The organism is Bacillus sp. FSL K6-0138 (genome assembly GCF_037982765.1).
In the GTDB taxonomy this organism is placed as follows: Bacteria; Bacillota; Bacilli; order Bacillales; family Bacillaceae; genus Bacillus; species Bacillus glycinifermentans.
The window spans coordinates 4,507,116-4,564,786 of the sequence record NZ_CP150286.1 but is presented as its reverse complement, the minus strand read 5'-3'; the positions used below and the strand labels follow the sequence as shown (position 1 = coordinate 4,564,786).

Annotated in this window: 48 protein-coding genes and 3 pseudogenes (2 of these 51 cut by a window edge); 34 read left to right on the top strand and 17 right to left on the bottom strand. The window is 47.0% G+C overall.

Translation table 11 applies throughout. The annotated features are described in order from the left end of the window. Together galE and MHB78_RS23775 are read right to left on the bottom strand one after the other, a co-directional pair. Nucleotides 1–403: the 5' portion of a UDP-glucose 4-epimerase GalE gene (gene galE / locus MHB78_RS23780; protein ID WP_046130557.1), read on the bottom strand. The gene continues 593 nt to the left of window position 1, outside the view; the window shows 403 of its 996 coding nt (coding positions 1–403); it begins with the start codon at nt 401–403; its stop codon lies off the left edge, out of view. Then, complete coding sequence (locus tag MHB78_RS23775; RefSeq protein ID WP_046130556.1) at nt 400–1,587, bottom strand: galactokinase; 1,188 nt, start codon at nt 1,585–1,587, stop codon at nt 400–402. Before MHB78_RS23775 ends, galE begins: the two co-directional genes overlap by 4 nt. 214 nt (nt 1,588–1,801) lie before the next feature. Between MHB78_RS23775 and MHB78_RS23770 the strand changes: the two genes are divergently transcribed. From MHB78_RS23770 to MHB78_RS23745, 6 genes are all read left to right on the top strand, one after another. Beyond that, nucleotides 1,802–2,794: a LacI family DNA-binding transcriptional regulator gene (locus MHB78_RS23770; RefSeq protein ID WP_046130597.1), complete on the top strand. Its 993-nt coding sequence runs from the start codon at nt 1,802–1,804 to the stop codon at nt 2,792–2,794. 149 nt (nt 2,795–2,943) lie between these two features. Further along, a complete protein-coding gene (locus MHB78_RS23765; protein ID WP_046130555.1) occupies nt 2,944–4,206 on the top strand; it encodes an extracellular solute-binding protein in 1,263 nt (420 codons plus the stop codon). A 71-nt stretch (nt 4,207–4,277) separates the two neighbouring features. Beyond that, nucleotides 4,278–5,534, top strand: a complete 1,257-nt coding sequence (locus tag MHB78_RS23760; protein WP_046130554.1) for a sugar ABC transporter permease — start codon at nt 4,278–4,280, stop codon at nt 5,532–5,534. 4 nt (nt 5,535–5,538) lie between these two features. After that, nucleotides 5,539–6,390 (top strand): sugar ABC transporter permease, encoded by an 852-nt coding sequence (locus tag MHB78_RS23755; RefSeq protein WP_099047083.1) that lies wholly within the window; start codon nt 5,539–5,541, stop codon nt 6,388–6,390. A gap of 21 nt (nt 6,391–6,411) precedes the next feature. Continuing rightward, nucleotides 6,412–8,469 (top strand): beta-galactosidase, encoded by a 2,058-nt coding sequence (locus MHB78_RS23750; protein WP_046130553.1) that lies wholly within the window; start codon nt 6,412–6,414, stop codon nt 8,467–8,469. 132 nt (nt 8,470–8,601) lie between these two features. After that, entirely contained in the window at nt 8,602–9,828 is a 1,227-nt protein-coding gene (locus MHB78_RS23745; RefSeq protein WP_231947520.1) for an arabinogalactan endo-beta-1,4-galactanase, read from the top strand. A 49-nt stretch (nt 9,829–9,877) separates the two neighbouring features. Here the strand turns inward: MHB78_RS23745 and MHB78_RS23740 are convergent, their stop codons facing one another. Together MHB78_RS23740 and MHB78_RS23735 are read right to left on the bottom strand one after the other, a co-directional pair. Further along, nucleotides 9,878–10,354 (bottom strand): GNAT family N-acetyltransferase, encoded by a 477-nt coding sequence (locus MHB78_RS23740; RefSeq protein WP_046130551.1) that lies wholly within the window; start codon nt 10,352–10,354, stop codon nt 9,878–9,880. 139 nt (nt 10,355–10,493) lie between these two features. Beyond that, nucleotides 10,494–10,856, bottom strand: a complete 363-nt coding sequence (locus MHB78_RS23735) for a YxeA family protein (protein WP_046130550.1) — start codon at nt 10,854–10,856, stop codon at nt 10,494–10,496. A 161-nt stretch (nt 10,857–11,017) separates the two neighbouring features. On the opposite strand from MHB78_RS23735, the gene MHB78_RS23730 reads away from it, so the two are divergent. The 8 genes from MHB78_RS23730 to MHB78_RS23695 all read left to right on the top strand — a co-directional run bounded on the left by MHB78_RS23730 (nt 11,018) and on the right by MHB78_RS23695 (nt 19,189). Further along, on the top strand, nt 11,018–11,725 hold the full coding sequence (locus MHB78_RS23730; protein WP_046130549.1) for a response regulator transcription factor: 708 nt from the start codon (nt 11,018–11,020) through the stop codon (nt 11,723–11,725). Continuing rightward, entirely contained in the window at nt 11,722–12,723 is a 1,002-nt protein-coding gene (locus tag MHB78_RS23725) for a sensor histidine kinase (protein ID WP_046130548.1), read from the top strand. Before MHB78_RS23730 ends, MHB78_RS23725 begins: the two co-directional genes overlap by 4 nt. Before the next feature lie 87 nt (nt 12,724–12,810). Beyond that, nucleotides 12,811–13,575, top strand: coding sequence for an ABC transporter ATP-binding protein (locus tag MHB78_RS23720; RefSeq protein ID WP_046130547.1), 765 nt, complete (start codon nt 12,811–12,813; stop codon nt 13,573–13,575). Further along, a complete protein-coding gene (locus tag MHB78_RS23715; protein ID WP_046130546.1) occupies nt 13,550–15,436 on the top strand; it encodes an ABC transporter permease in 1,887 nt (628 codons plus the stop codon). Before MHB78_RS23720 ends, MHB78_RS23715 begins: the two co-directional genes overlap by 26 nt. A 124-nt stretch (nt 15,437–15,560) precedes the next feature. Beyond that, complete coding sequence (locus MHB78_RS23710) at nt 15,561–16,646, top strand: acyltransferase family protein (protein ID WP_046130595.1); 1,086 nt, start codon at nt 15,561–15,563, stop codon at nt 16,644–16,646. A 131-nt stretch (nt 16,647–16,777) separates the two neighbouring features. Next, the gene (locus MHB78_RS23705; protein ID WP_046130545.1) at nt 16,778–17,005 is read left to right on the top strand and encodes a FeoA family protein; all 228 of its coding nucleotides are present in this window, start codon (nt 16,778–16,780) and stop codon (nt 17,003–17,005) included. Then, nucleotides 17,002–19,014 carry a ferrous iron transport protein B gene (feoB, locus tag MHB78_RS23700; protein ID WP_046130544.1) on the top strand — a complete coding sequence of 671 codons (2,013 nt, stop codon included), beginning with the start codon at nt 17,002–17,004 and terminating at the stop codon, nt 19,012–19,014. The genes MHB78_RS23705 and feoB overlap by 4 nt, the downstream gene beginning before the upstream one ends. A gap of 16 nt (nt 19,015–19,030) precedes the next feature. After that, the gene (locus MHB78_RS23695; protein WP_046130543.1) at nt 19,031–19,189 is read left to right on the top strand and encodes a FeoB-associated Cys-rich membrane protein; all 159 of its coding nucleotides are present in this window, start codon (nt 19,031–19,033) and stop codon (nt 19,187–19,189) included. Between the two features lie 282 nt (nt 19,190–19,471). Here MHB78_RS23695 and MHB78_RS23690 read toward each other — a convergent pair whose 3' ends face one another. Beyond that, a complete protein-coding gene (locus MHB78_RS23690) occupies nt 19,472–20,443 on the bottom strand; it encodes an iron-hydroxamate ABC transporter substrate-binding protein (protein WP_046130542.1) in 972 nt (323 codons plus the stop codon). A gap of 159 nt (nt 20,444–20,602) precedes the next feature. Here MHB78_RS23690 and MHB78_RS23685 point away from each other — a divergent pair, with 159 nt between their 5' ends. The 4 genes from MHB78_RS23685 (at nt 20,603) to yidA (ending at nt 23,884) form a co-directional block, all read left to right on the top strand. After that, the gene (locus MHB78_RS23685; protein ID WP_046130541.1) at nt 20,603–21,067 is read left to right on the top strand and encodes a hypothetical protein; all 465 of its coding nucleotides are present in this window, start codon (nt 20,603–20,605) and stop codon (nt 21,065–21,067) included. Between the two features lie 150 nt (nt 21,068–21,217). Then, nucleotides 21,218–21,868: an MtnX-like HAD-IB family phosphatase gene (locus tag MHB78_RS23680; RefSeq protein WP_046130540.1), complete on the top strand. Its 651-nt coding sequence runs from the start codon at nt 21,218–21,220 to the stop codon at nt 21,866–21,868. Continuing rightward, entirely contained in the window at nt 21,868–22,917 is a 1,050-nt protein-coding gene (locus tag MHB78_RS23675) for an iron-containing alcohol dehydrogenase family protein (RefSeq protein ID WP_046130539.1), read from the top strand. Before MHB78_RS23680 ends, MHB78_RS23675 begins: the two co-directional genes overlap by 1 nt. A gap of 154 nt (nt 22,918–23,071) precedes the next feature. After that, on the top strand, nt 23,072–23,884 hold the full coding sequence (yidA, locus tag MHB78_RS23670; protein ID WP_046130538.1) for a sugar-phosphatase: 813 nt from the start codon (nt 23,072–23,074) through the stop codon (nt 23,882–23,884). 34 nt (nt 23,885–23,918) lie between these two features. On the opposite strand, the gene MHB78_RS23665 is transcribed toward yidA, so the two are convergent. Further along, nucleotides 23,919–25,457 carry an ABC-F family ATP-binding cassette domain-containing protein gene (locus MHB78_RS23665; protein ID WP_046130537.1) on the bottom strand — a complete coding sequence of 513 codons (1,539 nt, stop codon included), beginning with the start codon at nt 25,455–25,457 and terminating at the stop codon, nt 23,919–23,921. A 427-nt stretch (nt 25,458–25,884) separates the two neighbouring features. On the opposite strand from MHB78_RS23665, the gene htpG reads away from it, so the two are divergent. After that, a complete protein-coding gene (gene htpG / locus MHB78_RS23660; protein ID WP_046130536.1) occupies nt 25,885–27,765 on the top strand; it encodes a molecular chaperone HtpG in 1,881 nt (626 codons plus the stop codon). 151 nt (nt 27,766–27,916) lie between these two features. Here htpG and glpT read toward each other — a convergent pair whose 3' ends face one another. From glpT to MHB78_RS23640, 4 genes and pseudogenes are all read right to left on the bottom strand, one after another. After that, the gene (gene glpT / locus MHB78_RS23655; RefSeq protein WP_046130535.1) at nt 27,917–29,278 is read right to left on the bottom strand and encodes a glycerol-3-phosphate transporter; all 1,362 of its coding nucleotides are present in this window, start codon (nt 29,276–29,278) and stop codon (nt 27,917–27,919) included. Nucleotides 29,279–29,298: 20 nt separating this feature from the next. Then, nucleotides 29,299–30,188: pseudogene (locus MHB78_RS23650) on the bottom strand (glycerophosphodiester phosphodiesterase). Nucleotides 30,189–30,431: 243 nt separating this feature from the next. Continuing rightward, nucleotides 30,432–31,367 carry an aldo/keto reductase gene (locus MHB78_RS23645; protein ID WP_046130534.1) on the bottom strand — a complete coding sequence of 312 codons (936 nt, stop codon included), beginning with the start codon at nt 31,365–31,367 and terminating at the stop codon, nt 30,432–30,434. A 75-nt stretch (nt 31,368–31,442) separates the two neighbouring features. Continuing rightward, nucleotides 31,443–32,198: a DeoR/GlpR family DNA-binding transcription regulator gene (locus MHB78_RS23640; RefSeq protein WP_046130533.1), complete on the bottom strand. Its 756-nt coding sequence runs from the start codon at nt 32,196–32,198 to the stop codon at nt 31,443–31,445. Nucleotides 32,199–32,607: 409 nt separating this feature from the next. Between MHB78_RS23640 and iolA the strand changes: the two genes are divergently transcribed. The 15 genes and pseudogenes from iolA (at nt 32,608) to MHB78_RS23565 (ending at nt 49,308) form a co-directional block, all read left to right on the top strand. Next, nucleotides 32,608–34,071: a methylmalonate-semialdehyde dehydrogenase gene (iolA, locus tag MHB78_RS23635; protein WP_046130532.1), complete on the top strand. Its 1,464-nt coding sequence runs from the start codon at nt 32,608–32,610 to the stop codon at nt 34,069–34,071. A 75-nt stretch (nt 34,072–34,146) separates the two neighbouring features. After that, nucleotides 34,147–34,962, top strand: coding sequence for a 5-deoxy-glucuronate isomerase (gene iolB / locus MHB78_RS23630; protein ID WP_046130531.1), 816 nt, complete (start codon nt 34,147–34,149; stop codon nt 34,960–34,962). 27 nt (nt 34,963–34,989) lie between these two features. Continuing rightward, nucleotides 34,990–35,967, top strand: a complete 978-nt coding sequence (gene iolC / locus MHB78_RS23625; protein WP_046130530.1) for a 5-dehydro-2-deoxygluconokinase — start codon at nt 34,990–34,992, stop codon at nt 35,965–35,967. 28 nt (nt 35,968–35,995) lie between these two features. Beyond that, nucleotides 35,996–37,909 (top strand): 3D-(3,5/4)-trihydroxycyclohexane-1,2-dione acylhydrolase (decyclizing), encoded by a 1,914-nt coding sequence (gene iolD, locus MHB78_RS23620; RefSeq protein ID WP_046130529.1) that lies wholly within the window; start codon nt 35,996–35,998, stop codon nt 37,907–37,909. Nucleotides 37,910–37,922: 13 nt separating this feature from the next. Continuing rightward, entirely contained in the window at nt 37,923–38,825 is a 903-nt protein-coding gene (gene iolE / locus MHB78_RS23615) for a myo-inosose-2 dehydratase (protein WP_046130528.1), read from the top strand. 12 nt (nt 38,826–38,837) lie between these two features. After that, a pseudogene (locus MHB78_RS23610) lies at nt 38,838–40,136 on the top strand (MFS transporter). A gap of 24 nt (nt 40,137–40,160) precedes the next feature. Continuing rightward, nucleotides 40,161–41,195: a Gfo/Idh/MocA family oxidoreductase gene (locus MHB78_RS23605; RefSeq protein ID WP_046130527.1), complete on the top strand. Its 1,035-nt coding sequence runs from the start codon at nt 40,161–40,163 to the stop codon at nt 41,193–41,195. 23 nt (nt 41,196–41,218) lie between these two features. Continuing rightward, nucleotides 41,219–42,085 carry a sugar phosphate isomerase/epimerase gene (locus tag MHB78_RS23600; protein ID WP_046130526.1) on the top strand — a complete coding sequence of 289 codons (867 nt, stop codon included), beginning with the start codon at nt 41,219–41,221 and terminating at the stop codon, nt 42,083–42,085. Nucleotides 42,086–42,150: 65 nt separating this feature from the next. Then, nucleotides 42,151–42,987 carry a 2-keto-myo-inositol isomerase gene (iolI, locus tag MHB78_RS23595; RefSeq protein WP_046130525.1) on the top strand — a complete coding sequence of 279 codons (837 nt, stop codon included), beginning with the start codon at nt 42,151–42,153 and terminating at the stop codon, nt 42,985–42,987. Between the two features lie 20 nt (nt 42,988–43,007). Next, nucleotides 43,008–43,886: a class II fructose-1,6-bisphosphate aldolase gene (fba, locus tag MHB78_RS23590; RefSeq protein WP_046130524.1), complete on the top strand. Its 879-nt coding sequence runs from the start codon at nt 43,008–43,010 to the stop codon at nt 43,884–43,886. A 167-nt stretch (nt 43,887–44,053) separates the two neighbouring features. Then, entirely contained in the window at nt 44,054–44,992 is a 939-nt protein-coding gene (locus tag MHB78_RS23585) for an EamA family transporter (RefSeq protein WP_046130523.1), read from the top strand. Then, a complete protein-coding gene (locus MHB78_RS23580) occupies nt 44,949–46,223 on the top strand; it encodes an ATP-grasp domain-containing protein (RefSeq protein WP_046130522.1) in 1,275 nt (424 codons plus the stop codon). Before MHB78_RS23585 ends, MHB78_RS23580 begins: the two co-directional genes overlap by 44 nt. Before the next feature lies 1 nt (nt 46,224). Then, nucleotides 46,225–46,785: pseudogene (locus tag MHB78_RS23575) on the top strand (hypothetical protein). Further along, nucleotides 46,782–48,005 carry a DUF6421 family protein gene (locus MHB78_RS23570; protein ID WP_046130521.1) on the top strand — a complete coding sequence of 408 codons (1,224 nt, stop codon included), beginning with the start codon at nt 46,782–46,784 and terminating at the stop codon, nt 48,003–48,005. Before MHB78_RS23575 ends, MHB78_RS23570 begins: the two are co-directional and overlap by 4 nt. 4 nt (nt 48,006–48,009) lie before the next feature. Continuing rightward, nucleotides 48,010–49,308, top strand: a complete 1,299-nt coding sequence (locus MHB78_RS23565; RefSeq protein WP_046130520.1) for a valine--pyruvate transaminase — start codon at nt 48,010–48,012, stop codon at nt 49,306–49,308. Between the two features lie 3 nt (nt 49,309–49,311). Here MHB78_RS23565 and MHB78_RS23560 read toward each other — a convergent pair whose 3' ends face one another. The 7 genes from MHB78_RS23560 to MHB78_RS23530 all read right to left on the bottom strand — a co-directional run. Next, complete coding sequence (locus MHB78_RS23560) at nt 49,312–51,402, bottom strand: cellulose biosynthesis cyclic di-GMP-binding regulatory protein BcsB (protein WP_231947519.1); 2,091 nt, start codon at nt 51,400–51,402, stop codon at nt 49,312–49,314. A 38-nt stretch (nt 51,403–51,440) separates the two neighbouring features. Next, nucleotides 51,441–52,703 carry a glycosyltransferase gene (locus MHB78_RS23555; RefSeq protein WP_046130519.1) on the bottom strand — a complete coding sequence of 421 codons (1,263 nt, stop codon included), beginning with the start codon at nt 52,701–52,703 and terminating at the stop codon, nt 51,441–51,443. After that, nucleotides 52,696–54,426 carry a DUF2334 domain-containing protein gene (locus MHB78_RS23550; RefSeq protein WP_046130518.1) on the bottom strand — a complete coding sequence of 577 codons (1,731 nt, stop codon included), beginning with the start codon at nt 54,424–54,426 and terminating at the stop codon, nt 52,696–52,698. The genes MHB78_RS23555 and MHB78_RS23550 overlap by 8 nt, the downstream gene beginning before the upstream one ends. Further along, nucleotides 54,416–55,264: a diguanylate cyclase gene (locus MHB78_RS23545; protein WP_046130517.1), complete on the bottom strand. Its 849-nt coding sequence runs from the start codon at nt 55,262–55,264 to the stop codon at nt 54,416–54,418. Before MHB78_RS23545 ends, MHB78_RS23550 begins: the two co-directional genes overlap by 11 nt. After that, entirely contained in the window at nt 55,245–56,339 is a 1,095-nt protein-coding gene (locus MHB78_RS23540) for a hypothetical protein (protein ID WP_046130516.1), read from the bottom strand. The genes MHB78_RS23545 and MHB78_RS23540 overlap by 20 nt, the downstream gene beginning before the upstream one ends. Nucleotides 56,340–56,560: 221 nt before the next feature. Continuing rightward, nucleotides 56,561–56,692, bottom strand: a complete 132-nt coding sequence (locus MHB78_RS23535) for a hypothetical protein (RefSeq protein ID WP_269082038.1) — start codon at nt 56,690–56,692, stop codon at nt 56,561–56,563. Further along, on the bottom strand, nt 56,689–57,671 hold the 3' portion of the coding sequence (locus tag MHB78_RS23530; RefSeq protein WP_046130515.1) for a tetratricopeptide repeat protein. Its footprint extends 121 nt past the window's final position; only the last 983 of its 1,104 coding nucleotides appear in the window; its start codon lies off the right edge, out of view; its stop codon occupies nt 56,689–56,691. Before MHB78_RS23530 ends, MHB78_RS23535 begins: the two co-directional genes overlap by 4 nt.

Below are 57,671 nucleotides of genomic sequence, written 5' to 3'. Positions count from 1 at the left end.
CCGGCATCTCCTCTGTAATCGGTACAGATTCGGGTTCCCCATAGACGGCCGCGGTCGAGGAGAACACGATGTTCTTCACCCCGTATTCGATCATGACCTGAAGCAGAACCTGCGTCCCATACACATTGTTATCAAAGTATTTGAGGGGATGCTTCATCGATTCGCCGACAAGCGAATTAGCGGCGAAATGGATCACATCATCGATCTGTTCTTTTTGAAAAACCGAACGAAGATAATCGATGTCGCGCACGTCTCCTTCATAAAAATGAGCCTCGGGGTGTACGGCTTTTCTTTGGCCCGTTTCAAGATTATCAACGATTACAACGCTTTCACCTTTGTCAATTAGCTGATAGACGGCATGTGAACCGATATAGCCGGCTCCGCCTAAAACCAACACGCTCATATGAATGCTCCTTTCTCGATTTCTTTTGCACCGTCGCTAATCTCTGCTGTATAAAACGCCGGCTCATATCCTACCTTTTCACGGTATACGGCATGAATGCTTTTCTTTACATCATCAGCTTTTTCCTTCTCAACGATCGCAATCGCGCAGCCGCCGAATCCGGCTCCGGTCATGCGGGCGCCCAGCACTCCCGGCTGGTCCCAAGCGGTTTCTACAATCGTATCAAGCTCAAGTCCTGTTACTTCATAATCGTGTTTTAAGGATAGATGAGACTCGTTCATCAGCTTGCCAAAACCGATGAGATCGCCTTCTCGAAGCTTTTCCAGCGCATCTAAAGTCCGGGCGTTTTCATATACGGCATGCCTGGCGCGTTTTCGATTGATATCATCGCGGATCAGGTGTTGGAAGGCGTCGAATTCCCCGATTGTCAATTCGCCGAGGCTTTCGATGGCTCTCTCCTTTTGCAAATCGCTCAGCGCCGCTTCGCATTGGGTGCGCCTTTCATTGTACTTGGAGCCTGCCAGATCGCGCCGCTTATTCGTATTGATGATCAGAATCACATGGTCATTCAATACGACCGGTGCGTATTTGTATTCCAGCGTGCTGCAGTTCAAGAGGATGGCATGATCCTTTTTCCCCATGCCGATTGCGAATTGATCCATGATTCCGCTGTTGAGGCCGATGTATTCGTTTTCTACTTTTTGTCCAAGTTTAATCATGGGTACGGGTTCCATATTCAATTCAAAAAGTCCGTTCAACAGAACGCCTGTTGCAAGTTCAATCGAGGCAGAAGAAGAGAGCCCGGCTCCGTGCGGAATATTTCCGTAATACAAAATATCAGCGCCGTGAGAAATGCTGCAGCCCGCTTCTTTCATAAAAAGAAACATGCCCTTCGGATAATTTGCCCACTTGTGAGATGTGTCAAAAGCTAAATCGGACAGGTCGCATTCAATGACTCCGGCGTCGGGAAAATTCATCGAGTAAAAACGGATTTTCGAATCGTCCCGCTTCACACCAAGCGCATACGTACCATACGAAATAGAAGCGGGGAAGACATGACCTCCGTTGTAATCCGTATGCTCGCCGATCAAGTTGATTCTCCCCGGGGCAAAAAAAGTTCTGGGCGTCTTTGCCGTACCAAAAATAGAACGAAATTCGTTTAATAAAGAAGAAGCAGTATTCATAATTCCTCCTATTATTTTGACATTGGCCAAACTTAATAAATTAATTTAATTAAGTTAATCCAAGTGTACTATGTCTGATGAAGCGGCGCAATAAAAAGTGTTTTGTCAATTTGTAAAATTTTCAGCGGGAGGATCAGCACTTGACTTTTGGAGAAATACAAGTTAAATTAGTAAAATATTTTACTAAAGAGATCGGCTCATGGAGGTTAAAATCGTGGCGACTATTAAAGAAGTGGCAGAAGCGGCAGGGTATTCAATTTCAACGGTTTCCCGCGTTTTGAATAATGATTCGACCCTTTCTGTGCCTGATGAGACACGGAAAAAAATATTTGAAGTGGCGGAAAAGCTGAACTACCGGAAGAAAACGGTCAGAATGCTGGTGAAAAACATTGCCTTTTTATACTGGCTGACCGATAAAGAAGAGCTGGAAGACGTTTATTTTAAAACGATGAGGCTGGAAATCGAGAAGCTGGCAAGCAAGTTTAACGTGGAACTGACCACGTATAAAATTTCCGACGGCGTCGAGGCCATCCCCGAGGATATCGGGGGATTCATCGCAGTCGGGTCGTTTTCGGAAAAAGAACTCGCCTATTTGCGGAGCATTACGCCGCACGGAGTTTTTATTGATTCTTCCCCTGATCCCGATCATTTTGATTCGGTAAGGCCCGATTTATTGCAAATGACCAAAAAAACGGTCGATTTTCTTATTGAAAAGGGGCACGAAAAGATCGGGTTTATCGGCGGAACTTATTACAACCCGAACACAGACAAAGATGAGATGGACATACGGGAACGGACATTTCGCGCTTATATGAGCGAAAAAGGGCTGCTTGAGGAACATTATATGTTTTGCCGCAGAGGCTTTTCCGTCGAAAACGGCTACCATCTGATGGGCAAAGCGATCAAAGAGCTCGGCGAAAAGCTGCCGACGGCTTTCTTCACGGCGGCGGACCCGATTGCTGTCGGCTGTCTCCAAGCGTTGAATGAAAAAGGGATCGCCATACCGGGCAGGGTCAGCATCATCAGCATCAACAACATCAGCGTCTCCAAATATGTATCGCCTCCGCTGACGACGTTTCATATTGATATCGGAGAATTGTGCAAAAACGCCATTGAGCTTCTGCTCGAACGGGTATTAGAAAAGCGGAACATCGTGAAGACGCTGTATCTTGGGGCTGAACTGGTGGTAAGAAAAAGTACAAAATAAAACAAGGGCACGGCTTTCAATAAGCCGTGTTTTATTTTTCGTAAAATATTTTACCTTTTTAAGTAAAAAAGTTGTTTACAGTTTTTCTTGGCCGTGCTATATTGATTCTGTAAAGCGTTTTCAATTCATTTAAAGGAATGAGACAAACGATGAAATTGAAAAAGTACGTTGGAATGTTCAGTATCATGGCTTTATCCGTATCATTAGCTGCATGCGGCCCGAAAGAAAGCAGCAATGAAGCCTCAAGCTCGGATAAAAAGGAACTGGTAATCTGGGAGGATAAAGAGAAGGCGGAAGGCATTCAAGATGCTGTTGCCCAGTTTGAAAAGGAGCATAACGTCTCTGTCAAAGTCATTGAAAAACCATATGCCAAACAAATCGAAGATTTACGAATGGATGGACCGGCCGGCACGGGGCCCGATGTTCTGACGATGCCCGGAGACCAAATCGGCACGGCGGTAACGGAAGGTTTGATCAAGGAATTGTCGATCGGTAAAGACGTTCAATCGATCTATACCGACGCTGCGATGAAATCGCAAATGATAAACGGCAAAGTCTACGGACTGCCGAAAGCGGTCGAAACGACGATGCTCTACTATAATAAAGACCTGATTTCCGAGAAAGAACTGCCGAAAACGCTGGATGAGTGGTATGAATACTCGAAAAAAGTGACAGACGGCAAGAAATACGGCTTTTTGGCCTTATTCGATCAGATTTATTATGCCGAAAGCGTCATGAGCGGCTACGGCGGGTACATTTTTAAAAGCAAAGGCGACGGCAGCTATGATCCGGCTGACATCGGTTTGAACCAAAAAGGTGCAATCGAAGGCGCAGCGTACATAGAGAAGTTTTATAAAGAAGGATTGTTCCCGGCGGGCATCATCGGAGAGCAGGGCATAAATGTACTGGAATCGCTGTTTACGGAAGGGAAAGCGGCGGCGATCATTTCCGGCCCGTGGAATTTGGAGCCGTTCAAAAAATCGGGGATCAATTACGGCGTGGCGAAGCTGCCTGAGCTGCCAAACGGCAAAAATATGAGCGCTTTTATTGGCGTAAAAAGCTACAATGTCAGCGCTTACTCAAAAAATGCCAAACTTGCGGAACAATTGGCCGTCTTCCTCGCCAATAAAGAAAATTCGAAAAAGCGGTATGAGGTCACAAAAGAAGTCCCGGCCGTCAAAGCATTGGCGGATGATCCGGCCGTTACAAAAAGCGAAGCCGCCAAAGCCGTTGCCGAACAGTCAAAGTTCTCAGAATTGACGCCGAATATTCCTGAGATGAATGAAGTATGGACACCGGCCGATGCGGCGCTGCAAACCATCGCAACAGGCAAAGCAGAGCCGAAAAAAGCGTTGGATCAAGCTGTTGAAACGATTCAAGGACAAATCAAGGCCAAACACAGCGGCAAGTGATGGGGAATGGCGTCAGGCGAATTGGCGCCATTTCATCATAAGGACGTCTGTATAAAGAGGTGAAAGAGAAGGTGCAGCATCGCAAAACGGCTTTGCTATTATCGATTATTCCGGGCTTCGGCCAATTTTACAATAAACAATGGATAAAAGGTCTGCTATTCCTTATTTTAGGTGCAGCGTTCTTCGCGGTTTTTGGCGATCTGCTGAATATGGGACTGTGGGGCATCTTTACGCTTGGAACCGAAGTGCCGCGCGACAACTCGATTTTTCTTCTGGCACAAGGCATTATTGCCGTGATTGTCACGTGTTTCGGACTGGCCGTATATTACGTAAATTTAAGGGATGCGTATCAAAACGGAAAATTGCGCGATGAACATCAGGAATTAAGCTCCCTTAAAGAGCAATATCAAAATTTAATTTCTCAAGGCTATCCATACGTGATCAGCGGTCCGTCGCTGTTTATCCTAATTTTTGCCGTCGTTTTCCCGATCTTATTCAGCTTTGCATTAGCCTTTACAAACTATAATTTATACCATTCGCCGCCTGCACATTTAGTCGATTGGGTGGGACTGAAAACATTTTCTGAGATTTTCACCGTTGATATTTGGCGTTCGACCTTTTTTGATGTGCTGGCATGGACTGTCGTCTGGACGCTTGTCGCTTCTTCCCTGCAGGTCGGATTGGGGATTTTGCTGGCGGTCGTCGTCAACCAGAAAGACATTCGCTTTAAAAAATTGTTTCGTACGATTCTCGTTTTGCCTTGGGCAGTGCCCGGTTTCGTCACGATCCTTGTCTTTGCCGGTCTTTTTAATGACAGTTTTGGCGCGGTCAATCATACGATTCTGGCTGCTTTAGGAATCGATCCGATTCCTTGGATGACAAATGCGGGCTGGGCGAAACTGGCGCTGATCCTTATGCAGGGCTGGCTCGGTTTTCCGTATGTGTTCATCGTCACGACCGGCGTCCTTCAGTCGATCCCGGATGACCTTTATGAAGCGGCAACCATTGACGGTGCATCCGTTTTTGCTAAGTTCAGGCACATTACGCTGCCGCTGATCTTAATTGCCATGGCTCCGATTATTATTACGCAGTTCACCTTTAATTTTAATAACTTTAACATTATCTATCTCTTCAATGGCGGCGGCCCGGCAGTTCCCGGATCGACCGCGGGGGGAACCGATATTTTAGTGTCCTGGATTTATAAGTTGACGATGCAGTCGAGCCAGTATTCTTTGGCGGCGGCATTGACGATTCTATTGTCCGTCTTTGTCATTTCGATTGCACTGTGGCAGTTCAGGCGGACGAATTCTTTCAAAGAGGGGGCTTAAGACGATGCTGACAGACATGAGAAAAAGAAAGTTTTTCCGCCTTTTTTTCTCTTACGCGCTATTGATTTTCATGATCGTTGTCATCATTTATCCCCTGCTTTGGACCGTGGGAGCCAGTTTTAATCCAGGCAACAGCTTGATCAGCACATCGATCATTCCGGACAATCCGACATTGGATCATTATAAAGAATTATTTGCCGGAAAACAGAGCCTTCAATATGGGAAATGGTATCTCAATTCGCTGAAAATCAGCATATTTACGATGATCGGAGCGGTCATCAGCGTTTCTTTTACAGCTTATGCTTTTTCCAGATTCCGGTTTAAGGGCAGAAAAAACGCGCTGATGCTATTTTTGCTGCTGCAGATGATCCCGCAGTTTTCGGCTTTAGTCGCGCTCTTCGTTTTGGCGCAAATGCTGGGAATGATGAACAGCCACTGGCTGTTGATTTTGCTGTATATCGGCGGACAGATTCCGATGAACACCTATTTGATGAAAGGCTATATGGACTCGATTCCGGTTGATTTGGATGAAAGCGCCAAGATAGACGGCGCCGGCAACACAAGGATCTTTTGGCAAATCATCATGCCTTTATCAAAGCCGATGATTGCGGTAGTCGCCATGAACGGATTTACCGGGCCGCTCGGAGACTTCGTATTGTCGTCGACCATCTTGCGCTCGCCTGAATCTTATACGCTGCCGATCGGCTTATACAATTTAGTGAATGAGGTCATGGGAGCAAGCTATACGACGTTTGCCGCCGGAGCCATTCTGATCAGCATACCGGTCGCCGTCATCTTTATCATGCTGCAGAAGAATTTTGTGTCAGGATTAACGGCAGGCGGAACAAAAGGATAAACGAATGAAAAGGAGAGTATTATGTCTAAATCTTATACGACAGAGGCAAAATTCATGCTTCACGGAGGAGATTACAATCCTGAGCAGTGGCTTGATCGGCCCGATATTTTAGCGGACGATGTAAAATTGATGAAGCTTGCCCATGCTAATACGTTTTCTGTGGGCATTTTTGCATGGAGCGCACTTGAGCCTGAGGAAGGTGTCTATACGTTTGACTGGCTGGACGGGATTTTCGACAGCATCCACCGGATGGGGGGGCGGGTGATTTTGGCGACCCCGAGCGGAGCGCGCCCGGCCTGGCTGTCGCAAACATATCCCGAAGTGCTGCGCGTGAATGCAGCCAGGGTGAAACAGCTCCACGGTTCAAGGCATAATCATTGTTTTACTTCCCGCGTATACCGCGAAAAAACGAGAGACATCAATCGCTTGCTGGCCGAAAGGTATGGCAGGCATCCGGCGCTCCTCATGTGGCACGTGTCGAACGAATACGGCGGGGAATGCCACTGCGGGGAGTGTCAGAACGCGTTCAGAGACTGGCTTAAAAAGAAATACAACGATGATCTGAAGGCGTTGAATGACGCCTGGTGGGGGCCTTTTTGGAGCCATACGTACAGCGACTGGTCGCAAATCGAATCCCCTTCTCCGATCGGGGAAAGCGCCGTACACGGTCTGAATTTGGACTGGCGCCGGTTTGTCACCGACCAAACGATTTCGTTCTATCACAATGAGATCGCTCCTTTAAGGGAAATCACGCCGAACATTCCCATCACGACAAACTTCATGGCAGATACATACGATTTAATTCCTTTTCAGGGCCTCGATTACAGCAAGTTTGCCAAGCATGTTGACGTGATCAGCTGGGATGCGTATCCCGCATGGCACAATGATTGGGAGAGCACGGCCGATCTGGCGGCGAAAGTCGGCTTTATTAATGACTTATACAGGAGCCTGAAGCAGCAGCCGTTCCTGTTAATGGAATCCACGCCAAGCAGCGTCAATTGGCATGATGTGAACAAACCGAAGCGCCCGGGGATGAATTTGCTGTCATCGATGCAGATGGTCGCTCATGGATCTGACAGCGTCCTCTATTTTCAATGGCGGCAATCCCGCGGTTCTTCAGAAAAATTTCACGGAGCGGTCGTCGGCCACGACAATAGCCCGGAAAACCGCGTGTTTCAAGAAGTCTCCAAAATCGGTCAAACATTGGAACGCCTTTCCGATGTCGCCGGGACCAATCGTCCGGCGGAGACGGCCATTCTTTACGATTGGGAAAACAATTGGGCGATTCAGGATGCACAAGGGTTCGGGATGAAGACGAAGCGCTATCCTCAGACATTGCAGCAGCATTACCGGGCGTTTTGGGACCGGGATATTCCCGTCGATGTCATTACGAAGGAACACGATTTTTCATCATATCGATTGCTGATTGCGCCGATGCTGTATTTAGCAAGTAAAGAAACGATAGCCCGGCTCAAGGCATTTGTTGCAGACGGGGGCACATTGGTGCTGACTTATATCAGCGGGATCGTCAACGAGCATGACTTAACCTATTTATCCGGGTGGCCTCAGGATCTCCAAGAGATGTTCGGCATGGAGCCCGTAGAAACAGACACGCTGTACCCAAGCGATAAAAATGCAGTCCGTTATCAAAACAAATCGTATGAAGTGACGGACTATGCAACCGTCATTCGCACGCACACGGCGGTTCAGGAAGGCGTCTATGAGGACGATTTTTACGCAAATACGCCGGCCGTAACAAGCCATCAATACAAAAAAGGGAAAACATACTATATTGGTGCGAGGTTAAATGACGAATTTCACGGCGATTTTTACGGGCATTTGATGGAAGAGCTGTCGATCAAACCTCCATATTCGGTGAAGCATGAAAAAGGCGTGTCCGTTCAGGTTCGGTGCGACGGGGAGCATGACTATATTTTTGTCATGAACTTTACAGAGGAAAAACAGCCTGTTGTGTTTGAATCAAGCGTGAGAGATATGGTGACAGGGGAAGTCATTACGGGTGATTTGACACTGGACAAATATGAAGTCAGAATCGTGGCGAACGCAAAAAAAGACTAGCTTCTGAGAAACATCCGCCCATAGAGAGCGGATGTATTTTTACTCATTTATGATAACGCTTTCATTATGAGGAGGGTGATTATGGGAGGAAAAGGGGTTAAAACGCTGTTTGCGGTTTTTTTCACGCTGATAATGATCATTGGTTCTTTTCAAGGATCGGCCCGGGCAGCCGCTCAGAAGCCGGTCAAGGCTGATATTTTTGTGGAAAAAGTGCCGGGTCTTAACAAAGATTTTATAAAGGGTGTGGACGTTTCAAGCATCATTGCCCTTGAAGAGAGCGGTGTAGCGTTTTACGATGAAGCCGGAAAAAAGCAGGACATTTTCAAAACGCTGAAACAAGCGGGCGTCAATTATGTAAGGGTGCGCATATGGCATAACCCTTATGATGCAAAGGGAAACGGCTACGGGGGAGGCAACAATGATCTGAAAAAAGCCATTGCCATCGGAAAAAGGGCGACTGAAAACGGTATGAAACTGCTGGCGGACTTCCATTATTCCGACTTCTGGGCCGATCCGGCTAAACAAAAAGCGCCAAAGGCATGGACAAACATGAATTTCGAAAACAAAAAAGCAGCGCTGTACAACTATACAAAAGAAAGCCTGCAAGCAATGAAGACAGCGGGAATTAACATCGGGATGGTGCAGGTCGGAAATGAAACGAACGGCGGGGTGGCCGGGGAAAATGATTGGTCAAAGATGTGCGAGCTCTTTAATGCTGGAAGCACAGCGGTTCGGGAAACAGATTCGAACATTCTCGTCGCCTTGCATTTTACGAATCCCGAGCGAACCGGAGGCTATGCTTCGATCGCCCGCACGCTCAACAACAATCGCGTCGACTATGATGTATTTGCAAGCTCGTATTACCCGTTTTGGCACGGTACGCTGCAAAATTTGACGTCCGTGCTCAAACATGTGGCCGGTACGTACGGCAAAAAAGTGATGGTGGCCGAGACATCGTACACCTACACGGCTGAGGACGGAGACGGGCATGCAAATACGGCGCCGAAAGACGGCCAGACGCTCCGCTATCCGATTACGGTTCAAGGCCAGGCAAATGCGGTAAGGGATGTCATTAAAGCTGTAGCCGATGCAGGCGATGCGGGAATTGGGGTTTTTTATTGGGAAGCGGCGTGGATTCCGGTCGGACCCGCGCGCAATCTCGAGAAAAATAAACGCATCTGGGAGACGTACGGTTCAGGATGGGCCACAAGCTATGCCGCAGAATACGATCCCGAAGACGCCGGAAAGTGGTATGGCGGCAGCGCCGTCGACAGTCAGGCATTGTTTGACTTTACGGGCCGTCCGCTGCCGTCCATTAACGTGTTAAAGTATGTCGATACAGGTGCGATTGTCCGTTGACCACGAATCGAAAGAGGCCGGGGCCATTAGCGTCAGGCCTCTTTCTAACTTAACGAGACGATTGAATGTGCATTTTCATGACAATCTGTTCTCCGATGGGGCCGATTTTTCTTTCTCCGGTATCGGCAAAACCGGCTTTCTCATACAAACGCCGAGCCGGAATATTTTTTTGATTGACAACCAACACGATTTCATCGCAGTGTTTGAATTCTTGTGTAATAAAGGACGCAAGTTTCAGCAATCCTTTTTTAGCAAAGCCTTTTCTCTGCTGTCTATGATCAATGGATAACGCGGTTAACAGCATGGCGTTCGGATTCGTTGAATAGTCTTTGACTCTTTCTGTTGAGTGAAGCAAAAAAAATCCGACAGGCGTTCCTTCACTGACAATGACGATCGGATATTGTCCGTCAGCCGCTTGCATAACATCGCGAGGAAACGCGGTGAAGCGTCTTTGTTCTTCCGGAAGCTCAAACCCTTTCAAAACGGGCAAATGCTCTTCAGAGCAATGCGCAAGTTCAATGCTCATTTAATAATCCCCTTTCGGCAGCGGGTAAGGTTCTTTCTTATAGAATAGAACGTTTGTTTGCTGTTTGCAAAGAAAAAATGAAGGGGAGTGCCCCCTTCACCACGATCTATATCAAACAAATAAAAAGCTGACACTCGGCTTATTTCATCTCCGCCAAAGCGCCTTGAGGCACTTCCTCCCGCTCGATCTCAATCCAGCCTTTTCCGTAGGTTCCGACGGTATACATTTTGAGATAAGCTCCTGCCCGCAGCTTTCTGTCCATCACCCTGACGATTTTTTGCTTGTTTCCGTTTTTATCGTATCCGGTGAATGTGTAGCGGTATTTGCCGTTCCATAGCTTTTCGTAAGCGTCCGTCGTTTTGACGTAGTATGCTTCAACCGGAAGGCCTTTCAGAAAATTATCAGACAGCGGGGTGAGGCCCGCTGTCGTCTTTTGGAGGGCAAACAGTCCTCCAAAAACGATCAAAACAGAGGCGGCGAGTCCGATTCCCAGCTTTTTCATTGCATCTTCTCCCCTTTTCTATTGTTCAGTCCCATTTTATAAATTATCGGCGGGCTAAGACATTGATTCAAATTACAGTACGCTTACATTTTTGTAAGATTAGATTTTGTGAATCGCGGGGCAACGTGTCATAATAGACGCAAACAAAGGAGAGACGGAACATGCAAACCATTATGATTGTGGAAGACGATCCGAAAATCGCCGAACTGCTGCGGTCCCATATCATCAAATACGGCTATCGCGTACACGTCGTTCATGATTTTGACCGCGTGATGGACGAATTCAGAAATGAACGGCCTGACCTTGTACTCCTCGACGTCAATCTGCCGAGCTTTGACGGCTATTATTGGTGCCGGCAGATCCGGCAGGAATCGATCTGCCCCGTTTTGTTTATATCGGCGCGGACAGGTGAAATGGATCAGGTCATGGCGCTTGAAAACGGAGGGGATGATTTTATTACGAAGCCGTTTCATTCTGAAATCGTCATGGCGAAAGTTCGCAGCCAGCTGCGCCGGGCTTACGGCGAATATGCGTCAAAGGCCGATGAGCGGATGCTGGAAAGGGATGGGCTCAGGCTTTTCCCGGAAAGGCTTGAATTAGCATTTGGAGCAAAAACGGCTGCTTTGACGAAAAAAGAAGCCGATATAATCGAAAGCTTAATGGAGCGCTATCCGAGGGTCACCGGCCGCGAAGACCTGCTTGCCAAGCTTTGGGACGATCAGGCGTATGTCGACGAAAACACCCTCAATGTCAACATTACACGGGTCAGAAAGAAATTTTTGGAGCTTGGCATCGAAGACGCGGTAGAAACGGTCAGGGGCGCCGGGTATCGCCTGAATGTATCCTGGGTGAAGGCGGGAGAAGAATGAAGCTGTTTTTCAAGGAGCATTATCTGCTGATCGGCGTGCAAATCGTGCAGTTTACCGTCATGTTATCGGTGTATTGGCTTGATGGATACCGGAGCATCAAGCCCCTTTTGTATGCCGTTTTTCTCGGTTTTTTCTTTCTCGGCTGCTATCTTTTTTATCATTACTATACGCGCCGCAAATTTTACAGGCGCCTCGCAAGGCCCTTAGAGACGCTTGACGAATCCATTCAAAAAAACGGCGGGGCCCCTGCGGCAGAAGCGCTTGAGGAGCTTTTGAAAAGCCAGTACAGGCATTACCGGCACGAATTGAAAACGTTGGAACGTGCGCAAAAAGAGCATCTTACGTTTATGGAGCAATGGGTGCACCAAATGAAAACGCCGCTGTCCGTCATTGAGCTGACGGCCCAGGATCTCGATGAGCCGGAATCGTCGAGCATTCGCGAGGAGACCGAGCGGATGAAGACCGGATTGAACACGGTTCTGTACATGGCCCGCCTTCGGACGATTGAGCAGGATTTCCGCGTCAAGCCGGTCGTTTTAGCTGATATCGTCCATGAAGTCAACCGCGACAACAAACGGCTCTATATCCGCAGCCGGGTGTATCCGAAGTTCAAGGAAGAAAAGCAAGGCCTCACGGTTGAAACAGATGAAAAATGGCTGTTCTTTATGCTGTCTCAGCTCGTGAATAATGCGGTGAAATATTCTGCGGGAAAAAGCAGCACGATCATCATCTCCCTTTATGAAAAAGGAGCGGAAGCGGTATTGGAAGTGACGGATTTCGGCGTCGGAATTCCTGAAGCGGACCGGAAGCGGGTGTTTGATCCGTTTTTTACGGGCGAAAACGGCCGCAGGTTTAGAGAATCAACGGGAATGGGCCTTTATTTGACAAAGACGGCGGCCGATCAGCTCGGCCATCGCCTTGAGCTCGATTCAGAAGAAGGCAAAGGTACGACGGTCCGGATAATGTTCACTTCGACGCAAAACCTTACACCGATGTAAGGAAAGTGAAAGAAGAATCGATAGTTTTGACTTTGCTTTTTTAGATAGACTAAAGTCACAGATCGAAAGAGGAAAGGAGATCTTGTGATGCTTCAAGTTAAACAAGCGAGCAAAATATACGAAGGAAAAATCGCCTACAGGGCGTTAACCGATATTAACTTAACGATTGATGAAGGCGAGTTTGTCGGGATCATGGGGCCGTCCGGAAGCGGGAAAACGACCCTTTTGAATATGATCGCAACCATTGACGAGCCGACGACTGGAGAAATTCTGATCAACGGCAGGAACCCGCATGTGCTGAAAAAAGAACAGCTGGCCAAGTTCCGCCGCAGGGAACTGGGATTCGTCTTTCAGGACTTCAACCTTCTGCACACATTAACGGTTGAGGAAAACATCGTTCTTCCTTTGACGCTTGACGGGGAAAAGGTCAGGGAGATGAAGCGGAAAGCGAACAGCCTTGCTGAAAAACTCGGGATTACACACATTATGAAAAAGCGGACATTTGAGATATCAGGAGGGCAGGCGCAGCGTGCCGCTGTGGCAAGGGCAATGATTCATTCGCCGAAGCTGCTGCTGGCCGATGAACCGACGGGAAATCTTGATTCCAAATCGTCCAAAGACGTCATGGAAATGCTTGAATCGATCAATCGCCATGAGAAAACGACGATGATGCTTGTCACGCATGATCCCCAGGCGGCAAGCTACTGCCAGCGGGTGATCTTTATTAAAGACGGAAAGCTGTATTCGGAAATTAACCGCGGCGATCACCGCCAAGCCTTTTTCCAAAGGATTCTGGACACGCTTTCCTTATTGGGAGGGGATGCAAATGACTTTTCGTCAATTCGCGTTTAACAACGTCCTCCGCAATAAAAGGCTTTATGCCGCTTATTTTCTCAGCAGCATGTTTACGGTGATGGTGTTTTTTACGTTTGCCATGTTTACGTTCCATCCGGCGATCAATGGCGATGCAGGGCAGTCCGGAATGGGTCTTAAAGCGCTGTCAGGCATGTATGTATCGGGCGGCATCATCTTCGTCTTTTCGTTCTTCTTTATTCTGTATTCGATGAGCTCGTTTCTTCAATCAAGGAAAAAAGAGTTCGGGGTATTAATGATCCAAGGGATGTCGATGCGCCAAATCCGCATGATGGTTTTCCTGGAAAATATGCTGATCGGGTTTTTTGCCACCATCGGCGGAATTGCTGTCGGCCTTATATTCGCGAAATTGATCTTGCTCGCAGCCGAAAATGTGCTCATTATTGAAAACAGGCTTAATTTTTACTTCCCGCTGATGGCGGTCATTGTCACGTTCGTTTCGTTTACGGCTTTATTTTTGTTTATTTCGTTTCTCGTGACGTTCGTGCTCAGGACCGGGAAGCTGATCGACCTGTTAAAGGGAAATAAGAAACCGAAGGGAGAACCGAAGGCATCCGTCTTTTTGGCGATCTTAGCGGCCGTTCTCCTTGCATCGGGCTATTATGCAGCTTTGACCGCCAAAGGAAACGGCGTTTTTCTGGCCATGCTTCCGGTGACGGTTGTCGTAATTCTCGGAACGTACCTGCTCTTTACGCAATTAAGCGTCTATGTCATCCGCAGGATCAAAAAACGGGAAACTCTTTTCTGGAGAAAAACGAACATGCTCTTATTTTCCGACCTTTCCTACCGCATAAAGGATAACGCCCGGACGTTTTTTATGGTGGCGATCATTTCTACCGTGGCGTTCAGCGCAATCGGGACGCTCTACGGTGTGCAGTCGGTCTTGCTCGGAGCGACAAAAAGCGTGAACCCGAATACGTTCACATATCAGTCGCGGGGAGATGACAAAAAGGCAGAACAAGATACAGCTTTTATCAATCAGACGCTGCGAGACAGGAATGTGAAGGCGCAAAAGGCAGAAGCGGAATTCAAGTATGTGAAGATAAACGGTGAAGAGCAATTGCTCGTTAAGCTGTCCGATTACAATCGGCTTGCTGATCTGATCGGCGAGAAGCCCCTTAAGCTGGCTGAAGGAAAAGCCGCGGCGGTTGAATTCGACGGCTATGCCGGCAGCTATGAAATCGAGAGGAACAAAGAGACCATCGAGCTAAAAACAGGCAAACGGGTTCAGGCCGATCACGCCATGTATTCAAGGGCAGTGGGCAAGCCGGGAATGTATTATGTCGTTTCTGACGAAGATTTTGAACAATTGAAAAAGCCGGTATCAGAGGAACGGTTTTATGCGTGGCAGGCACAAGGGGAAGACGAGACGTCTTTGATTAAAACAGGAGAGATATTAAACAATAAGCTCGACCCGCTCAATTTCATGGCCGTTGATTACGAGGTTTATGACCTCAGCAGGGGATATGGCCCCATGTTGTTCATCGGGTTGTTTATCGGAATCGTCTTTTTCGTTTCTGCGGGAAGCTTCCTTTATTTCCGCCTGTACACCGATTTGGATGAAGACAAAGAGAAATTTAAAGCGATATCCAAGATGGGCTTGACCGGCCGCGAACTGAAAAAGGTGCTGACAAGGCAGATGGCGATCCTTTTCTTTGCGCCTATTATCGTTGCGCTGATTCATGGAGCGGTGGCGCTCACGGCATTATCGAATGCGTTTCGGTACAATCTCTTTACGGAATCTGCAATCGTTCTCGGCGTGTTTTTCGCGATTCAGGTCATCTACTTTTTCATCGTGCGTTTCTACTATACGAAGCAGATTAAAGCTGCGCTTCGTTAGGAGATTAGACCGCTGTCTAATCTCCTTTTTATATTTCATGCGGCCTGAGCACTTCGCCTCTTTTTTGATTTGGATGATTATGTTAATTTTAAAATATTTCAAATTTGAAAGAGGAGTGGTAGATGTGCAAGTGAAAGAAATTTTCGTCATTCGCTGTATATCCTGCTTAAGCGTCGTTTTGCTCCATACGATTTCCATGGTCCTTTTCTTTCGGGGAGACATGCTTAGTGATACCGTCCGCGTTGTTGAATCTTTCAGAACCCTCCTGATGTTCAGCACGCCGGCGTTTATTTTCATTTCCGAGTTTTTGCTGGCGCACGCATATCCCGGCGGTGTTCCGCAGGGGTTTTTGAAAAAGAGATTCAAGACGATTTTCGTTCCCTTTCTATTCATCGCCGTTCTTGATGCGTTTGTCATGACCGGCTTGATGATGCAGCAGTTTCATATGACGGCGATCGTAAACAAGCTGTTGGCCAACATTTTCTTAGGGAATTTCATCGGCTACTTTATTCTCGTCATCTTTCAGTTTTACCTTCTGCATATGTGCTTTCACTCTTTTTTGCAAAAGGCCTCCCCGAAATGGGTGCTTTCCGTTTCTTTTGCGGCCACCGCTATTTACTTAAGCTATTTTACATTCATCAACCCGCCCGTTTTAAAAGAGATGGCGCCGTTTCCGTTTTCATGGGTGCCTTTTCCCGGCTGGCTTTTTTACTTTTGCCTGGCGTATTATTGCGGAAAGAACTACAAGAGCTTTTTGGCTCTGTTGGACAAGTACAAGTATGCGGTGTACGGTACAGCTCTCATTTCGGCTGCTGCGATTGTCGCCATATCGTTTTTCGGGGAGAATATTGCTGTTAACTCAAAGCGCCCGGATATCATGTTTTACTCCACGAGCATCATTTTCTTGTGCTTTCACCTGTTTTCCAAGCTGAACGCAGTTCCGAGGCTGATCATGATGATCAGCAACTATTCTTTTTCCATCTATTTATTGCACGCCTTCCTGCTCATCTTCGGACTCGTGATTTTAACCGCCTTTGAGGGGCTCCATGCGGCGGCTGCCTGTGTGCTGCTTTTTGTCATTTGTACAGGCGGTGCGATGTTCATCTCATGGGCGGTCAACAAGTGTAAATACGGTTATATGTTCGTCGGCAAAATCTATCAGCCGAAACAGCGGAAAACAGAGCAGAACATACAGCATCACGCAGGGTAGAATCCAAGCGGAAAATCGACAGATTTTCCGCTGTTTTTTTTGCTAAAATATTCACTTGCTTTTTAAATGACGAGTTACCTATAATCATAATATGATAACGAGAATCATTTTCATCAATGGAGGCACCGATGATGGTTTTAGCAGAATTGAATCAAAGGGATAAAGCGAGAATCATAGATTTTTCAGACGTCAATGAGCTGGTGCAGCAGCGGCTGATTCATCTCGGAGTAAAAGAAGACACAGAGATTTGTATGAAGCGGAAACTGCCGTTCGGCGGGCCGTGTATGTTTGAAACATCCGGGCAATCGATCGGCATTCGATTAACCGATGCGAAAAAAATAAAGGTTGAAAAACGATGACTGGACAGCAAATTGCGCTTTTTGGAAACCCGAATACGGGAAAAACCTCATTATTTAATGCATTGACAGGTTCCTATGAATACGTGGGGAACTGGAGCGGCGTCACCGTCGAGAAAAAAGTCGGAATGATCCGCAATAAAAAAGGGATGATGATTGATCTTCCCGGCGTATATACGTTAAGCCCCCTGTCGCGGGATGAAGGGGTTGTCACCGATTTCTTATTGCACGAGCCGTTTACCGAAGTCTTAAATATTGTGGATGCTTCTCAATTAAAACGAAACCTCCATTTGACGGTACAACTTCTCGAATTCGGGAAACCGCTGACGATCGGTTTAAATATGACAGATGTGGCCAGGCAGCGCGGCATCATCGTCAATCATGCCGGCTTGTCAAAACAGCTTGGCGTTCCGGTCATTCCGATCATCGCCCGGAACGGCACAGGGTGCGACGAACTCAGCCGCCATCTGCTGTCGCGGAACGGCGAAGGGCAAAAGCCGCTGGTGATCGATTACGGCAGCGTGTTGGAGCAGGCAATTCGTCAGCTTGAAACAGTGATACCGGAACGGCCCGGCGTTCCGAAGCGCTGGATGGCCCTTCAATATTTAGAAGGTAATTCGAAAATGAAGGAGCAGCTGGAGTCTTCGGCTGATCAAGCCGCCTTGGAAAAGATCCGCCAGGCGGCCGAAGAAGAAATCGTGAAAGAGAAAACGGCGAAGCCCTTGCACCAGCACATTTACCATGTCAGGGAACAGTATATCGAACGCGTGATTTCGAACTCCGTTCAATTCGAATCAAGCGGAAAACGGACGTTAACCGAGCGGGTTGACGCGATTGTGACCCATCATGTGCTGGGGATTCCGATTTTCCTCGGATTCATGTATCTCATGTTTATGCTGACGTTCGACTGGCTCGGCGTCCCGCTGTCTGATGCGCTTGACGGATGGATGAGCGGTCCGCTGACAGACTGGACGTCTTCAGCTTTAGCGGCGGCTGGGGCGAGCACGTTCATCAAAGCGTTGATTCTCGACGGGATTATTGCCGGGGTCGGCGGTGTTCTCGTATTCGTACCGCAAATATTCATTCTGTTTTTCTTTATATCGCTCCTTGAAGATTCGGGATATATGGCGAGAGTCGCGATGGTGATGGACCGTCTGATGGAGGCGATCGGCTTAAACGGAAAAGCATTCATTCCGCTTATCATCGGCTTCGGCTGCAATGTGCCGGGCGTCATGGCGGCCAGAACCGTTGAGCAGCCAAAAGAGAGGCTGTTGACCATCATGCTGACGCCTTTTATGTCTTGTTCGGCGCGGCTTCCGGTATACGCGCTGTTTGCCGGAGCCTTTTTTGCGGCTCACCAGGCGCTGGTCGTGCTTTCCTTATACGTCCTTGGCATCGCAGCAGCATTGGCGCTGGCAGCCTTTTTATCTTCGTCCAAGCTGAAGGAAGAAAAGTCGTTCTTTGTCATCGAACTGCCGCCGTACCGTCTGCCGCAGGCCCGTACGCTATGGCGGTCGACGTGGGAAAAAGGAAAAGGATTTGTCCGCAAAGCCGGGACATATATTTTTGGCGGGTCTGTCCTCATTTGGATCTTGTCTTATACAGGACCGGGCGGAACGGGAGTAGAAATGGATCACAGCTTTTTGGCAATGATCGGCGGCGTAATTGCCCCGCTGCTTGCGCCGCTCGGCTTTGGAACGTGGCAGGCCGCCGCATCGCTGTTAACGGGATTTCTCGCCAAAGAAGTCGTCGTCGCTTCAATGAGCATTATTTACTTTGTGCCAGAATCACAATTGCAGGGGGTCATGGCGCATCAATTTTCGCCTTTGGCAGCGTACGGATTTATGGCATTTGTGCTGTTGTATGTTCCGTGCCTGGCGACAGTAGCCGTGATAAAAAAAGAGACAACCTCGAAAAAATGGATGTTTTTGTCGATTTTATACGGTCTGGCGACCGCTTACGCCTTGACATTCGTGATTTATCAGGGCGGAAAATTGCTGGGGCTATCATAAGGAGGGATCTGGCGGTATGCTGTTTAATATTACGGTCGGGACGCTCATCTTCGGATATGCGGCTTGGACGCTGTTTAAGTTTGTAAAAAGAAGCCGGAAAGGAAAATGTGCCGCCTGTGAGCTGAATCGCACATGCCAATCCGCCTGTGACGACGTGAAAATGAAAAACAGTTGAGATTGTCTCAGCTGTTTTTTTATGTCCGCACTTCGCTCATAAGGGCATGGGTATTTTCTTCCGAATCCTTGTAGTTCTCATTCCAAATTTTACGGTGTTTTAAATCCATTGCCATTATCCACTCCTATTAAAGTAATATAGGTATTATTAGGTTAACTTATATTAATTTCCTTTTTTTGCTTGAAAAATAAAAAAGCAGTGTGATTTCAATTGCGAAATCCACTGCTTTTATCATGTATCTTATACTAACAACGCAATATAGTTCGGTTGGAAGCGCCTTTTTTATTTTTTCTGATTTTCCTTCTCGCGCTTCACCAGCATATCAGTAATCAAATCGATCTGCCTGCTGACAGAGATCGGATCGTATGGATAGAAGGTGTCAAAGTCATTGATGAAAACGCGGTTGTTTTTAACGGCGTCAAGGTTTTTCCAAACTGCAGATTCCTTCAGCTTGTCGAGCGTTTTGCTGTCTCCGTTCGGATTGTAGTCGGTAACGAACATGTAGTCAGCCGCATATTCAGGCACGACTTCAAGCGAAAGTTCTTTCATTTCCCCGGTTTTGATGACGTCTTTTTCGATTTTTTCAGGGGCTTTTAAGCCGAGGGCATTATAGACGGCTTGGCCTCCGCGGCCTCCGTTGTCGTTGAATACCCAGAACTTTCCTTTATCCGTGTTTTCGTAAATTCCGAATGTGGCGTTTTTATCGATGACTTTATCAATTTTTTTCCTTGCGCCCTTCGCTTTTTGATCAAAATCGGCAAGGAATTGTTCCGCTTCGGTTTTTGCACCCGCGATATCGCCGAACATCTTTACGGTTTCCTGAACGTTTTTGGCGGTGTTGTAAGGGATGACGACAGTCGGCGCGATTTTAGAAAGCTTGTCATAATTGTCATCTTTCATGACGACGATTAAATCAGGCTTCAGCTTCATCACTTTTTCGATGTTGATCGGGTCGCCCACATCAGTGACATCCTTCATTTTATCCTTTAAAAATGGGTTTGTAAAAGACCAGGACCCGGAGCCGACAACGTTCGCGCCTACTGAGAACAGCTCCCCTGCGTAAAAGTCTGTGACGATCCGTTTTGGCTTGACGGGAATTTTTACATTGCCGCGTGTCGATTTATAGGTTCTTGTCGCCGCCTCGGCAGCCCCTTTTTCACTGCCGGTGTTCCCGTTGGACTGTGACGAGCTGCAAGCGCTGACGAACAAACATAATATCATAATCAATCCGATAATAAACGAACGCTTTTTCATTTGACCCTCCGTATATATGTATATAATTGATAATGATTCGCATTATCAAAGTAAATATAGCAGAAAAAGTCCTCATTCGTCCATCACTTTTTTTGCTTTGTATGATGATTATTGTTTTGGATAATTTGTTACTATAAACAGAAAAGGATTGATCAAGAGATGGCGGAAACACATCCGATTATAAAAAAATTGCAGTTTAAGGACTTCGGGCAGCCTGTGCTCATCGTAAACGCGCCAGAGCCTTACAATGAAATCAAGGCAGCATTTCAAGGTGAAGTGCATGACAGGGCTGAAAATGGCAAATATGACTTTGTGCAAGTTTTTGGCACGGCAAATGAAGATCTGCAGGCATCAGCCCGGGAAGCGGAGCATCATGTGGCAGAGGATGGATTATTTTGGCTTTGCTATCCGAAAAAATCCTCCAAAGTGTACAAGGGTTCGGATTGCAGCCGCGAGACGGTAGCCGCATTGCTTGCTGATCAAGGCTATGAGCCGGTTCGCCAGATCGCAATTGATGATGATTGGTCTGCCCTGAGGTTTCGAAAAGCGGAAAAGATCAAGAAAATGAAACGGAAATTTGCCGTGACGGAAAAAGGGAAACAGCGTACTGGGAAAGAATCATAAACACTTGACGATGTATTTTTAGCCCGGCAGGAATGTTCACCTTGTGAAATAAAGGACACAAAAAAGAAATATCATCATGTTCAATATTTCACAAACTTCTGTATAATATATCTTATATTTTAAATTCCATAGAGAAAAGAGGTATGCAGCATGAAGGAATGGGCATTTGTATCAGACTTTGACGGGACGATTTCCAAACAGGACTTTTATTGGATGGTCATTGATAAATATTTTCCTGAAGGCCATGAATTGTTTAAAAAGTGGAAGGCGGGAGAATTAAAAGATATTGAATTTTTAGGCACCGTTTTCGCTTCAATCAATCAAAGCGAACAAACAATCATCGATGACATCCATTCCATTCCGATTGATGAGTATGTACCAGACTTCATTCAGCATGTCCGGGAAAATGGCGGCGACTTTTTCATTCTAAGCGCAGGAACAGATTATTATATTCATTATATTTTGAAAAAATACGGCATTAAAAATGTCGAGGTTTATTCAAATAAAGGCTTTTTTAAAGAAGACAACGTCCATATGACAATTGATAAAAACCATTGGCACTACTCTGAACGATATGGCATTGATAAATCAAAGGTTATACAAAGGTTGAAGGAACAGTATCAGACGGTTTATTTCGCGGGTGACAGCGAACCTGATTCCCATCCGGCAAAGTTTGCGGATGTTACGTTTGCAAAAGACGCGCTCCAGGATATATTGCGTGAGCAGGATGTGCCGTTTGTAGCGGTTGAGACTTTCGAGGATATCGAACGGCACTTAAAGCAAAAAGGAATGATCGTCTAATGCCGCGCCGGGTGACGAATATCGCCATTCCATCGGTTTTGGATATTAGTGAAGGCGTATTTGGCCGGTTGGAGGCGATCTTGGAAAAGCACCAGTTTGATAAGGCCATTATGTTTTTTGATGACTTTTCATATCAGCAATATGAGAATTCATTAAAATCCGCTTTTCAAAAAGTCAAAGTCGAAGCCGTTAAACTGCCGTCCGGCCTCGATCTTCAGCAGCTGATTCAGAAAGCATTTTCCATCGGGAATTATGATGTCATGATCGCCATGGGCGGTGGATATGTCGTTGATTGCGGAAAATATATCGCTTTTTCAAAACGCACCCCGTTCATCAGCATTCCGACATCGGCATCCAACGACGGGTTTGCGAGCAGCAATTGTTCTCTTCTGGTCGAGGGCAAAAAAACGACGGTGCCGGCCCGGGTTCCTTATGGGATTATTGCCGATTTGAATATCATTCAAAAAGCACCAAAATGCTTTATTTTAGCCGGGATTGGAGACCTGATGTCCAATATTACCGCCCTTTATGATTGGGAATTTGAAGAGCGGCACGGAGCCGGCAATGTGAATGCGTTCGCGTCTATGCTCAGCAAAAAGGCAGTGAACAGTTTCGTCCGTACGCCGATGAAGGATATTAAACAGCCGATCTTTTTGAAAGAGTTGGTCAGTTCATTAACAATGGGCGGCATCGCCACGGAAATCAGCGGGAACAGCGCACCCATCAGCGGTTCAGAGCACCTGATATCCCATGCGCTCGATAAAATCTCAAAAAAACCGCAGATGCACGGTATACAAGTAGGGTTGGCCACCTATATAATGGCCCATGTCCAGGATCACCGTGCTGAGAGAATTGAAAAGGTGTTTACAAGAACGGGTTTTTTCGATTATGTAAAAACGCTTCATCTTGACAAACATGAATTTCGTGAAGCGATCAGCCTTTCCCACACGGTGAAGCCAAATCGTTATACATATTTGCATGAAAAGGCATACCGTGAAAAAGCGCTTCGTTTGCTTGATGAAGACCCCATTCTTCAAGACATATTTTAAGACATGCAAACAGTCTCCGCGAGAGGCTGTTTTTTGCTGTGGGGAGTTTTCCGGATGATGTCATAAAGGAAAAGGCAAGGACTGTGGTAAAATAAAGGAGAAATAGGTCATAGGTATGAGTTTGAGGCACGATTTTAATCAGGGAGAGTGGAACATGTACAAACTAATCGCGATAGATATGGATGGAACATTGTTGAATGACCTTCATGAGGTAACAGAGGAAGTGCGTGATGCCCTTCATGCGGCGAAAGCGCAAGGCGTGAAGATCGTCCTTTGTACCGGACGCCCTCTCGGCGGAGTAAGCCGCTATCTGGAAGAACTGAATTTAAATGAAGATGGCGATTATGTTATCGCCTATAATGGCGCGCTTGTTCAAAATACGCATACACAGGAGGTCGTATCAGAGCTGACGCTTCGCTATGAAGATTTGAAATCTTTATATGAACTCAGCCAAACCCTTGATACCCCGATGCACTTTTTCGACTCATCTTATTTATATACGCCAAACCGCGATATCAGCCCCTATACAGTCTATGAATCAAACGTCACCCAGGTTCCGCTCCGTTTTCGGACGATGGAGGAGATACCGGAAGACATACTGGTGACGAAGGCGATGTATATTGATGAGCCGGAGAAGCTTGACAGGACCATCGCCGCTATACCGGAGGAAGTAAAGGAACGTTACACAATGGTGAAGAGTTCGCCGTTCTTTTACGAAATTCTTCATCCTGCGGCCAGTAAAGGAAATGCCGTTCGGCAGCTCGCCGATCTGTTAGGCGTCGCAAGAGAAGAGGTGATGACGATAGGTGACAACGGCAATGATCTGACAATGATCGAATGGGCAGGCTGCGGAGTTGCGATGGGGAATGCCATACCTGAGGTGAAGGCCTCTGCAAATTATGAAACGAAATCAAATAATGAAAACGGCGTTGCCCACGCCATTCACGAGCTTGTATTATCCAAATAAAAAAGCCGGCCTTTCGAAAAGGCCGGCTCTTTCTTTACTTGCGCCGCCAGTCTTCAATCTGCCAGACGTGCGTCACCCAGTCTTCATAAAAGGACGGTTCATGGGACACGAGCAAAATCGTTCCGCTATAGTTCGAGAGCGCTTTTTTTAAAGCGTGCTTTGCCGATCTGTCAAGGTGGTTCGTCGGTTCGTCAAGGACGAGCAGGTTGCTTCTTGAAAGCATCAGCTCCGCAAGCCGGACTTTTGCCTGTTCGCCTCCGCTGAGCGTGGCAAGCGGCTGGCTGATATGCTCCTGTGTCAAACCGGACATCGCCAGCGTCTGCCTGATGTCTTTTTCTGCTACATTCGGAAAGAGCGCCTGTACTTTTTCAAGCGGCGTCTCGCGTGAGGCGAGGCTTTCCTGTTTAAAATAAGCGGCCTGCAAATGCTGTCCTGCCGTGACAATGCCGCTTAAGGGCTTAAGCTCGCCTAGCAGCGTGTTGACAAGCGTCGATTTTCCGGCGCCGTTTTCTCCGACGATGGCGATTTTATCGCCCCGCTTTACAGTCAGGGAAAGCGGTTTGAATAATGGCACCGCATAACCGGCCTCAAGCTTTTCCGTCTTGAGCACGGTCATCGCCGGATTTCGCCCTGTCTGAAATGCAAAGCGGGGGGCGGGAGGATCTGCCGGTTTTTCGATTCGCTTGATTTTGCGCAACGTTTTTTCCCGGCTTTTTGCCTGCTTCGCCTTCCGGATTCGATTCCGGTCAATAAATGCTTCCAATTTTTCGATTTCCCTGCTTTGTTTGGCGTAAGCAGCTTCCATTTGCACCCTGCTTTGTGCATATTCCTTCTGAAAGTATTGATAGTTCCCAGGGTAGCGCTTGATCGTTTGATGCTCCAAATGAAATGTCACCGTCGTGATCTCATTTAAAAAACGTTCGTCATGCGAGATGACGAGAAACGCGTGTTCATAGTGCTTCAAATATCCGGTAAGCCAGTCAATATGCGCTGCATCCAAATAGTTGGTCGGCTCATCCAATAAGAGCACATCTGGTTCCTCGAGCAAAAGCCTGGCCAGCAGCAGCTTTGTTCGCTGACCGCCGCTTAATGCCGTGACATCCTGATGAAGCCCGATCTCCGTCAGTCCGAGTCCTTGGGCCGCATCCTCGATTTTTGCGCCGATACGGTAAAACCCCGAAGCATCCAGTTCAGCCTGAAGCTCTCCGTATGTTTTCAGCATGGCGTCCAAGCCGTCTCCGGCGTTCGCCATCTTTTCGGCAAGCATATTCATTTTCTTTTCAGTTTCAAAAAGCCGTTCATAGGCTTTTTCCAGGTATTCCATGATGGTGGTGCCCGCCGTCAGCTCGGCGTGCTGCTTGAGAAAACCGGCCCGGATATTCGGATGCCATTCGATGTACCCGTCATCAGGCAGCAGGCTTCCGGTCAAAAGCCGGAACAATGTCGACTTTCCGGCGCCATTTGCCCCGACGAGGCCGGCATGCTCGCCTTTCAGCAAGCGGAAGCTGACATTCCGGAATATGATCCGGTCTCCGTACATATGGGTAAGGTTCGTTACATTGACAATACTCATGATCATTCTCTCCTTCAGGCTTATTTTTGAAAAACAAGCCATCTAAAGAGAACAGCGCGAAGCATCGCCATCCTGCCGGCAAAAAAAGCGGGTAAGGCAAATACACCTCACCCGCTACATATGAACATACAGCAAGAAAGGATGTGAAATCGTATCAAACTGTTCCCGAGATGGCTTGTCTAAAAAAGGGCAGACTTCTCCCGTCTTTAAGCCAATTCTCTTTTAAGAACAGTTGATAAGATTTTCATTCCTTTCCACCTCATGCAGTCAAAATTTCCTTCATTATCAAATTATATGAAGGACGGGTACGGATGTCAAATTGCTCATTTCCATTACATATTGACATCAATCAGACGGTATGTTATTTAAGATGTGAATAGGAAGGATATTGAAAAATCGTTTTCATCACAAAAAGGAGAGAGAAAAGATGGCTAAAAAAGAATTCAAAGCAGAATCCAAAAGATTGTTAGACATCATGATTAACTCAATTTACTCCCAAAAGGAAGTCTTTTTAAGGGAGCTGATCTCCAACGCGAGCGACGCCATCGATAAAATCTACTACAAAGCGCTCACGGATGATTCTTTAACATTTCACAAAGATGACTATTACATAAAAGTGAAGGCCGATAAGGAAAACAGAACATTGACCGTATCAGATACCGGGATCGGCATGACAAAAGAGGAGCTGGAAGAGCACCTCGGAACGATCGCAAAGAGCGGTTCGCTTGCGTTTAAGCAGGAAAATGAACTGAAAGACGGGCACGATATCATCGGCCAGTTCGGCGTCGGATTTTACGCCGCGTTTATGGTGGCTGATGTTGTCACCGTTATCACAAAGGCGCTTGGCAGCGATGAAGCGTATAAGTGGGAATCTGCGGGAGCCGACGGGTATACGATCGAGCCCTGCCAAAAAGATAACGTCGGTACAGACATCATTCTGAAACTGAAAGAAAATACGGATGATGAAAGTTATGATGAATACCTTGACGTGCACCGTTTAAGATCAATCATTAAATCGTATTCCGATTTCATCCGCTATCCGATCAAGATGGATGTCACCGTCAATAAGCCGAAAGAAGACGGCGAAAACGAATTCGAAGAAGTCCAGGAAGAGCAGACAGTCAACAGCATGGTGCCGATTTGGCGGAAAAATAAAAACGAGCTCACAAAAGAGGATTATGAAGCGTTTTATGCGGAAAAGCACTACGGTTTTGACAAACCGCTCGCCCATATTCATACGAGCGTCGACGGTGCAGTCAGATACCATGCCATATTGTTCGTACCGGAGAACATTCCGTTCAACTATTATTCAAAAGAATTTGAGAAAGGCCTGGAGCTGTATTCAAACGGGGTCTTGATCATGAACAAATGCCCGGATCTGCTCCCTGACCACTTCAGCTTTGTGAAGGGAATGGTAGATTCAGAGGATCTATCCCTCAACATTTCAAGAGAGATGCTCCAGCATGACCGCCAGCTCAAGCTGATCGCCAAAAACATCAGCAAGAAAATCAAAAATGAGCTGAAAAGCCTGCTGAAAAATGACAGGGAAAAATACGAGTCTTTTTATCAATCGTTCGGCAGACAGCTCAAGTTTGGCGTCTACAACGAATTCGGCGCCAACAAAGACATGCTGAAGGACTTGCTGCTGTTCTACTCTTCCAAAGAGAAAAAGCTTGTCACGCTGGATGAGTACGTATCGAGAATGCCTGAAGATCAGAAATTTATTTACTACGCGTCAGGAGACTCGTATGCCCGGATCGAAAAGCTTCCGCAAACTGAGCTCGTTTCGGAAAAAGGATACGAGATTTTATACTTTACCGAAGACATTGACGAGTTTGCCATTAAAATGCTGGGGCAGTATCAGGAGAAAGAATTCAAATCCGTCTCAAGCGGCGACCTCGGAATCGAGGCAGACGAAGACCAAAACAAATCTGATGCGGACGAGAAAGAGCACAAAGCCCTTTTCGATGAAATGAAAAGCATACTGGCCGACAAAGTCAAAAGCGTAAGGGCGTCAAAACGCCTGAAAACCCACTCTGTATGCCTTGCTGCCGACGGCGAAGTCACGATCGAAATGGAGAAAATTTTAAACGCCATGCCTGACAATCAGCATGTCAAAGCCGACAAAGTACTGGAGATCAATACAAATCACGACGTTTTCAAAACGCTTCAGGACGCTTTTGAAAGCGATAAAGAAAAATTCAAACTGTACACAGGCCTCCTGTACAACCAGGCCCTTCTCATCGAAGGTCTGCCGATCGAAGATCCTGTCGAGTTTACGAACGATATCTGCAAAGTAATGTCGTAAAAATAAGCTGCGTCTCGAGAAGCCTCGAGACGCAGCTTTTACTTTGCTTTTTTTTACGTCTTTGCCAAGGACAAGAATGCACCGGAAGTCTTGAAACTCTTCAGCAGCCAGCTCTTTGATATTGGGGGATCACCCATTTCTATCCTTTCACTTAATGCTTGACGACCTCCTGTCCACGAACATTCCAAGTCATCGCAAAGATGAGGGCAGCAATCGCGCAGGAAGCCGTTAATAAAGTAAATCCTGCGTTCCAGCCGGCTGCATCAACGATGGCTCCCATTAAAGCGTTGGCTGTCATCGTTCCGCCAAGGTAGCCGAACAGGCCTGTAAGCCCTGCGGCGGTTCCGGCTGCTTTTTTCGGTACAAAGTCAAGCGCCTGCAAGCCGATCAGCATGACCGGGCCGTAGATGAGAAATCCGATCGCAATCAAGGAAATCATGTCGACCAACGGATTTCCCGCAGGGTTGAACCAGTATACGAGCACGGCGATCAACACGCCGAGCATAAAGACAAAGCCGGCAGGTCCGCGGCGTCCTTTAAACCATTTATCAGAGATCCAGCCGCATAAAAGCGTTCCCGGAATACCCGCCCATTCATACAGAAAATAGGCAACGCTTGATTTGCTCATATCAAACCCTTTTTCTTCGCTTAAATAGGTAGGCGCCCAGTCCAATACGCCGTAGCGGACGAAATAGACAAAAATGTTCGCAAGTGCGATCGCCCAAACCCATTTATTATTTAATACGTATTTAAACAGGATTTCCTTTGTCGATAATTCGGTTTCAAACGTTTTTTTCGTTTTTGTTGAATAATCGTTGCGATATTCTTCAATCGGCGGCAGTCCGACAGACTGCGGCGTATCGCGGATTAAGAAATATGAGATAAATGCGATGACGATTGCGACGAGTGCAGGCAATATAAACACGCCTTCATATCCTGAAGAAGATGTGCCGGCGATTCCGGCGAATACTGCAACACCCGCAATGGCAATTGGAGCCATCAATCCGCCTCCGACATTGTGGGCGACGTTCCAGATCGCCGTTTTATTTCCCCTTTCGCTCACGCTGAACCAGTGAACGAGGACGCGTCCTGACGGAGGCCAGCCCATCCCCTGAAACCAGCCGTTTAAAAACAGCATAATAAACATGACGGCTACAGAAGAAGTAAAGAAAGGAACAAACCCCATAAGCAGGCTGATGATGGCGGAAAGAATCAAACCTGCCGGCAGGAACATTCTCGGATTGCTTCTGTCCGATATCGTCGCCATCACAAACTTGCTGATGCCGTAAGACAGCGAAAGGGCTGACAAGGCCAGGCCCAGCTGTGATTTTGAAAACCCTTCTTCGATAAAATACGGCATGGCGAGCGAGAAATTTTTGCGAATTAAATAGTATGCTGCATATCCGATGAAAATGCCGAGAAACACTTGCAGTCTGAATTTCTTATATTCAGCATCGATTTTTTCATCAGGCAATCTGTCAATCGGCGGTGCAGGTTTAAAAAGCTTAATCATGTTGTCCTCCTGTGTCTGTATTACTTGTTTTCGTTTAACACTTCATGCAGGCGATCGGGAAAGTTGGTGAACATTCCGGTGACGCCCCAATCGAACAGTCTCTGCATGTCTTCTTTTTCATTGACAGTATAAGGGTGAACGAGCAATCCGTGTTTGCGCACCTTTTGGACGTATGCTCGATCAATTTGATCAAAGTTCATCCCGAGACCGACGCTGTAAGATTGATACGCCTCAAGCTCGTCATCCGAAACGGCCGCCGGCCCATCGTACCAAAGCAGCTGCACAAGAGGGATGCCAGGGTCCAGGCGGTGAATGATCTTTAAGCTTTCAGTGCTGAACGATTGGATGATGACTTTGTTCGAATGAACGCTTGGCCCCGTTAATTTATATTTTTTTAGGATTTGCAGCAGCTTTTCTTCCATTTTTGGATAGACTTCGGGCGATTTTGTTTCAATATAATAGCGGCGTTTCTGCCGAACTTTTGAATCACCTCTTCGAGCGTTGGAACCTTCAACCCGGCGTACTCATCTTTCGCCGATTCGGGATATTTTTTATTAAACCACGAGCCGGCATCCAGTTTTTTGATTTCTTTTAATGTATGATCTTTGACCGGTCCCGTTCCGTTTGTTGTGCGGTCCAGTGTTTCATCATGCATGGCAATCAATCGGCCGTCTTTTGTCATTTGCAGATCGATTTCTATGTAATCTCCTTTCATACGCTGTCCAAGCTCATAGGCTGATAGAGTATGTTCAGGGGCATGGCCCGATGCACCGCGGTGGGCGATGTTTAGTATTTTATTAGGATTGAGCGGTTTGGCGGCCGGTTGCGCAGCCTCCGCCTGAACGCCCGCTCCTAAGCCGGTTCCGATCAGAGCGGCGCACATGAATACACTGCGTAAAAGTCCTTTCACTTTGTTCGTTTCCCCTTTCTTTTTTTGGATCAAAAATTCACTTTCCCCCTTTGGATATGAATCTGCTAATAAAGCGACATAGAAAAAAGACCCCAAAAAAACCTCTGAAACTAAAGGGTTTTTCTGTGGATCTCCTGAATCTCCGTCACTATTATTAACTTAATCCCTATCATATCAGAGTTGGAAGCGCTGTCAATATTTTTTGTAAAAAAACCTATCATGGAAGATAGGTTTTTTAAATGTTTATTTTGCAAACAATTGGTCGATGTCATCGATATCGTCTTGAGACAGTTTGACATCAGCCGTTTTTAAGTTATCCAGCAGCTGGTCTGCGCGTTTTGCTCCCGGAATCAACATGTCAATCTCCGGTCTTGCAAGGTACCAGGCTAATACGACGTGAGCGATGTCAACATTGTGCTTCTCAGCGATCGGGACCAGCTCGTTCACTTTTCTGATATTTTCTTTAAAACGGTCGCTTTGGAAATGTTCCATCTCCCTGCGGAGGTCGCCTTCAGGGAATGTCGTGTCTTCTGTATATTTACCTGCGAGCAGTCCTGATACGAGCGGGAAGTACGGAACAAACGAAATATCATGCTCCTGGATATACGGGAAATAGGTCGTTTCCGCTTCCCTGTTCAACAGGTTGTATTCGCCTTGGAAAACATCAACAAGTCCGTCTTTATTCGCTTCTTTAAGCTGTTCGAGAGAGAAATTGGAGACGCCGATCGCCCGGATTTTCCCCGCTTTTTTCAGCTCGTTGAGCGCTTGGACGGCTTCATCTTTCGGCGTATGTTCGTCTGGGAAGTGAATGTAGAAGAGATCGATGTAATCTGTTTGCAGACGCTGTAAGCTCTCGTCCACAGACTTCTTCAAAAATGCCGGAGAGTTGTCAAAGACAAAATCGTTTCCTTCTTTCCTGTGAGCCGCTTTCGTTGCAATCACAACATCTTCGCGGTTGAATTCGCGGAGGACTTCACCGATCAGCTCCTCAGAACGGCCGATTCCGTATATGTATGCAGTATCCAGCATCGTCACGCCGTTTTTGAGCGCTTCCCTAACCAGTTCTTTTCCCGTTTCTTCATTCAGGTTCGGATAGAGGTTATGGCCGCCGACTGCATTTGTTCCCAAACCGATCGGAAATACGTGAAGATCAGACTTGCCCATTCTTACTTTTTTCATCGTTTCCCCTCCAAAAAATTAATAGACAGACTTGACCGGCCCGGCCGGCCAAGTTGTTCTCTTTCACTATAAACGCTATGCAAGATGGATTTCAATTTTATGCTCTTGGCAGAACTGATTGTAATCCTCATCAAGAGGCTTGGATGTTACAATGGCGTGCAGCCTGTCAAAGCGCGCATACGTCAGCAAGGTTGATTTGCCGAATTTGGAGTGGTCAGCCAGCAAATAGACTTCCTTTGCTTTTTCAGAAATCTTCTTTTTGATTTCATATTCGAGCAAATCGGAGTTTGTCAGCCCGTGTGTCAAAGTTGCTCCTGTGGCCGACATGAAGGCTTTGTTGATGTTGTATTTATCCAATGTCCCCGGATCATCCATCCCGACAAAGGACTGCGTTTTCCGCTTAAAGTTGCTGCCGATGATAATAAGGTTTATGTTTTTCAAGGCTGCCGCGGCATTGATAATATCAAGACTGTTCGTTAAAACGGTTACATTTTTATTTGGATCAAGCGTTTCTAAAATGGACCGCGTCGTCGTCCCGGAATCGATAAAGACGAGATCGTGATCTTCGATAAACCGTGAAGCGTAATGTGCGATTTTCGTTTTGGCGTCTTTATTTTGGATTGTGCGATTTTCGAAAGGGATCAAAACCGTTTTTTCAATCGCCGTCACGCCGCCGTATACCTTTTTGATAACCCCTTTCTCAGTCAATTTGTTGATATCGCGTCTGACCGTGTTTTTAGAAACATTAAAGACCTGGCACAGTTCGTCTAATGAAACGGTGCCATTTGTCAAAATATACTCTTCCATCTCCTTTATCCGCATCAATTTCATATTTTAAAATCTCCTTCATGGAATCTTTAATTAAAATATAGATAAAAACCAAGAGTTAATCAATAATTGCTTAAGAAATGATAACATTGGTGATTATTTTTTGCAAGGATTGGCTGTATTCCATATTATTACACATATATTATACTAAGATTTTCAAGGAAAAATTTATTTTTTTAATGATTGACTTATGGGTATGATCGGATTAGAATATAACCAAGAAGTGACCAAAACGTGATAATTTTTATGAAATGTTGAGCTTAAAAAGGCTTTACATATCGTTTTCGGTTCTTTTATTGTAGCGAAGTTAGTTGTTTTTTTGTAAGCGTTTAATTTTTTTCGAATCGGTCATGCATGCCGTCTATGACGCCCTATCTGTACCAGAGGATTAATAATTAAGGAGGTTATAAGAATGGCAGAAATCAGAAAGTTAAGAAACTATATTAATGGCGAATGGGTTGAAAGCAAAACCGATAAATACGAAGATGTCGTCAATCCTGCAACGAAAGAAGTACTGTGCCAGGTGCCGATCTCCACGCGGGAGGATATAGAATACGCCGCCCAAACAGCGGCGGAAGCGTTCAAAACTTGGTCGAAAATAGCCGTGCCGCGCCGGGCGAGAATCCTATTTAACTATCACCAGCTTTTGACTCAGCATAAAGAAGAGCTTGCCCGCCTGATCACGATCGAAAACGGAAAAAACACAAAAGAAGCGCTTGGCGAAGTGGGACGCGGGATCGAAAATGTCGAATTTGCCGCGGGGGCTCCGTCTTTAATGATGGGTGATTCGCTCGCAACGATCGCAACTGACGTTGAAGCGGCAAACTATCGCTATCCGGTTGGTGTCGTCGGCGGAATTGCCCCGTTCAACTTCCCGATGATGGTTCCGTGCTGGATGTTCCCGATGGCGATTGCTTTAGGAAACACGTTTATTTTGAAACCGTCCGAGCGCACGCCGCTGTTGACGGAGAAGCTGGTTGAGCTGTTTGAAGAAGCCGGACTTCCAAAAGGCGTATTCAATGTGGTATACGGCGCGCATGATGTCGTCAACGGCATCTTGGAGCACCCGGAAATTAAAGCAATTTCATTTGTCGGCTCCAAACCGGTCGGAGAGTATGTTTATAAAAAAGGAAGCGAGCATTTGAAACGCGTTCAATCGTTGACGGGAGCCAAAAACCATACGATTGTGCTGAACGACGCCAACCTGGAGGATACGGTGACAAATATCATCGGCGCAGCCTTCGGTTCTGCCGGAGAACGCTGCATGGCCTGTGCGGTTGTAACCGTAGAGGAAGATATCGCCGATGCATTTATGGAAAAATTGGTTGAGAAAGCGTCCGAAGTCAAAATCGGAAACGGCTTGGATGACGGTGTATTCTTAGGCCCGGTCATTCGCGAAGAAAACAGAAAGCGCACGCTCGGATATATCGAAAAAGGGATTGCAGAAGGCGCCAGACTCGTCTGTGACGGACGCGGAAACGTATCTGACGAAGGTTATTTCGTCGGCCCGACGATCTTCGACAATGTGACAACCGATATGACGATTTGGAAAGACGAAATTTTCGCGCCGGTTCTGTCGGTTATCCGCGTGAAAAACTTAAAAGAAGCGATTGAGATCGCCAACAAATCTGAATTTGCAAACGGTGCATGCCTGTTTACCTCAAATTCCAACGCGATCCGCTATTTCCGCGAAAACATTGATGCGGGCATGCTCGGGATCAACCTTGGCGTTCCGGCTCCAATGGCATTCTTCCCATTCTCAGGCTGGAAGTCATCGTTCTTTGGAACGCTGCATGCTAACGGAAAAGACAGCGTCGATTTCTATACGCGCAAAAAAGTCGTAACTGCAAGATATCCGGCGCCTGATTTCAACTAAACAGATCATTTCCGAACGGCGTGAATCCCGCGCTGTTCGGTCCATGTTTCAAGATATAAAAAGGAGGCTGTTTCAATGAGTCATTTGCTGCGCAAGCCGCAGGCGGTTGAGCTTTCTCAAGGCGTGAAGGTTGTACACGAAGTCAAAACGTCAAATTCGGATCTTCAATATGTGGAATTTAAAGTCATCGATCTCGCACCCGGCGCCCGCTACTCGGAGGAATTAAACAAACAGGAATGCTGCATCGTCGCGGTTACCGGAAAAATCACGGTGTCTGATCGAGATGTGACATTTGAGAACATCGGCACGAGGGACAGCGTGTTTGAAAAAAAACCGACGGACAGCGTCTATGTGTCAAATGACCGCACGTTTGAAGTGACAGCGGTTACACAGGCGAGGATCGCCCTTTGTTATTCCCCTTCAGAAAAACAGCTGCCGACGAAATTGATTAAAGCGGAAGACAACGGCATTGAGCACCGCGGAAAATTCAGCAACAAACGGACCGTCCATAACATTCTTCCCGATTCAGACCCTTCGGCGAACAGCCTTTTGGTCGTCGAAGTCTACACCGAAAGCGGAAACTGGTCCAGTTATCCGCCGCATAAACACGATCAAGACAATCTGCCAGAAGAATCGTTTTTAGAAGAAACGTACTATCATGAGCTTGACCCTGCACAGGGCTTTGTATTCCAGCGCGTGTATACGGATGACCGCTCCATTGACGAGACGATGACCGTCGAGAATGAAAACGTTGTCATCGTGCCAGCGGGATATCATCCGGTGGGGGTTCCTGACGGCTATACATCCTACTATTTAAATGTCATGGCAGGACCTGTGCGCAAGTGGAAGTTTCATAACGATCCAGACCATGAATGGATCCTGGAACGCTAACAATCAGGCGAGGAGTGGCTGTTGAAGATGAAATATACGTTTAACGAAGAGAAGGAATTTGACATTGTGGCGATCGGCCGCGCATGCATTGATTTGAACGCTGTCGAATACAACCGGCCGATGGAAGAAACGATGACGTTTTCGAAATATGTCGGCGGCTCGCCGGCCAACATTGCGATCGGCAGCTCAAAGTTGGGATTGAAAGCCGGCTTTATCGGCAAGATTCCGGATGACCAGCATGGCAGATTTATAGAATCATATATGAGAAAAACGGGCGTCGACACCTCTCAAATGGTCGTTGACAAAGAGGGGCATAAGGCGGGTCTTGCCTTTACCGAAATCAAAAGCCCCGAAGAGTGCAGCATTTTAATGTACCGGGATGATGTTGCAGACCTTTACCTCGAACCTTCAGAGGTAGACGAAGGCTACATCGCCAAATCGAAGATGCTCCTTGTCTCCGGTACGGCGCTGGCAAAAAGTCCGTCGCGCGAAGCGGTTTTAAAAGCGGTGAATCTTGCGAAAAAACATCGCGTCAAAGTCGTATTTGAGCTTGACTACCGCCCGTATACATGGACATCACAGGAAGAGACTTCGGTTTACTATACGCTGGTTGCCGAGCAGTCTGACATCGTTATCGGTACGCGCGATGAATTTGACGTGATGGAAAACAAGAGCCGGGGAAGCAACAAAGAGTCTGTCCAGCATTTATTCGGGCACTCTGCAGACCTCGTCGTCATCAAGCACGGTGTGGACGGCTCATACGCCTACAGCAAATCGGGTGAGGTCTTCCGCGCAAAAGCCTATAAAACAAAGGTCTTGAAAACATTCGGGGCGGGCGATTCGTATGCTTCGGCCTTTATCTACGGCCTCGTGACAGGAAAGACAATCGAAACGGCTTTGAAATACGGAAGCGCCTCAGCCTCTATTGTCGTCAGCAAGCATAGCTCATCAGAAGCCATGCCGACCGTTGAAGAAATCGAACAGCTTATTGCGGCACAGTCTTAAAAAAGAACGAATAAAGGTGGGATCGTTTGTGGGTAAGAAAATACGTTTAACAACGGCACAAGCGTTAATTAAGTTCTTGAACCAGCAGTATATCAATTTCGACGGCGAAGAAACACCGTTTGTCGAAGGAATCTTCACAATTTTCGGACACGGGAACGTCGTTGGAATCGGTCAGGCGCTTGAACAGGATGCCGGCCGCTTAAAAGTGTTTCAAGGCAAAAATGAACAGGGAATGGCGCATGCGGCAATGGCTTACAGCAAGCAGATGCTGAGAAGGAAGATATATGCCGTGTCGACATCTGTTGGACCGGGAGCGGCTAACCTGGTGGCCGCCGCAGGTACGGCGCTTGCGAACAACATCCCCGTCCTCTTGATTCCGGCTGATACATTTGCGACAAGGCAGCCTGATCCGGTTCTTCAGCAAGTTGAACAAGAATACAGTGCGGCGATCACGACAAACGATGCATTAAAGCCGGTTTCGCGGTATTGGGATCGTATTACGCGTCCCGAACAGTTGATGAGCAGTTTGATCCGCGCTTTTGAAGTGATGACAGATCCTGCAAAAGCTGGTCCGGCAACGATTTGCATTTCTCAAGACGTTGAAGGCGAAGCATTTGATTTTGATGAGAGCTTCTTCCGGAAGCGCGTTCACTACATCGACCGCATGGAGCCGAGCGAACGCGAGCTAAAGGGAGCGGCAGAGCTGATCAAATCAAGCAAAAAACCGCTTATTTTAGTCGGCGGCGGTGCGAAGTATTCCGGCGCACGCGACGAATTAATCGCGATGTCTGAAGCTTACAACATTCCGCTGGTTGAAACCCAGGCCGGAAAGTCTACGGTAGAAGCCGATTTCGCCAACAATTTGGGAGGAATGGGGATCACAGGTACACTGGCAGCTAACAAAGCCGCACGCCAGGCCGATCTGATCATTGGAATCGGCACGAGATACACCGATTTTGCAACATCCTCCAAAACGGCATTTGACTTTGACAACGCAAAATTTTTGAACATCAATGTCAGCAGAATGCAGGCTTATAAACTGGATGCTTTCCAGGTTGTCGCGGATGCGAAACTGTCGCTCGGCAAGCTGCACGGCTTATTGGAAGGCTACAGTAGCGCGTTCGGTTCAACCATCAAGGAGCTGAAAGACGAATGGCTGGCTGAACGCGACCGCCTAAGCAAAGTAACATTTAAACGCGAAAACTTTACGCCTGAAATTAAAAACCACTTCTCCCAAGAAGTGATGAACGAATATGCAGATGAACTGCAAACCGAACTGCCGCAAACAACGGCATTGCTCGCCATCAATGAAACGGTTGATCCAGACAGCGTCGTCATTTGTTCAGCGGGCTCTCTTCCGGGCGACCTGCAGCGGTTGTGGCATGCAAACGTGCCGAATACGTACAACTTGGAATACGGCTATTCATGCATGGGATATGAAGTATCGGGCGCGCTCGGCCTGAAATTGGCCCATCCGGATAAAGAAGTCTATTCACTGGTTGGGGACGGAAGTTTTCTGATGCTTCACTCCGAACTGATTACGGCCATTCAATACAACAAAAAAATCAATGTCCTGCTCTTTGACAACTCAGGCTTCGGCTGCATCAATAACCTGCAGATGGACCATGGAAGCGGCAGCTACTATTGCGAGTTCAGAACAGAGGATAACCGGATTTTGAATGTGGACTATGCAAAGGTTGCCGAAGGCTACGGCGCCAAGACGTACCGCGCCAACACGGTCGAAGAGCTAAAAGCGGCAATTGAAGATGCGAAGAAACAAGATGTCTCTACATTGATCGAAATGAAAGTGCTGCCAAAGACGATGACGGACGGCTATGACAGCTGGTGGCACGTAGGTGTTGCAGAGGTTTCAGAACAGGAAAGCGTTCAAAAAGCGTATGAAGCCAAAGAAAAAATGCTCGAATCTGCAAAGCAGTATTAAAGGAGGCACCAGGATGGTCAAATCGGAAATTCTATGGGGCATCGCCCCCATAGGATGGCGGAATGATGACATGCCGGAAATCGGAGCGGGCAATACCCTTCAGCATTTGCTGAGCGATATCGTCGTTGCAGGCTTTCAAGGGACAGAGGTTGGGGGCTTTTTCCCGGAACCTGTGATTTTAAATAAAGAGCTTGAGCTGAGAAATTTAAGGATTGCAGGAAAGTGGTTCAGCAGCTTTATTCTCCGCGACGGCATTGAGGAAGCTGCCAAAGAATTCAAGGCCCACTGCCAGTACTTGAAAGAAGTCCGTGCGGATGTTGCGGTCGTGTCTGAACAAACGTACAGTGTTCAGGGACTGGATAAGAACGTGTTTAAAGAAAAGCCGCATTTTTCTGATGAAGAATGGCAGCGTCTTTGCAAAGGGATGAATCATCTCGGGGAAATCGCCGGCGAATATCAGCTCAAGCTTGTTTACCATCACCATCTCGGGACGGGAGTGCAGACGGAAGAGGAAGTCGACCGCCTGATGGCAGGCACTGATCCGACGCTCGTTCATCTTCTTTATGATACGGGGCATGCCTATATTTCCGACGGTAATTACATCAATATCCTTGAAAAACATATTGACCGCATCAAGCATGTTCATTTTAAAGACGCCCGCCTTAATGTCATGAAGAAATGCAAAGAGGAAGGAAAATCGTTCAGGCAATCGTTTTTACAAGGCATGTTCACAGTTCCCGGCGACGGCTGCATCGACTTTACGGAAGTGTATCAAATGCTTTTAAAGCACGGCTATTCCGGATGGATCGTAGTAGAAGCCGAGCAGGACCCTGAAGTTGCAAATCCTCTTGAATACGCGCTGATCGCCAGAAAATATATCGACCGTCATTTGTTAAATCCCGCAGCAACCAATTAAGGGGGCTTTACATTGAGCAATGGAAATGCAGCAGTTTCACCATTCAATAAACGAACCATAGCAGCAGCTTTGGCAAACTACATCGACGCGGGTTCCATTGTAGCAGGATCAGCCGGTTTATCTTTATGGGTCAGTTATTTAAAGCTTACGGATACACAGATCGGACTGCTCGGCGCGTTGAGCGCAAACGCCATCTCAGCAGCAATCGGAGCGCTGCTCGGCGGATTTCTTGCTGATAAAATCGGGCGCAAGGCTGTCTATACGAACAGCATGTTAATTTACGCGCTTGGGATTTGTCTGGTTTTATTCGGCTTCAACTTCCCCATTTTGTTAAGCGGTTACATTATCATCGGTTTATCAGTCGGAGCTGATATTACAGCTTCTTGGACGATTATCGCAGAGAATGCTCCGAGAACAAACAGGGCCCGCCACTGCGGCGTTGCCCAAGTCGCCTAGGCTGCCGGAGCGGTTGTCGTCCTCCTGCTGTCAGTATTGCTGGGCGGGTTTGGCTTATTGGGCAATAAGATTGTCTTTGCACATCTGCTTGTTATTGCATTGATCACTTATGTACTTCGGATGAAACTGCCGGAATCTGACGCCTGGCAGGATAAATCCGAGACGGTGCAAGTCATTCACAAAACTTCTTATTTGGATCTGCTTCAGCCTAAGTTTTTAAAAAGCATTCTGTTTTTAATGGGCGTGTACTTAGTCTGGAATCTCGCGGCCGGCGTGATGGGATTCTTTATGCCTTACATTTATCAGCAAGTCGGCGGTGTTTCGGCAAACATGGCAAACATTCTGCAGATGGGGCTGTTTATTTTCACCGGGCTTGGCGTCGCTTTTATATTCATGCCTTTCGCAGACAAATATAGAAAGACGGTTTTTGGTATTGCGGCATCAATGGCCGTCATCGGCTGGTCGTTGTTTTTGCTTCCGGCAGAAGGATTGCCGATTCTCGTTCTGTTTATCGTGATGATCGGCATTAACAACGGAGCCGGACAACAGGCAAACTACCAACTATGGGCCAGCGAGATCTTTCCTACGGAGTACAGTGCATCTGCACAAGGATTGATGTTCTTTCTTGTTCGTATCTCAATAGGAGCCTGGAGCCTTTTTGTCTCGATGGTTATCACGAATATGGGCATTGGATTCATGGCTGCCATTCTCCTCGGGTGTGTGACTGTCAGCATGATCATCGGGCTCGCTTTCGCACCGAATACATCAGGCAAATCGCTTGAACAAATTCAGGAAGAACTGTACGGAACTCCGCCAGCTCAAGCTGAACAAGGACAAACAAGAAAAATTATGTAACTACTTTTGAAGGAGTGGCTATCAATGAAATTACGCATAGGTGTTATTGGTACAGGAGCAATCGGAAAAGAGCATATCAACCGCATCACGAATAAATTAGCCGGCGGAGAAATCGTTGCGGTTACAGATGTGAATCAAGAGGCAGCTCAACAAGTCGTAAGTGACTACAGCTTGAATGCCAAAGTCTATCCGGATGATGACAGCCTGATCGCAGCCGAAAATGTAGATGCGGTTTTAGTGACAAGCTGGGGACCGGCTCACGAGACCAGCGTCTTAAAAGCCATTAAAGCGAAGAAGCATGTATTCTGCGAAAAGCCTCTCGCAACAACCGCCGAAGGATGCATGCGCATTGTCGAAGAGGAAATCAAAGCGGGAAAACGCCTCGTGCAAGTCGGTTTTATGCGCCGTTATGACAGCGGTTACGTCCAGCTGAAAGAAGCGATCGACAACCGGATAATCGGCGAGCCGCTGATGATCCACTGTGCGCACCGCAACCCGTCTGTAGCGGAAAACTACACGACGGATATGGCTGTCGTTGATACACTTGTTCATGAAATCGATGTCCTGCACTGGCTGATCAATGATGATTATGAGTCTGTCCAAGTGATCTATCCGAAAAAATCGAAAAATGCACTTCCTCATTTACGGGATCCGCAAATTGTTGTCATCGAGACAAAAGGCGGGATCATTATTAATGCGGAAATCTATGTCAACTGCAAATACGGCTACGACATTCAGTGTGAGATCGTCGGGGAAGACGGCATCATCAGGCTTCCTGAACCGTCAAGCATTTCTTTGAGAAAAGACGGGAAATTCTCTACAGATATCCTGATGGATTGGCAGCGCCGCTTTGTGGATGCGTACGATGTGGAAATTCAAGACTTCATTGATTCGATTCAACAGAAAGGCGAGGTCAGCGGACCGACTGCATGGGATGGTTATATCGCCGCCGTGACAACGGACGCTTGCGTAAAAGCCCAGGAATCCGGGCAGAAAGAACCTGTGGCGCTTCAGGAGAAACCGGAATTCTATCAAACGTTTACAACTGTTAAAAAATAAAAACTTTTCGAGGAGTGAAAACTATGAAATTAGCATTGGATCCATCGATGTATCGTGATGATTTAACTTTGGAGGAAACGGTCTATAAAACGGCGGAGCTTGGCTACGAATATATCGAACTATCGCCGCGCGAAGATTTTTGTCCATTCTATAAATATCCGAAAGTCGATTCAGCAAAGATCAAACAACTCAAGCGGCTTTTAAGAGATACCGGTGTTAAGCTTTCATCGCTCCTTCCGCTTTACCACTGGGCAGGTCCTGATGAAGATCGCCGTCAGGCAGCCGTGCGCAATTGGAAAAGGGCGATCGAAATTGCGGTTGAGCTTGAAGTCGACTTGATGAACAGCGAATTCAGCGGTTCAAAATACGATCCTTTAACAAGTGAAGAGAAATTTATCAAATCCATGGATGAGCTTCTGCCAATCTTTGAAAAAGAAGGCATTAAACTCAATCTTCAAGCCCATCCATATGATTTTATCGAAACACACAAAGGTGCGATGGATATGATCCGCGCGCTTGACAAGGATTGGATTAATCTTGTCTACTCGACTGCGCATACATTCTTCTATGATGACGGCAAAGGCGACATCGAGACAATGTTTGACGAAGCCGGCGACCGCCTCACACATGTTTTATTTGCAGATACCTATAATCATAAAGCGGCTCATGGCCTTCGCTACATCGTCAATCCGCCTGACGCAAAAGTTACGGTTCACCAGCATTTGGACATTGGTCAAGGTGAGGTCGATTTTGATACGATTTTCAGAAAGTTGAGAGAAATGAAGTTCGACGGAATTGCAACTAATGCCGTTTTTGCTTGGGTCGACGAAAGAGCGGATGAATCAAGCAGATTTATGCTTGAAAAATTGAAACAAGAACTATTAGGCTAAGCCCCTGGAGTTCGGCGCCCTGCCGAACTCATCTTCACAAGGATATGAGAGAAGGAGAATCTAATATGAAGCTATGCTTTAATGAAGCAACGACGTTGGAAAATTCAAACCTTGCAAAGGATCTCGAATACTGTGAGAAGCACGGATACGATTATATCGAAATCCGGACGATGGATAAGCTGCCTGAGTATTTAAAAGACCATTCTCTCTCAGAGTTAGCCGAGTATTTTCAAACTCATCATATTAAGCCGCTGGCCTTGAATGCGCTTGTCTTTTTCAACAACCGCGATGAAAAAGGGCACCGTGAAATCATCGAAGAATTTAAAGGCATGATGGAAACATGCAAAACGCTTGGTGTGAAATACGTGGTCGCGGTACCGCTTGTCACCGAACAAAAAATCTTAAAAGAAGATATTAAAGCAAGCTCCGTCGAAGTGCTGACAGAGCTGTCAGACATCGCTGAGCCGTACGGCGTTAAGATTGCTCTTGAGTTTGTCGGGCATCCGGAATGTACGGTCAATACTTTCAAACAGGCTTATGACATCGTCAGCACCGTAAACCGCGATAATGTCGGGCTTGTGTTTGACAGTTTCCACTTCCATGCGATGGGATCTGATCTTGAAGACCTGAAGCAGGCGGACGGCAAGAAAATCTTCATTTATCATATCGATGACACGGAGGATTTTCCGATCGGCTTTTTAAGAGATGAAGACCGTGTTTGGCCGGGACAGGGAGCCATTGATTTGGATGCACACTTATCCGCGTTAAAAGAAATCGGCTTTTCAGACGTTGTCTCTGTTGAACTGTTCAGGCCGGAATATTATAAGATGAGCGCTGAAGAAACGATTAAAACCGCAAAGGAAACAACAGTTGATGTCGTTTCAAAATACTTTAAGATGTAACACGAGAAGGAGGGGTGAACGTGGCTTTCGTTTCCATGAAGGAGCTTCTTACAGAAGCAAAGGAACAGCATTATGCAATCGGACAGTTTAATATTAACGGCCTTCAGTGGACAAAGGCGATTTTACAGGCGGCGGAAGAGGAACGCTCACCCGTCATTGCGGCCGCCTCAGATCGCTTAATCGATTATTTGGGCGGATTCAAAACGGTTGCCGCCATGGTCGGCGCGCTCGTTGAAGAGCTGTCGATTACAGTTCCCGTCGTGCTGCACCTTGATCACGGAAGCAGTGCGGAACGCTGCAGACAGGCGATTGACGCGGGGTTCAGTTCAGTGATGATCGATGGTTCGCATTTTCCGATCGACGAAAACATTGCCATGACGAAAGAAGTCGTGTCATATGCCCGGCTATACGGCGTTTCGGTTGAAGCTGAAGTAGGGACGGTAGGCGGTATGGAAGACGGCCTTATCGGCGGGGTGAAATACGCCGACCTGCATGAATGTATCCGCCTTGTCAAAGAAACGGATATCGATGCGCTGGCTGCCGCTCTCGGATCGGTTCATGGCAAATATCAGGGCGAGCCAAAGCTTGGATTCAAGGAAATGGAGGAGATTTCGGAAGCGACGGATGTTCCGCTCGTTCTTCACGGGGCTTCGGGAATCCCGGCTGATCAAATTGCAAGAGCGATCAGGCTCGGCCATGCGAAAATCAACATCAATACCGAATGCATGGTCGCCTGGACCGAAAAAACCCGAACCATGTTTAAGGAAAACTTGGATTTATATGAACCGCGTGCGTATATGACGCCTGGGATCGGCGCCGTAAAGGAAACGGTGAAAAATAAAATGAGGGAATTCGGTTCAGCCGGAAAAGCGGCAGGTGCCCGCGAAATGAAAGTATAAAACACTCACAGCTTCATAGTGAGTGTTTTTTATTATATTGTTAAGAGATTTTAAATGTTGTTGACTGGTATTGATATAAAAGTTATAATTTCCCTCATAATCCATTTTGATCAGATTTTTCAGAAAATAAACCGCAAGACGATAACAAACAAGGTGAAGTGTGTGATATGTTAACAAACGTTTTAAAGTACCGCGTGCATGTGCTGTTTGGACTTTTATGCTTGATCGGCGGAACGACGTGGGCTGTGCAAAAAGCGGGACTCAAGGACAGCCTGCCGTTTTGGTCGGCCGGCATGCGCTTTATGATTGCCAGCGTCATGATCGCCGTCTTTCTGTTGATCCGCAAACAATTTGTTGTTTCAAAGGAGCTGCTCGTACTATCCTTCTTCAACGGCATCATGTATTTTTCGATCCCTTTCGGTTCCGTCTATTGGGCTTCTCTGTATTTGCCAAGCGGGCTGGTCTCCATTCTGGCCGCAAGCATCTCCGTCTTCGCCCTGATCATCAATCGGCTTGTCAAAGGAACCCCGGCTACAAAGATTCAAAAGTGGGGCATCTTCCTCGCGTTGCTCGGCATTACGATCGTATTCGGCAATCAGCTGTTTATCAAGGTTGAAGTCATCGAAATCATCTCCATGGCTGCCATCTTATGTGCAATGTTCGGATCTGCCTTTATACAAATTAAAGTGCAGCAGAAAATCCGAACCCTTCCGATACTGAGCTTCAATTCTCTGTCCATGCTCTCGGGCGGAACGATTTTGCTCATCAGCAGCTTAGTAGTAGAAAGCGGAACGCGGACGTTTTCCGGCATCAGTCTCTACTCATTGTTGTACTTGGCGATTATCGGTTCTATATTGGGATTTTGGATCAATATTTACTTGCTTAAAAACTGGCACATCTCAAAAGCGACTTCCCATCTGTTTATCTCTCCAGTCATCGCCCTTTATATCGGCTTTCTGTTTTTGGACGAAACATTAAACGCAAATATTTACTTAGGGACGTTGTTTGTGATTTTCGGAGTCATGTTTATCAACATTAAAAAAGAAGAGAGGGCAGCAAAAATTGACAAAGCTAAACAAACGCTTGGCCATCATTTGCCAAAATAAGCAATTGCCGTTTATTTTTGAAGAAGCTGAACATTTAGGCCTCGATGTTACATTTTTCTACAACTCGCAAGAAAATTGCCCGGGAAATCTCCCGGCAGTTGACCGAAGCGTTCCGATCCCGCTGTTCGAGGATGAAGAGAAGGCAATGAATATCGTCAAGCAAACATTTGTCGAATCTCCTTTTGACGGAGTGGTGACATTGTTCGAGCCGGCGCTTCATTTCACTGCAAAAGCCGCGGCGGAATTAAATCTTCCCGGACTTCCTTTACAAACGATTGAAAACTGCCGGAATAAAAGCGAAACCCGCAGGATTCTTCGGCAGCACGGGTTGAATACCCCTTTCTTCCAAGAAGCTGCTGCTTATGAAGACTTGGAACATGTTCAGCTGACGTTTCCTTTGGTCGTGAAACCGATCAACGGTTTTTCAAGCCAGGGGGTCGTTCGGGCCGATGACCGCAAACAGCTTAAGGAGGCGATGCGCAAAGCAGAGGATATCAATAAGGGCGATCTCAGCCGGTTTGTCACAGGAAAAAAAGGCATCGTTGTTGAGCAATTTGTCGACGGCCCTGAATTTGCGATTGAAACATTGTCAATTCAAGGAAAAGTCCACGTATTGTCGATCGGTTATAAAGGCGATTGTAAAGGGCCATTTTTTGAAGAAGGCGTCTATATTGCACCGGCTAAATTGGATGAGGAGGCGCACGATTCGATCATACGGGAAGTGACGGCGGCCGTTTCAGCTTTAGGCATTCATCAGGGGCCGGCTCATACCGAACTAAGGCTCGATAAAAGCGGACAGCCTTATGTCATCGAAGTCGGGGCGAGAATCGGCGGCTCGGGTATCTCCCATTACATCGTTAAAGAGAGTACGGGCATCAACTTCATGCAACTGGTCATTCAAAATGCCCTTAAACCGCTGGACAGGCATCTAGAAGACGGGATTCGCGCCAAGAGGACGGCCGGCAACTACATCATTCCCGTGCAGGGCTCGGGGACGTTTGAAAAAATCGACGGTCTTGAAGACATCAAACAAAGGCCGGAAGTCAAACGGGTTTTTCAATTTATCAAACCAGGAGCCGAAATTCTTCCGTATCCGCATTTTTCCGGATACCCGGGGTTTATTTTAACAAGCCATGATTCATATGAAGAATGCGAAGCTTTTTACCGGAAATTAGATGGTGACCTTGCCATCATCTATAAAAATAATCTGACGGGTACAATGGGAGGTTAAGATGATCTCGACAAAAGTGCAGGAAGATCAAGCGGTGATGGTTGTTCACACATTGGGTCCGAAAGGTACAAACTGTGAAAAAGCGGGTTTTTTATGGCTTGAGAACCAAGGGCTTCAAGGTGAGGTCAAGCTTTATGAAACGCTGGAAGAGGCGCTGCTTCATGTAAAATAGACTGAAAATTCAGTCCTCTTGGGCTGCGCGGTGTATCCGTTTTTGCACAATATCGTATTTGAGAATTTGCTCGATTTACAAATCATAGATAGCTTTGTCATGCCGACATACAATATGGTGTTTGCCGTGAAGCAAAACACGAGGGAACCGGATGTCAAAATAGTCGCATCACATCCTGCACCTGCTCATCTTGCAAAACTGTTCAGCGATCATGTGGATTTGGTCAGCAGCAATTCCCAAGCAGCGCTTGCCTGCGCATCAGGAGCAGCCGACGGCTGTATTACGACGATTAAAGCAGCCCATGAAAACCATTTGCATGTCATAAAGGATTTCGGCGAGGTGCCGATGTGTTTTACCATTCACGGAAAAAGCGAGGGAGGAAGCCGATGAAGACGTTGACGCGTGGCATCGTAAATATGGTAAACGAACAAATTGTACCGCAGGTTCATGAATTGCAAATGTATCAAAACGAAAAAGGACAGATTACAGAGCAGCAGGTCAGGGCGAAACAGCTTCTCCTTCAATTAGCCGAAGCTGCCGGAATCATATATGAGGCGGTACATGTGCCTGAGGCCGGCGCAGCGTTTAAAGAGGATGTCCTGGACTGGATCGGCCGCGGATTGGACGACACGCCGTATTTTGACCGTTTATTAACGGCATATCGCCCTCCGCAGGATCAGGAGACGACCTTCTTTCTCGCCCCTGTCGTTACGCCTAACGGGCCGCATACGAAAGGCTGCTTTTTTGAGGCTTTCCTGGCCGTTCGCGATGAGCCGGCGATGATGAAGCCGATTGAGGAGGAGATGCCTCACCCGGAAAACGGCTGCCAGTCGCTGAAGCTGATAGCGGGAACCAGGGGGTTCACAGAAGAAAAATGCATCGTATTTTTTCCTGAAAATGTGAAGACAAAAGAAAAAATAACAGAGCAGACGTTTGCGATTTTTTATTTCAATAAGTTCTACCAAATCTACCATGAGGATACGCTGAAGAGGGCGCGGGCCATTTTTGAACATGTTCCTTTCAAGTCGGCGCACATTTCTCCTGAAAACACGTATGAAGCAAGGGTCCTTTGGGGTTATTTGCACGACTATTACCATCACTGCGGCAACAAGCCTTTTCACAAGCACATTCAAGCGAAAATGAATTTTTTTGCGGGAATATTGGAGGAAATCAAAGTGGATTGCCAGTCTATCCTCGCTTTAGCAGAACGAAAGTACGATTATTGGGAGGAAATTATCGAATTTGTCCTGTTTGAACGTCTGCTGCGCTACCCGAGCCAGCATAATGCGACACACAACTTTGATTCCGGGACGGGATTTTTTCTGTTCAGCTGGATCATCGACAACGGCCGCTCCATCCAAAAGGGAAAAGATAAGCCGGCATCGCTCGATCTTTCATTATGCATGGACGACTTGAAAAAACTCGTTCTCGAAATCGAAGAGCTGGAAGAAATAGAGGATGATTCGGTTTATAAAAGAGAGGCTGAACGCTATGTGAGGAAATATTTGCCTCCCGGAAATGAGGGAGGGCGGTTCGGCGTCCCGACGCAGTATTTTATCCATGATATAAACAACGCCGTCAAAACAGACCGTATCAAGTTTAGGGGGTAAAACATTGAAGCCGAAGCTCAGCATCATAGGCGAGAAAATGAATGAGAAGACGGGGATCAGGGCGGTGATGGGCGATATTCAGGAAATCCTTCAAGACGGCTCGCGTGAATATCTCAATTTGAGCGCCGGCAATCCGATGATCCTTCCGGAAACGGCCGCGATGTGGCAAGCAGTTTTAGAGAGACTGCTTGAGAATGGTACGTTCCTTTCGGCCATCAGCCAATACGGATCAAGCTATGGAACGGACGAGCTGATCAACAGCGTCGTCCGGTTCTTTTCAAACCGCTATGGTCATGGCATTGAGAAAGAAAATGTGCTGATTACGGCGGGAAGCCAGCAGTTGTTGTTTTTTGCAATCAATTCATTTTGCGGCATGGGAAGCGACGGTGTCGTGAAAAAAGCTTTGATTCCGATGCTTCCGGATTATGCGGGGTACAGCGGTGCGGCGTTGGATATGGACACGGTCGAAGGCATCCCGCCGTTAATTTCAACATTGGATGATCACATGTTCCGGTACGAACTGGACCGGGAACGCTTTTTAAAGAGGATGCAAGGCGCTTGCGATATCGGCGCCGTCGTGCTGTCCCGGCCGAATAATCCATCAGGAAATGTTCTTTCTGAAGAAGACGTGCTGCTTATTTCTGACGCCTGCCGTGACGCCGATGTACCCCTTCTCATCGATTCCGCATATGCGCCGCCTTTTCCGGCTATCAACTTCATCGAAATGGAGCCCGTTTTTACCGATCAAATTATCCATTGCATAAGCCTTTCAAAGGCGGGCCTCCCCGGTGAAAGGGTCGGGATCGCCATCGGTCATCCGCGTTACATGAAGGTGATGGAGGCTTTTCAATCAAATGCGGCGATTCATTCTTCAAGGCTGGGGCAATATATGACGGCAGCTGTGTTGGATGACGGGCGCCTCGCCGCCGTTTCGCAGCATGAGGTGCGGCCTTACTACCATAACAAATTTTTGCTGCTGAAGGACGCTTTGCTTCGAGAAATGCCGGGCGATATCAAATGGCATTTGCACAGAGGGGAAGGCTCGCTTTTCGGTTGGCTGTGGATCGAGGATCTCCCTGTTGCTGATATCGAGCTGTACGCCCGGTTGAAAGCAAACGGCGTCATCATCGTCCCCGGTGCGTCTTTCTTTCATCATGTTCCGTGGGATTCGCCGCATGTCCGGCAGTGCATTCGCATCAGCCTGACGGCAGCCGATGAAGATATTAAAAAAGGAGTCGGCATTTTGGCCGGTGTCGTCGAAGGCGTGTGTCAAGATGAGAAACTAATAAAAAACAGGGGCTGATCGTTAGCCCCTGTTCTTTCCGTTGTCAGTCTTCCGTTTTCTGCGTCTTGCCATGATCCAAATCAGAACGGCCGCTACCGCTATGATCAATGCGATGACGCCGAAATATATCATATTCTGCTGACCGTTTTCCTTCGTTTTTTCGGTCTGTGTTCCGCTTGGTTTTTCTGCAAGCTGCTGATGGTTTGTGAAGAGCTGACTGCTGTCCGTTTCATTGATGACGGTCGCTGTGTTATCGTTGCTGTTCAGAAAGCTGATCATTTCTTTTGTGACGGCAGCGCCTTGCCCGTTAAACGGTGCAAACACGGCCATCGAGTAGTTTGAATCCCACGGCGATGTCTGTGTAAACGCAACTTGTTTTGCCGTTTCGTTCAGCATTTGGAAGGATGACACGTCGAGCGTCCCGTTTTTCGCTGCCGGCACGGCCAAGTCCGATGCTTTCTCTTTCAGAAGAGGAAACTGGCCAATGCCGCCGATGAACATGACGTTCCGGCCTTTCATATCATCTGCTTTCACTTCAGAGGATTTTTTGACCGTGAATGAATGCTGGGATTCACTGCCGAATGAATCTGTCACAAGCGAAAGCTCCTGAAGCTTCGATTGATCGACTTTGTCAGGCAGGACAATCAGCGTTGTCTTAGCTTGAATTCCCGCGAAGGGAAGCGGCCATTCCTGAAAGTCGGCTGACGCTGTCGTGCTGCTGACAGGGTACGTGAGTGCGCTGCTTTTATCAATGAATACCCATTTGTCATCGTCTGTTGCATAGCAGGGATTGTTCTCCTTCAAGCCGGAAGTGGCAAATTGAATATCGATGTAGCGGTTTTTTTGCAAAAGCTTCGGATCGACTTTTAAGGTCACATGATAAAAGCCGTTTTTGTCTTCTTTTCCTAAATCGTCAAGCCGGACGGAGTGAGGCTGGCCGTTGATCATGACCTTCAGCTCCGCCTCTTCGGCGGATAAATCGCTTTGGGACGTTAGCTTTTGAATCGTTTTTGATTTTTTTAATGCAAGGGACAGCTTCGCCGATTGATCCTTGTCCAAAATTGCAGGTGCAGGATAATAATAATGCTCAGAAGAAGATTGCCCTGCGCCGATTGTCAAATCGCCCGCTCCGAAATCCTCAAGCGTCAGCTTACCCGCGTCCCGTTTTGTTTGATATTGCAGCTTCCCGATTGCGAGCGTTTCGCCGCTGAGCTGGCCGGCGTATGTTTTATCGGTGATGACGCTGATTTTCACGGAAAGCACGTCATCAGACGCCGCGTTGACAAACAGAACAGGCTGCTGTTTACCGTTTGCCGTGAGCACCCGTTCCGCAAGCAGAAGCTTATCTTCTTGCGCTTTTATATCGCTTTGTGCCAAAAGCTTTTCCACTTTGCCTTTCCAATGCTTTTGAACGCCGATTAAAATCGACGGCCTGTCGATGCGCTTCATGTCTGATTCGTTCAAAGTCGTGATGCTGATGCTGCTGTCAATCGTTTTTAGATAGCTTTCCGTTTTAACAGCCGCTTCTATTTCTGCGGAACTCGGATCGTCCGGAATGACGATTGCCGTTTTTTCCACGGTGTTTCCTGATTGGGCAAATGGATACGGATAGTGCTCAAGCGCCGCTCCCTTTGCTTCGTTCTTGTCCCCCAATGTCAGATGGCTGTCCGGATAAATTTTGATCCAGTTCCCGGAGGAATCCTGCCGGACGCAGACGCCTTCCTTCACCACTCCGTAAAACTTCAATGACAGGCTGTGAAAACCCTGAGACGCTTGGCTTTTGTTCAGCGTCAGCTTTAATGTTTTGCGCTCTGCATTCCCTGTAAGCTTTACCGTTTTGACCGGTTCGTTATCGATCTCAACCGTCAGGGAAGAAGGGGAGATTAACAGGTCAGAGGCTTCATATTCAAGCGCAAGCTGCTGATGGGAGGAAGAGGCGCCGGCTGGAATTTGATACGTCAGCTCCGTGCTGTCCTTTGTACCATACATTGTGATGAGATCGCTCGTAAGCACTTGCTGCTTTGCTTGTTCACGGCTGTTTTCTCCGAGGATCGAGCCGTCCACCTTTACTTCTTTGGCTAAAGCGGCTTCCCCTGTCACTGCCGCCAGCATGAAGCCTACGAGACATATGATTGCATATTTCAAAAACGTCACCCGCTTTTCTTTTGATTGTATCGTTCTGTCTTGTACCATTTAACCTCCTGCTTGAACAGACGGTGCTTGATTTCCACGAATAACGAATAAATGACAAGCACGATCCATGCCTGCGAGTATGTAAAGTACATCAGAAAAACGATAAAAAAGTTTTGCCTGTTCATTTCCGTTTTTTCGATGCTCAACGTTATCATGACCTCCGTCATAAAGAGAAAGAAAGCCAAAATCCACAGGATCATCGACAAAAAGCCGACAGACAAGTGCAAATCGTAAAATAAATTAATAACAAAAATCGCATTTGACATGATCACGCCGAAGAAAAACAAAAAATACGTAAAGAAGAAATAAAACAAATCAAAGATAATCCGTTTTCGTTTCAGCTTAAAAAACTGCGATAAAAATTTCAGGACGACGTATTGGTTGCCGCGCGCCCATCTTGTCCGCTGGCGCCACCAGACCTTCCACGTTTCCGGTTCCTGCTCCCATGTAACAGCCGCCGGAAAGAAACGGATATGGTAGCCGAGGTTGTACACCCGGATCGTCAGCTCGGTATCCTCAGCCAGCGCTTTATCATCCCAGCCGCCGAGCCGTTCGATAATGCTTCTGCGGATGGCAAAATTCGTGCCGGGGATCGTGGCAATTTTGAACCATTTCCAGCGCCCGCCCTGCGCCATCCACTGAAAGCAGATCGTTTCAATGTTGATGAATTTTGTCAGCAGCGTCTTCGCCGCATTGATGACGCGGAATTTTCCCACAACGGCGCCCGCCTTCGGATCGTTCATCAGGCCGAGAACGAGGTAATAGACAGCCATTTTCTCCGGTGTGTTGTCGGCGTCATAGACGCAAATGACATCACCGTTCGATTCGGCAAAACCGCAGTTGAGAGCCGAGGATTTTCCTTTTCCGGCATGCGGCGGTTTCGTTACGACCATTTTAATAAAGTCGTATTGTCTGGAAAATTCGGTCACGATCTCACCCGTCCGGTCGGACGAATTGTCGTTTACGACGATAATCTCCAGCCTGTCCTTCGGATAATAGAGGTTCACCATCGCCTTCAGTGTCTGCCGAATCACGACCTCTTCATTATGCGCCGGGATCAGAACGCTGACCTTCGGAAGGTTCTTCACGTTTTCTTTCCACTTCGGAATGTTCAGTTCGTAGGTCATGTAATGGCGGAAGCCTCCCTGCATCAGAAACATGTGATACAGCAGCATGACCCATATTAAGCTTAGCGAGGCAAAGAACAGAACATTACCCACGGCTTTTTCTCTCCTTAAAGATTCGTTTTTTTAGTGTGGCTCTCAAATAAAGGGTGTAGATAACGAACATCACCACAAACAGGAGCACAATCGCTGAGAGAATCCACAGCGCCTTTTCCAGCGGACTTTGCTGATGATGGTCAAAAAACTCCTCAACGGCATTCACCTTATTTTTAACGTGAATCGTTCCGTCTCCGTTTGTATGGATTTCCACTTTGTCCGTTTTTACGGTTTGCTTTGTTTTCTTTATATCGAGCCATTCGCTGTTCGGAATGCGTTCCATTTGATCGACAAGCTCAGGCAGATATTTCATGCCGAGATAAGGGTGGTAAAATGCTCCGGCTACCCCGCCTTCGAAATCGATCATTTGAGAAATGCGCTCATCCACGCCGCCGAGCGGATTCTCGGCTGATGCATCGACATAGCCCAGCGTTTCAGGGTACAGCGTCATCCCGTGCAGCATGGCCGGCTTTGTCACGAACGGTGCCGTACCCGACGTTTTCCACGTTGTATCGCTGAGCTGAACCTGGCCGAAAATGCTTGAGAAATACTCGGAGGTGATCTGATAGCCGTGCTCTGACATCGTATAGTGAGGCGCTTCAAATCCGAGCGGATAGAGTCCTTCCGCAGTTAAATCCTCAATGGCGTGCGTCAGCTTTTGCCGTGTGTACGTTTCTTCGTTTTTTCTAAACGGCTTCAAATAGCTGTTATAGGCTGCTTCATTCGGAAAGTCCTGTGCTTTTTTTAAAATCGACGGCGGATCATCCGCATTTTGCGATGTGATCGGCTGATCAGCCTTGGCATCCCAAAATTCGAATCCTTCTCCGGTTTCGCTGTAGCGGTAAGCATGGGTATATCCGTGGACGATCACGCTTCCGCCCATGTCTTGCAGTTTTCTCAACACTTTGACAAGCTTCGGCTTATCAGACATATAGACTTTTTCGCCTGTTTCAGGGTTCACGTATACCGGGATGACAGCCAGAATAAAAGGAATATTCCTTTTATGCAGATACGAACCCGCTTGAAGCAGCAATTTTTCGTCTGCCATCGGACTGATATCCTCAAGCCGCAAGTATAAAAGCGTGCTGTCCGCTTTCTCTCCGAACGCTTGTCTCAGCTCCTTCGCCGTAAGCTGGCTGTCGTTTAACAAATTCGTTAAGCCGATGTATACGTTTGACTTTTCCGTTTTCCACATAAAAGGGTGCGTTTTCCCATCGTCGGATTGATGGGTGTACAATGCCTTCCCCTTCAGTCCCGAGACTTCGAGCACATGAAGCGCGCTTTCCAATGAAACCTCGCTTTTCTCACTGCTGCTTTTGATCTCGTACACGTTTTCTTTGCTTTTTAAGGAAAGGCCGGAAAACTGGCTGAATTGCCCGGCATTAAAGCCGATCGCAATCACGGGTTTTTTGTATGAGCCGATCAGGGATACGAGCTTCCTGCCGAGCTTTCGTTTCGTTTGGCCGTAATAGATGACGCACATTTTGCCTGACAGGTCCGCTGCTTTGACATCCTCGTCTTTTTTGACGGTTACGCCGGATGAGAAATGGCCTGAGATCAAATCGAGCATTTTTACATGAGCCGATTCTGTTCCGTCCAACGTTGAATAGATGATAAGAATTCCGTTCTCCTTCTCTTTCGCTGCGGCGGAGTCCGGCTGATATAAAGCCGCTGCGATTATGAGCAAGGCCGCCCATAAAAGGCATATTCTTTTACAATTCATTCATCATCATCTCGTTTTCCAGTTCTTCTAAAAATTGCTCAGCCGTCTTGATATCGTTGCGATACGGCAGGTAACACACATGGAAGGTTAAGGTTACATATTTGCCGTTCTGGAGCTGATACGTTTCAAGCTGTGTTTTCAGCTTGGACAGGACGGCGGGCATATGCTCAACCGGCGTATGGGTCAGCACAATGCCGAACCGTTCTTCAGAGGGACGGAATTTCTTGTCCGTCTCCCGTACGCTTGACCTGATTTGACTGCCGACAAATTGGAAGAGCCTGTCGGTTTCTTTTTCTCCGTACAACGATTTAAACTCTTTGAAATAATGCATTTGAAGCAGCAGAAAAACAAACGAATTGCCGTACCGTTCTGCCCGTTTGATCTCTTCTGAAAGCTCAAGCTGCATGCGCTGTTTATTATCAAAACCGGTCACTCTGTCAATCGCGACAAAGCTGTTGATTTCAGACTGGAGCCGTTTGACAGAACGGTGAAGCTCTGCCGCGATATCGTGGATTCTTCCGGACATAAAGGAAAACACGATAAGCGCAATTCCCCAGATGACGAGCGTCCACAGCCCTTCTTCAGACGGAAACACGACTTGCCCCGCTTGAAAAAACATCATTAAAGTCCCAAGAACAAACAGGACGACGATGGTGCCGGACAGTGCATAGATCGGTCCGAGCCATATACCCGCTCCGATCACGGCAAAGGTGATGCAGGTGATTAAAGTCCCTTCCGATTGCTGGGTGGAGACATAATAGATAAACAGAGAAAGGGCTGCTGCGAGCCCTATCGTATAAGCAAACAGTTTTTGTTTGTCATTGAATGATATTTTCATCGAAAAGCTTCCTTTCAGCCAGCAGCGGCAGCAGGTTGTCAAATGAGTGCGTCTCATTGCCGCTCATATATCCCCCGTAATACGTCTTGGTCGGGTCAAGAATTTCAAAATCATTCATTCTTTCATATATCGCCTTGATCACGGTGCTGTCTGCATTTTGCTTTGTTAAAAACATAATGGCTAAAGCGTAAACGGATGGGGACTCATATTGGACGGCCGGTTTTTTTGTATCCGCCAAATATCGTCCATAAAGCTTTCCGTTCGTCTGAAATTCGTGAATGATCCAATCAGCCAAAACAGCGGCATTTTCATCTCCTGGCCGCAAATGCCAAGCCGCATACAGCTGATCGATGATATTGACTTCGCTGTCATAGCTGTATTCCTTTGTTTCCGTATTGTATGTTTTCGGCAGAAAACCGTTTTTCAAAGGAGCCGAGAAAAGGATATTTTTGTTCCGCTGCAGGGTTTCTTTATCTATGATTCCGTTCTTTTTTAAGACTGATAGTGCATCAGGCATGATATACGAAAGCGTAATATCCTTAGATGCTGCCTGTGAGGCGGAATCGTAAAAATCAGTGAATACCCCGTTGTTCATGTTGTACGTTTTTAATGCGTCTCCGATTTTCTGAGCGGTTTGCTCATACTGGCTGTTTCCCCAAAGAGCGGCAGCTTGATCAAGGCTCCGCATGATTCTAAGATCATCGATCAGGGCGTTCACCCCGCTTGCTTCTCCGTTTTGAATTTCCCAAGAAACCAGGCCGTTCTTCATGAGAAAGGATTCGGTCAGACGCTGGTATTGCTCCTGAAAATGCGGGGCGTCTTTTCTGTTGACCAAAAATTCCATCCATAAGCCGAGAGATTCCGATAAGTAAACCGGCTGATCAGAGAGATCGGTTTTGATCAGCCCTTGATCATTCATTAAATGATGATAGACAAAGTACTCGGCAGGCTGTAGCGGCTCATTGGCTGCATCAGCGGCCGACCGTTTTTGGAGATTGCTTTCGGCTGTGAAGCCGCCGGCGGAAAGACCGATGAATAAACAGCATAAAATCAGACCCATCAATACATGCCTCACGGGAACATCCCCCCTGTGTCAGATCTGTGACTAATGAAATATATTATAAATGAAAAAACGAAGATTGCCAGCTTTTTTGAGCCTTTTTGATTATTAAACAACGGGGCTATAAGACTGATAAAAGTGGGGGATATTTGTGGAATGTCAGCAGAACTAATGAGAACAAGAAAAAAAGGCGTTGTGATAACACAACACCTTTTTCCTGAATACTACTGCCCGAATCAACCGAAACCGGCGTTTTCCGTGACTTTGACCGGAATTTGGCTTACCGCCTTATGATCCGATACCTCATGGGTAGTGAGCCCCGCTGCCAGTATACCCAATAGCAAAGTGACGCCTGTCAGCTTTTTCATGAAATCGCCTCCGTTAATTTGAATATTTGATCTTTCGCATAGCACGCTTTCTCAAAGTATTTTGCTGAATGCTCATAGTTGTTTTGGTTTTTGAAGTATTTTGCACAGTTGATGGCGAGGTCGGCTACGTCTGACCAATGCTGTTTCATTTCCAGATACTTGAGGCCTTGATCGATTCTGTCTGGATCGCTTTTCTCATAAAGGGAATGTATGATGAAGAGTTTTGACTGACATTCAGTCTGCTGTTTTTTCGCAGCGCGGGCTGCCGCTTGTTGATACCACTCGCGCGCTTCGGCATACAACTCCATCTTGTACAGAACGCGGCTCAGCATATACTTCGTCCGCAAAGAAAAGACGGATTGCCTGTGTTCGGGGATGCTCAATGCTTTTTCCAGGCACCGCCTCGCTTCTTGCAGCTGATCATGGCGCTCATAGCAAATCCCCAGGTTCATGCAGGCAAGTCCGGCCGAACGGAAATCGCCGTCTGCGGACGCGCCCTCATACACCCTCTGATAAAGCGCCTCTGCTTCTTGAAACCGCTGAAGATCTACATAGTTGGCCGCAATCACCATTTTGCTTTTGAGCGTTTTGCTCGTATATTCGTCGTGTGCCTTAAACGATTCCAGCGCTTTTTCAGCATGGTTTAATGAAAAGATATTTTGTCTGATTTCATAATAGGCAATGGCCAGATGATAATGGAACTCGGCTAATTCGATTTCATCAGGGATTTTGTGGAGTGAAAGTTCAGCGATTTTATAGAAATTAATAGCGGTGATGAAGTTCTTTTTGTAAAATTCATACATTCCGCTGAAGAAATAAAAATAGTATTGAATCATGTTGTCCGTGCCGATTTCTTCCGGTGTTTTATTGATGTTTTGTAAGAGTGTCCCGGATTCCTCATACCGTTCTGTCAACAGTTTGAATCGTGAATCGATGAGGTTGAAATACAAAAGCACATCCTGATTTTCTTCCATTGCAT

Coding starts and splice junctions, on each gene's coding strand:
- MHB78_RS23705 (WP_046130545.1), top strand. CDS start 16,778: ATGGTTTTAGCAGAATTGAATCAAAGGGATAAAGCGAGAATCATAGAT.
- MHB78_RS23775 (WP_046130556.1), bottom strand. CDS start 1,587: ATGAATACTGCTTCTTCTTTATTAAACGAATTTCGTTCTATTTTTGGT.
- glpT (WP_046130535.1), bottom strand. CDS start 29,278: ATGATTAAGCTTTTTAAACCTGCACCGCCGATTGACAGATTGCCTGAT.
- MHB78_RS23720 (WP_046130547.1), top strand. CDS start 12,811: ATGCTTCAAGTTAAACAAGCGAGCAAAATATACGAAGGAAAAATCGCC.
- MHB78_RS23690 (WP_046130542.1), bottom strand. CDS start 20,443: ATGAAAAAGCGTTCGTTTATTATCGGATTGATTATGATATTATGTTTG.
- MHB78_RS23640 (WP_046130533.1), bottom strand. CDS start 32,198: ATGAAATTGATGCGGATAAAGGAGATGGAAGAGTATATTTTGACAAAT.
- iolB (WP_046130531.1), top strand. CDS start 34,147: ATGAGTCATTTGCTGCGCAAGCCGCAGGCGGTTGAGCTTTCTCAAGGC.
- MHB78_RS23750 (WP_046130553.1), top strand. CDS start 6,412: ATGTCTAAATCTTATACGACAGAGGCAAAATTCATGCTTCACGGAGGA.
- MHB78_RS23685 (WP_046130541.1), top strand. CDS start 20,603: ATGGCGGAAACACATCCGATTATAAAAAAATTGCAGTTTAAGGACTTC.
- MHB78_RS23585 (WP_046130523.1), top strand. CDS start 44,054: ATGTTAACAAACGTTTTAAAGTACCGCGTGCATGTGCTGTTTGGACTT.
- iolC (WP_046130530.1), top strand. CDS start 34,990: ATGAAATATACGTTTAACGAAGAGAAGGAATTTGACATTGTGGCGATC.
- MHB78_RS23605 (WP_046130527.1), top strand. CDS start 40,161: ATGAAATTACGCATAGGTGTTATTGGTACAGGAGCAATCGGAAAAGAG.
- feoB (WP_046130544.1), top strand. CDS start 17,002: ATGACTGGACAGCAAATTGCGCTTTTTGGAAACCCGAATACGGGAAAA.
- iolA (WP_046130532.1), top strand. CDS start 32,608: ATGGCAGAAATCAGAAAGTTAAGAAACTATATTAATGGCGAATGGGTT.
- MHB78_RS23755 (WP_099047083.1), top strand. CDS start 5,539: ATGCTGACAGACATGAGAAAAAGAAAGTTTTTCCGCCTTTTTTTCTCT.
- MHB78_RS23600 (WP_046130526.1), top strand. CDS start 41,219: ATGAAATTAGCATTGGATCCATCGATGTATCGTGATGATTTAACTTTG.
- MHB78_RS23560 (WP_231947519.1), bottom strand. CDS start 51,402: ATGCTGGCGGCAGTGACAGGGGAAGCCGCTTTAGCCAAAGAAGTAAAG.
- yidA (WP_046130538.1), top strand. CDS start 23,072: ATGTACAAACTAATCGCGATAGATATGGATGGAACATTGTTGAATGAC.
- MHB78_RS23535 (WP_269082038.1), bottom strand. CDS start 56,692: ATGAAAAAGCTGACAGGCGTCACTTTGCTATTGGGTATACTGGCAGCG.
- iolE (WP_046130528.1), top strand. CDS start 37,923: ATGGTCAAATCGGAAATTCTATGGGGCATCGCCCCCATAGGATGGCGG.
- MHB78_RS23665 (WP_046130537.1), bottom strand. CDS start 25,457: ATGAGTATTGTCAATGTAACGAACCTTACCCATATGTACGGAGACCGG.
- MHB78_RS23725 (WP_046130548.1), top strand. CDS start 11,722: ATGAAGCTGTTTTTCAAGGAGCATTATCTGCTGATCGGCGTGCAAATC.
- MHB78_RS23765 (WP_046130555.1), top strand. CDS start 2,944: ATGAAATTGAAAAAGTACGTTGGAATGTTCAGTATCATGGCTTTATCC.
- MHB78_RS23545 (WP_046130517.1), bottom strand. CDS start 55,264: ATGAAAATATCATTCAATGACAAACAAAAACTGTTTGCTTATACGATA.
- MHB78_RS23675 (WP_046130539.1), top strand. CDS start 21,868: ATGCCGCGCCGGGTGACGAATATCGCCATTCCATCGGTTTTGGATATT.
- htpG (WP_046130536.1), top strand. CDS start 25,885: ATGGCTAAAAAAGAATTCAAAGCAGAATCCAAAAGATTGTTAGACATC.
- iolI (WP_046130525.1), top strand. CDS start 42,151: ATGAAGCTATGCTTTAATGAAGCAACGACGTTGGAAAATTCAAACCTT.
- MHB78_RS23695 (WP_046130543.1), top strand. CDS start 19,031: ATGCTGTTTAATATTACGGTCGGGACGCTCATCTTCGGATATGCGGCT.
- MHB78_RS23570 (WP_046130521.1), top strand. CDS start 46,782: ATGAAGACGTTGACGCGTGGCATCGTAAATATGGTAAACGAACAAATT.
- MHB78_RS23730 (WP_046130549.1), top strand. CDS start 11,018: ATGCAAACCATTATGATTGTGGAAGACGATCCGAAAATCGCCGAACTG.
- MHB78_RS23550 (WP_046130518.1), bottom strand. CDS start 54,426: ATGAATTGTAAAAGAATATGCCTTTTATGGGCGGCCTTGCTCATAATC.
- MHB78_RS23645 (WP_046130534.1), bottom strand. CDS start 31,367: ATGAAAAAAGTAAGAATGGGCAAGTCTGATCTTCACGTATTTCCGATC.
- MHB78_RS23680 (WP_046130540.1), top strand. CDS start 21,218: ATGAAGGAATGGGCATTTGTATCAGACTTTGACGGGACGATTTCCAAA.
- MHB78_RS23745 (WP_231947520.1), top strand. CDS start 8,602: ATGATCATTGGTTCTTTTCAAGGATCGGCCCGGGCAGCCGCTCAGAAG.
- MHB78_RS23715 (WP_046130546.1), top strand. CDS start 13,550: ATGACTTTTCGTCAATTCGCGTTTAACAACGTCCTCCGCAATAAAAGG.
- MHB78_RS23740 (WP_046130551.1), bottom strand. CDS start 10,354: ATGAGCATTGAACTTGCGCATTGCTCTGAAGAGCATTTGCCCGTTTTG.
- MHB78_RS23735 (WP_046130550.1), bottom strand. CDS start 10,856: ATGAAAAAGCTGGGAATCGGACTCGCCGCCTCTGTTTTGATCGTTTTT.